Genomic DNA, 57,671 nt, shown 5'->3' on the forward strand with positions numbered 1-57,671 from the left:
TTAGATGAAGAGGTCTGGAAAGGCCCGCCAGAGAAGGTAAAAGCCCTGTAGTTCAAAACCTGTTCCCTCCGAGACGGATCCCGAGTAGTGCGGGGCACGTGAAACCCCGTATGAATCCGGCAGGACCATCTGCCAAGGCTAAATACTCCCTGGCGACCGATAGTGAAGCAGTACCGTGAGGGAAAGGTGAAAAGCACCCCGGAAGGGGAGTGAAATAGATCCTGAAACCGTGTGCTTACAAGAAGTCAGAGCCCGATCGATGGGTGATGGCGTGCCTTTTGTAGAATGAACCGGCGAGTTACGTTCCCGTGCAAGGTTAAGGTGAAGAGCTGAAGCCGCAGCGAAAGCGAGTCTGAATAGGGCGAATGAGTACGTGGACGTAGACCCGAAACCGGGTGATCTACCCCTGTCCAGGGTGAAGGTGCGGTAACACGCACTGGAGGCCCGAACCCACGCATGTTGAAAAATGCGGGGATGAGGTGGGGGTAGCGGAGAAATTCCAATCGAACCCGGAGATAGCTGGTTCTCCCCGAAATAGCTTTAGGGCTAGCCTCGGAAAGAAGAATCGTGGAGGTAGAGCACTGATTGGGTGCGGGGCCCGCAAGGGTTACCAAGCTCAGTCAAACTCCGAATGCCATAGATTTAGTTCCGGGAGTCAGACAGTGAGTGCTAAGATCCATTGTCGAAAGGGAAACAGCCCAGACCATCAGCTAAGGTCCCCAAGTGTGTGTTAAGTGGGAAAGGATGTGGAGTTGCACAGACAACCAGGATGTTGGCTTAGAAGCAGCCACCATTGAAAGAGTGCGTAATAGCTCACTGGTCGAGTGACTCTGCGCCGAAAATGTAACGGGGCTAAACACACCACCGAAGCTATGGCTTGATGCTTGCATCAGGGGTAGGGGAGCGTTGAATGCGGGTTGAAGGTGTACCGGAAGGAGCGCTGGACTGCATTCAAGTGAGAATGCCGGTATGAGTAACGAAAAGATCTGTGAGAATCAGATCCGCCGAAAGCCTAAGGGTTCCTGAGGAAGGTTCGTCCGCTCAGGGTAAGTCGGGACCTAAGGCGAGGCCGATAGGCGTAGTCGAAGGACAACAGGTAGAAATTCCTGTACCACCGTAATCCGTGATGAGCGATGGGGTGACGCAGTAGGGTAGTGACGCGGACTGATGGATGTCCGTCTAAGCAGTGAGGCTGATGTGTAGGCAAATCCGCACATCGTTAAGGCTGGGCTGTGATGGGGAGCGAAAATTGGAGTAGCGAAGGTCATGATCTCAGACTGCCAAGAAAAGCCTCTAGCCAGGAGAAGGTGCCCGTACCGCAAACCGACACAGGTAGGCGAGAAGAGAATTCTAAGGCGCGCGGAAGAACTCTCGTTAAGGAACTCGGCAAAATGACCCCGTAACTTCGGGAGAAGGGGTGCCTCGGTAGGGTGAATAGCCCGAGGGGGCCGCAGTGAAAAGGCCCAAGCGACTGTTTAGCAAAAACACAGGTCTGTGCGAAGCCGCAAGGCGAAGTATACGGGCTGACGCCTGCCCGGTGCTGGAAGGTTAAGGGGAGTGGTAAGCCTTCGGGCGAAGCTATGAACCGAAGCCCCAGTAAACGGCGGCCGTAACTATAACGGTCCTAAGGTAGCGAAATTCCTTGTCAGGTAAATTCTGACCCGCACGAATGGCGTAACGACTTGGGCGCTGTCTCAACGAGAGATCCGGTGAAATTTTAATACCTGTGAAGATGCAGGTTACCCGCGACAAGACGGAAAGACCCCATGGAGCTTTACTGCAGCTTGATATTGAATTTGGGTACGATCTGTACAGGATAGGTGGGAGCCGTAGAACTTTGAGCGCCAGCTTGAAGGGAGGCATCCTTGGGATACCACCCTGATCGTATCTAGGTTCTAACTTGGTACCGTGATCCGGTGCGAGGACAGTGTCAGGTGGGCAGTTTGACTGGGGCGGTCGCCTCCTAAAGAGTAACGGAGGCGCCCCAAGGTTCCCTCAGAATGGTTGGAAATCATTCGAAGAGTGCAAAGGCAGAAGGGAGCTTGACTGCGAGACCTACAAGTCGAGCAGGGACGAAAGTCGGGCTTAGTGATCCGGTGGTACCGTATGGAAGGGCCATCGCTCAACGGATAAAAGCTACCCTGGGGATAACAGGCTTATCTCCCCCAAGAGTCCACATCGACGGGGAGGTTTGGCACCTCGATGTCGGCTCATCGCATCCTGGGGCTGAAGTAGGTCCCAAGGGTTGGGCTGTTCGCCCATTAAAGCGGTACGCGAGCTGGGTTCAGAACGTCGTGAGACAGTTCGGTCCCTATCTGTCGTGGGCGTAGGAAATTTGAGAGGAGCTGTCCCTAGTACGAGAGGACCGGGATGGACGTACCGCTGGTGTACCAGTTGTTCCGCCAGGAGCACCGCTGGGTAGCTATGTACGGAAGGGATAAGCGCTGAAAGCATCTAAGCGTGAAGCCCCCCTCAAGATGAGATTTCCCAATACGTAAGACCCCTTGAAGACGACGAGGTAGATAGGTTGGGGGTGGAAGTGCAGTAATGCATGGAGCTGACCAATACTAATCGGTCGAGGGCTTATCCTAAAGATAAGACGCAAGGAAGTTTCGGATCCAGTTTTCAGGGTGTAACCTTGAAGTTAGAATTTGCGAGGCAAATTCATGTTTGGTGGCGATAGCGGAGGGGTTCCACACGTACCCATCCCGAACACGACCGTTAAGCCCTCCAGCGCCGATGGTACTTGGACCGCAGGGTCCTGGGAGAGTAGGACGCCGCCAAGCGAGTTTTATAATTATTATTCCCTGATAGCTCAGTTGGTAGAGCACTCGACTGTTAATCGAGTTGTCACAGGTTCGAGTCCTGTTCGGGGAGCCATTTGCTCTCATAGCTCAGTAGGTAGAGTGCATCCATGGTAAGGATGAGGTCACCGGTTCGATCCCGGTTGAGAGCTTGTTACAGGATGGCCCGTTGGTCAAGGGGTTAAGACACCTCCCTTTCACGGAGGTAACAGGGGTTCGAATCCCCTACGGGTCATAGGATAGTATGGAGGCTTAGCTCAGCTGGGAGAGCATCTGCCTTACAAGCAGAGGGTCGGGGGTTCGATCCCCTCAGCCTCCACCATATTTTATTCTCTTACATGGATGAAATATAGGGGAATTGTGAATCATATGCATATTGGGGATTAGCCAAGCGGTAAGGCAACGGACTTTGACTCCGTCATGCATAGGTTCAAATCCTATATCCCCAGCCATTAAGAGCCATTAGCTCAGTTGGTAGAGCACCTGACTTTTAATCAGGGTGTCGAAGGTTCGAGTCCTTCATGGCTCACCATTATCATTGTATGCGCGTGTGGCGGAATTGGCAGACGCACTAGACTTAGGATCTAGCGTCTTTGACGTGGGGGTTCAAGTCCCTCCACGCGCATCCTGTTTTTGCGGACGTGGCTCAGCGGTAGAGCATCGCCTTGCCAAGGCGAGGGTCGCGGGTTCGATTCCCGTCGTCCGCTCCATATTTGCGCCCTTAGCTCAGCTGGATAGAGCGTTTGACTACGAATCAAAAGGCCGGGAGTTCGAATCTCTCAGGGCGCGCCATCTTTTTAAAATAATATAATATCGGGATGTAGCTCAGCTTGGTAGAGCACCTGGTTTGGGACCAGGGGGTCGCATGTTCAAATCGTGTCATCCCGATACTGATTTGCGGGTGTAGTTCAATGGTAGAACTTCAGCCTTCCAAGCTGATAGCGTGGGTTCGATTCCCATCACCCGCTTACCGATTACCTAGAAGCCGAAAGGCTTCTTTTTATTTTGTCCACAATACATTAACTTCTATGTATATAGAGCATTAAATGATGCCTCTTATCATGCACGGTTGGGGATGACTTGTGCATATCCTATATAGGCTTTTATCACCTAGACCCGGATTTCCCCTCTTACGGCCCCCTTTTTCCTGTAGTAAGGCTAAATTCGTGATCAAATTCATTGAAAATAGGAATCCTATAATTATTATGTTGCGAAATTCATGGTGATAACTTTACATCTGCTCCTTTTGTTGTGCACACTCTTCTTTATTTATGTGGTTAACACGTAGAAATTAATGAGTAAACAGATTTAGAATACTGAGATTATGGCTTTTTTGTGTATATCTTTGTGGATAGAGCGCAATGAATTTCACTTTGTCAACAAATAATAAACATATACACATCATGACACAAGAATTTGTACCTTTGAAAACGCACCTTTTAAAAGAGACTGTGCATAAAGTTTCGCACATCAATAGTTATAAAATCAGGTTTAATTTTTAAATTTCATTATTATGTATATATAACCAATATATTCTCCAAAAAAGTATTTCAAAAGCATGATTTTTTCCTGTAAATTTTGCAGCTTTTCATACGTTTTTATTGTATGATGTTAAGAAAGTGTCAAATTTCGTGTGTATACGTACCTTTGCTACAACTGAATAGGTGTGGAACAGATCAGATGGGGGGAAAAGCATGACTGAGCTTACGTTAACCGCTAACAAAAACCAATCCAACAATCTGCTACGGCGGGACGTTCGTTTTCTAGGAAATATTCTTGGTGAGGTTTTGGTTCATCAGGGTGGCAACGAACTTTTGGATATCGTGGAGAAAATACGTGAGGCAAGTAAATCGTTACGTGCCGGGTATCAGCCGGAGTTATACGAGAATTTCAAACAAATGGTCAGTGGACTGGATACGGATATTCGTCACCAGGTTATTCGCGCGTTTGCGATTTACTTTCAGTTGGTGAATATCGCTGAGCAGAACCACCGTATTCGTCGTAAGCGGGATTATGAGCATTCCGCTGGTGAAGAGGTTCAACCCGGTTCTATCGAAAGTTCCGTTCAGGAGCTTAAACAAGGAGGCTTCTCCGCTGAGGACGTTAGCAACATGTTGAATGAGCTCTCCTTGGAACTGGTCATGACTGCACATCCTACAGAAGCAACACGACGAGTAATTCTGGATATCCACAAACGTATTTCCGAAGACGTCATGCTGCTGGATAATCCGATGCTTACTTTGCGTGAGCGAGAACAGGTACGGGAAAATCTGCTTAATGAAGTAATTACACTGTGGCAGACGGATGAGCTGCGTGATCGAAAGCCAACTGTATTAGATGAAGTAAGAAATGGAATGTATTATTTTCATGAGACCTTGTTTCATGTATTGCCGGATGTATACCAAGAACTGGAACGATGTTTGGTCAAATATTATCCTGAGCAAAAATGGCACATTCCAACTTATTTGAGATTTGGTTCTTGGATCGGTGGAGACCGAGACGGGAATCCATCTGTTACAGCTCATGTGACTTGGGAAACGTTACGTATGCAACGTAAGCTGGCTTTGAGAGAGTATCAGCACACGCTGAAAGAACTCATGGGTTACTTGAGCTTCAGTACCAGCATTGTGCGGGTTTCTGATGATTTGTTGGCTTCTATTGAAGAAGATCGCGCCCACATCACACTTAAAAAAATGGAAGTATGGCATAACGAAAAAGAGCCTTATCGCATCAAACTGGCATATATGATTGCTAAGGTGAATAACGTTTTGGATGAAAGCAAACAGGGTACCAAGGAGCGCTACAGCTCCGCGGAAGAACTTATTGCAGACCTGAATGTTATTGACAACAGCTTGCGCCATCATTTTGCTGATTATGTGGCAGACACGTATATCCAAAAGATGATTCGTCAGGTAGAGCTATTCGGGTTTCATACGGCTACGCTGGATGTGCGTCAGCATAGTCAGGAGCATGAAAATGCGATGACTGAAATTCTTTCTAAAATGAATATTGTGTCAGATTACAGTAAGCTGTCAGAGGAAGAAAAAATAGATCTGCTGGAACAGCTGCTGAATGAACCGCGTCCGATTACTTCGCCGTATTTAAAATATAGCGATAGCACACAGGAATGTCTTGATGTATATCGTACGATTTATTTGGCTCAGGAGGAATTTGGCAAGCAGTCCATTACAAGCTACTTGATCAGTATGACCCAAGGGGCCAGTGATTTGCTTGAGGTCATGGTATTAGCCAAAGAGGTGGGCCTGTTCCGCATCGAGAAGGATGGCACTGTCATCTGTACGCTGCAATCCGTTCCTTTGTTCGAAACGATAGATGATTTGCACGCTGCACCTGATATTATGAGAAGATTGATGAACCTGCCTGTATATCGACAATCTGTAGCCGCCATGGATGAGCTTCAGGAGATCATGCTTGGCTACTCGGATAGTAATAAGGATGGCGGTGTGGTTACAGCGAACTGGGAACTTCGGGTCGCTATGAATAGCATTACGGAAGTAGTAAACGAGTATGGCGCAAAAGTGAAGTTTTTCCACGGACGTGGAGGAGCGCTGGGGCGTGGAGGAATGCCACTTAACCGCAGTATTCTGGCTCAGCCTCCTCATACCATTGGTGGAGGAATTAAGATTACGGAGCAAGGCGAAGTGCTATCATCCCGCTATTCGCTCAAGGGGATTGCATATCGGAGCTTGGAGCAGGCGACATCGGCGCTAATTACGGCTGCTGCCTATCATCGCTCGGGAAAGAAAGAAGTGTTCGAGGAAAGCTGGGAGGAGATTATTGCCCGTATTTCCGAGGTATCACTGGAGAAGTATCAGGATTTGATTTTCCGAGACCCGGATTTCTTTAGTTTCTTCAAAGAATCTACACCGTTGCCTGAGGTAGGCGAGCTGAATATTGGATCTCGCCCGTCCAAGCGTAAGAATAGCGAACGTTTTGAGGACTTGCGCGCCATTCCGTGGGTTTTTGCGTGGACACAAAGTCGTTACTTGCTACCCGCTTGGTATGCGGCAGGAACTGGTTTGCAAAGCTACTATCAAAACAATGAAGATAACCTTAAAGTGCTGCAAACGATGTTTAGAGACTCTGCTTTCTTCCGGTCGCTTATTGATACACTGCAAATGGCAATCGCTAAAGCGGATTTGCTGATTGCAGAGGAGTACGCTGGGATGTCGGATAATGAAGAAGCACGACAACGTATATTTGGACAGATTTCTGCAGAGTTCAAGCTGACATCTGAGTTGATTTTGAAAATAACCGGACAATCCGAGATTTTGGACGATGTACCTGTTATTCAGGAATCTATCCGGTTGCGTAATCCTTATGTTGATCCGTTAAGTTATTTGCAGGTTCAATTGCTAAGTGAGCTACGCGAGCTACGTAATCAGAACGGTGATGATGCTGAAATGCTGCGTGAGGTACTGTTGACGATTAACGGAATTGCCGCAGGCTTGAGAAACACAGGCTGATATAGTTTGGCTGTATGATACAGGCAATCGGGTACTCATGGAGTGCCCGATTGTGCTGTGTTTATAGTAATGACGCACGAGTTTGTTACTTGTGTCCATACTTCAGTTGATTTCTGGATAAAATTAAACTACGATGAATAATCATAAACATATAATAAGTAACCCATCAGCAAGTCTGGGGGAGTATAGAGTGGATAATATGGAAAGCCGCTTGGTTAGGCTGGTGCAGAAAGGTGATCAGCGAGCTTTTGCGGAGTTAGTCGAGTTATATAAAGATCGGATTTTTCATCTTTCCTACCGGATGTTAGGTAATCGTCATGAGGCGGAGGATTTGGTGCAGGAAACCTTTTTGCGTGTGTATCGAAATTTGGAAAAGTATGACCATGGGCAGAAGTTCTCAACCTGGATTTATCGGATTGCTACAAATCTGTGCATTGATCGTCTGCGAAGAAGAAAACCTACATACTCACTGGATGCTGAAATGAATGATCAGGAAGGTGTTGATGGGTACGCCATGCTTGCCAGCGATGAGCTTACCCCTGAAGGGAGTACGCTGTTGTCGGAAACGCAAGCTTTGATTCATGACGCCATTGACAGCCTTCCGGATAAATACAAGACGATTATGGTTTTACGGTACTTGCAGGAGCTTTCCTTGCAGGAAATTAGCGACGTGCTCAATCTCCCAGTTACCACAATTAAGACAAGAGTACACAGGGGACGGGATTTTTTACGCAAAAAATTGGAGCACAAGCTATAAATGATGTGCATACATTCTAGGAAAAGAGCCTGCGTAGATGTTTTTATGAAACATAATGCTCGTTGTAACGTATGTAAGATGAGCAAAGTTTCTAAGCCGGAGCATGTTATGTTGAGAAACACGGAAGAATATTAGAAAGGATTGGCTCATATGGATTGCAAACAAGCCGTCTCTTTTATGCATGACTATCTAGATGGCGACCTGTCTGAGCAGGACAAACATGAGTTGGAACAACACTTGTTAGACTGCCCGGAATGCCGCATGCGTTTTAAAGAGCTGGAGCGGACGGATGCGATGCTTTACGGTACACGCTATCATCAAGTGCCGTGTGTATCGGATGAGCTGACATTTCGCATTATGAATGCTTTGCCGCCGCATAAAAGACAGCCTGCGGTGCCTATGCTAACTTGGGTGAAGAGGCATCCCGCTGTAACAGCTGCCGCCTTCTTCCTTATTGTGATATGCTCAAGTATGGCCAGCTTTTCTAGCACGGACCATCAATTGGTAGTCAAAGGAAGCAATCTAGATCAAGTTGTTATTCAGGGCGATACTGTAATTGTACCTGAAGGGAAATCCATTGCCGGAGATTTAACAGTACAAAATGGTGAGGCCCGTGTATACGGTGATGTGGAAGGAAATCTTACTGTGATTGACGGCTCTTACTATCAAGCTTCAACCGCCCATATTGCAGGACAGGTTAAAAGTATCGATCAAACCTTGGACTGGATTTGGTACAAGGTTACCGATTTGTTCGGGGGACCGTCTTCTCCATAAAAGAAGCTTGAATGGCAAGAACGATATCGAGCGCCTTTTTCCGCTGGAAAAGGCGTTTTTTTGTATATGAATCTGGCGAATCGTACTGTATTTTACTGATTTTGGTGATTCTTTTGTCGCACAGCTTGCAACGTGAGCCTGATCGTTATAACCTAGATAGAGAGAGCATACTGTGTACATATTACACCCACTCACTACAGAAAATTGCGGGGGCATGCGCATGTTGGATTATTTTGCGGACCTGACTTGGAAAGAGTCCATTAAAGATATTATCGACATTTTAATCGTAACCTATATTATGTATCAGCTTATTTTACTTGTTCGCGGAACGCGAGCAGTTCAATTGTTAAAAGGAATTCTGTTCCTGGTCGTTATTTGGGCGGTTAGTACCTGGTTTGATTTGTACACGCTCAAGTGGTTGATGAATCAGATGTTCACCTTTGGTGTAGTGGCTATTTTTATTATTTTTCAACCTGAGTTGCGTCGTGCTCTAGAGCAGCTGGGACGTGGTAAATTATTTGGGCGTTCGTCAGTAGATGATGAAGAAATCAATAAGTTAATTGGAGAAATGATTAAGGCGCTGAATTATTTATCACGTAGAAAAATAGGAGCATTGGTCGTATTCGAGCGAGAGACAGGGCTGAATGAATATACGGAGTCTGGTATCAAGACACAGGCCGTAGTTAGTTCTGAACTGCTAATTAACATCTTCATTCCCAATACGCCTTTGCATGATGGTGCGGTGATTATACAAAATAAACAGATTGCTTCTGCGGCCTGCTATTTGCCATTATCGGAAAATCCCTTCATTAGCAAGGAGTTGGGAACCCGTCATCGGGCTGCAATTGGCGTGAGTGAGGTAACTGATGCCGTAACTGTCGTGGTATCGGAGGAAACAGGGCAAATTTCGTTGGCTATCAATGGTCAGGTCGTACGAGACATTAAGGAAGAATCCCTAATCTCCAAGCTGTATGAGGAGTTGCGGCCAACACCGTCACTGAAGGAAAAACGCGGCTCATTCTGGAATCGGAGGGGAGGCCGTGGAAATTCATGATGGACAAATGGATTAACAATAATACGATTTCCAAGATATTGGCGCTTGCGGTTGCTATAATGCTGTGGGGAATGGTTCATCTGGATACAGGTACACCTTCGTCTACGTTGACCGTTTCTTATAATAATAAAATAATTGATAATGTGGCCATTCAGGCCAGTGGTCTGGATGATTCAAAATATGTGCTGTCTACTATGGACACGGATCATGTAAAGATGGAGGTCAGAGGACAGCGCTCTGTCCTGACTACTTTTTTCGCAGATAATTATCAGGCAAAACTAAACTTAAGCGGCTTAGGAGCAGGTACTAAAACATTGTCACTTGAACCGGATTTGCCGGATGGGGTGGAATTGGTATCGATGACTCCTAACCGTGTTACAGTAACAATTGAGGAAAAACAAACGAAATCATTTAATGTATCTATAGTATCTAAGGGTAGTCCAGATGCGGGGCTACAGCTCGGCAAGCCTGTGATTGCTCCTCAAACGGTAAAGGTTACTTTACCCAAAAGCCAGTTGAATACCGTTACTGCGGTGCAAGGGGCTGTTAATACGGATGGCATTTCAGAAAAGTTTGAACAGAAACGTGTAAAACTGAAAGCTTATAACAAAAAGGGACAGGAACTCACAGGTGCGGTCATTGAGCCATCCACGGTGTCCGTTGAAATCCCAGTCACTCAGCAGGCGAAGTCTGTGCCTGTCAAGATAGTCTATTCCGGAGAGTTGCCAGACGGATTGGCGCTTTCTAAAGTAAACGCAAACGTGAAGGAAGCAGCGGTATATGCATCACAGGATGTATTAAGCAGCCTCAGCTCTTATGTCACGGTTACACTCGATCTGAGTCAATTTACGGAAGCGGGGACCCGTACGGTTCAAGCTAATTTGGCAGCTCCCTCAGGTTCTGATAAAATCGAGCCAGGGTCAATACAAATTCAGGTGACTGTCGTTCCTTCCAATGAAGTTACAGATACGGAACGGACGCTGTCAGGCATCCCAATCGTTTTACAAGGTGCAGGAGATGGAGCTAATGCGACTGTCATAGCGCCCACAGGCAAGACGATGGATGTTACTGTGAAGGGTCCTCAGGATTTGGTAAACAATTTAACCAATGATGACGTTAGTTTGGTGGCAAATGTAAGTGGCCTCTCGGCTGGTCAACACGAGGTTACTTTGAAAGTAGGCTTGCCTAAATACATTACACAAGCCGGGAATGCCGGCCAACTAAAGGCAACGGTAAACATTGAGAGCCCTTCTACGCCTGCTGTAACGAATCCGAATAGTGAGAATGAATCAAACCCCTCAGGTAGTGGTGATAAGGGGCAGGAGAGGCCACAGGAGGGGCAGGGCAATCAAGGTGGCAACTCTGACGCTAATACCGGGGACAACGCAGCTGCGGAGGATAAAACAAATCCTCATAACGGCGCAGAATCTTCTGCGAATGGAACCTCGGAGAACAGTCAGCCATAACATGTTTTATTCGTAGTAAATGATCAAGATTTATTAGACAAAAAAAGGGAGTCATTTTACATGGGGAAATATTTTGGTACAGATGGTGTACGAGGCGTTGCTAATCAGGAACTAACAGCCGAACTGGCATATAGCATTGGCCGCTGCGGCGGATATGTCTTAGCAGGTAATGTAGAGAAACCGACAGTTGTGATTGGTATGGATACACGGATATCCGGGCTGATGTTGGAATCGGCACTGGTAGCCGGGTTGTTGTCCATTGGGGCTAATGTGGTTCGCCTAGGTATTGTTTCGACGCCTGGGGTGGCATATCTCACACGGCAATTGAAAGCGGACGCTGGTGTAATGATCTCAGCATCTCACAATCCTGTTGAGGACAACGGGATTAAGTTTTTTGGCGGCGATGGGTTTAAATTAACCGATGAAACGGAATTGAAAATTGAAGAGCTTATGGATGCAAAAGAAGACCAATTGCCTCGTCCGATTGGCAGCGGGTTGGGCACGGTTGTTGTAGACGAGCATTCCCGCTACGATTATCTGGAGTTTTTGAAAACAACAATTAGTCATTCTTTTGAAGGTCTAAAAATTGTATTGGACTGTGCAAACGGAGCAGCTTATGAGCTGGCGCCGAAGCTTTTTGCGGATTTGGGAGCTGAAGTGCACACGATCGGAGCGGAGCCAAACGGATTGAATATCAATGATCATTGTGGCTCGACTCATCCTGAAAAGCTGAAAGAGGAAGTGCGCCGCTTGAAAGCGGATATTGGGCTTGCCTTTGACGGCGATGCTGATCGCCTGATCGCAATTGATGAGAACGGGGAAGAGGTAGATGGAGACTACATTCTCTGTATTTGCGGAGATGCAATGAACCGCGCTGGAAAACTCAAGGACAGCACCATTGTATCGACAGTAATGAGTAATATCGGTTTTTATAAAGCTACTGAAAAGCTGGCTCTCAAGACTGCAAAAACTGCGGTCGGAGACCGTTATGTGATGGAAGAAATGCGTCGGGGTGGATTTAATCTGGGCGGTGAGCAGTCTGGTCATGTTATTTTCCTGGATCACAATACGACAGGTGATGGCATGTTGACGGGGATTCAGTTGGTAGATACCCTGAAAGCTTCCGGAAAGAAGATGAGCGAGCTAAAATCGCTTATGAAACAATATCCGCAAGTGCTTGTGAATGTACGTGTGCAGGACAAACGCAATTACGAGGGGAATCCTGCGATTGCAGAAGCCATTGAGCAGGTGGAACAACAATTGGGCGATAATGGGCGTGTATTGGTCCGTGCTTCAGGTACAGAGTCGCTTATTCGTGTAATGGCCGAAGGCCCGGATAAGGATGAGCTGGAGCAGTTTGTCGGACAGATCGTAGATGTCGTGAAAAAAGAATTAGTTTAAAATTTTGTAAACTTAGGTTGCCTGTTAAACATAAGCAGGCAACCGCATTTACGGTTATTCACTAAGGATTTAACGCCTTTAGGGTGTAATTATGAATAAAGTGTCATTGCCAAATGATGCTCTGCTGAATATAATATAGGGATGTTGTGACTCAAATAGAGAAAGCGAGGGTTGTGAGGTAACGTAATACAAGCGCCAGAGCTTGATTTTGTGCGGGGGAACTTGGTGGAGAAGCAATAGATTCCGTTGAGATGATATTGCTCGCATCGGTTCACGACAAAGCAAGCTGACGAGGTGAAGGTGTTCGAAACATTCGGCGGGGACCTTCCGGTGAAGCATCAACCCGTAAACCGGCAGCGGAAAATGAACAGGCAACTGTTTACACAACGCACCGGTAGATGCCCAAATTATTTTATAACCTAAATTATAAGATTCATTTCATGAATGTGCGGCCATCATCATTGGCGTGCGCGGTTTGGGAATTTCGTTACATTCGTGAAGAGATGCCTGTAAATTCTATAGTTATCATTGACAACTTCATAGATGAATGAACTTTATTCCACAATCTACCGCACACGTTAGTCCTGTGATGAGTCGTCTTGTGAAATGATGATCGGGAGGATAACGAATATGTGTGGCATTGTAGGATATATTGGTAATCAGAATACGCAAGAGGTATTGATTGACGGACTGAAGAAGCTGGAGTATCGCGGGTATGATTCTGCGGGTATTGCCGTGTTTACAGATTCAGGACTGCAAGTAGCCAAGGCAAAAGGTCGTCTAGCGAATCTGGAAGCTAAACTGGATGGTACACCGTTGGTAGGCCATGCAGGCATCGGACATACACGTTGGGCAACACACGGTAAACCTTCTGATGAAAACTCCCATCCACATTTGGATGAGAGCCAAAAGTTTTCTGTAGTTCACAACGGAATTATTGAGAACTATCTGGAACTGAAGGAACAGCTGATCGGCGAAGGTCATACCTTTATTTCCGAAACGGACACAGAAGTTATTTCCCATCTGGTAGCGCGTGAGTATGAAGGAGATATTGTTAAAGCAGTACAAAAAGCAATTACCTTTATGCGCGGTGCTTTTGCACTGGGAGTGCTGACCGAGCACGAGCCTAATAAGCTGGTAGCTGTTCGCCAAGCCAGCCCGCTGGTTATTGGTGTGGGAGAAGGCGAGAACTTTATCGGTTCCGATATTCCGGCTATTCTGAAATATACACGCAATGTATTTATTTTGAACGATGGCGAAATGGCTGTTCTGACTAGTGATGCTGTCGAATTAATGACAATCGAAGGCCAATTTATTTCTCGGGAAATGATTCATGTCGAATGGGATGCTGTAACAGCGGAAAAAGGCGGATATGAGCATTTCATGTTGAAAGAAATTCACGAACAGCCTAAGGCTTACCGTGATACAATGTTGGGCCGTATCGATAAAGACACTAAAAAGGTTGTTCTTCCAGAGCTGAAGCTGACAGAAGAACAAATTAAAAATATCCGCAACATTCAAATTGTAGCGTGTGGTACAGCTTACAATGCTGGTTTGATTGGTCGTACGGTTATTGAAAGTATGGCTCGTATTCCGGTAGAAAACGATGTAGCTTCCGAGTATCGCTACCGTTCTCCTATCGTAACACCTGAGACATTGGTGATCGTGGTGAGTCAATCCGGTGAAACTGCTGATACCTTGGCAGCACTGCGTGAAGCACAAGCAAACGGAGCGCATGTACTGGCGATTACAAACGTAGTTGGTAGTTCCATCGCCCGTGATGCAGATGATGTGTTGGTTACACTGGCAGGACCGGAAATTGCCGTAGCCTCCACCAAAGCGTATTCTTCCCAGTTGATTGCGTTTTATCTGTTGGGTCTGTATCTGGCTCAAGTACGCGGCACACAAACGAATGAGCAAGTAGCTCATGTGCTGGCTGCTATGGAATCACTGCCAGAGCAAGTAGAAGAGATGTTGAGTAAAGCAGATGCGATCAAAGCCTATGCTGAGCAAATCGCTAGCAACAAGCACCTGTTCTTTATTGGTCGTGGTCAGGACTATGCTGTAGTACAGGAAGGTTCCCTGAAACTCAAGGAAATCTCCTACATTCATTCCGAGGCATATGCTGCGGGTGAGTTGAAGCATGGTACACTGGCATTGATCGAAGAGGGAATTCCAGTTATCGCTTTGGTAACTCAGGAATCCGTGTTGGAAAAAACCGTGAGCAACATTAAGGAAGTTAAAGCTCGTGGCGGTGACGTGCTTGCAATCACGTATGAAGAGCACGCTGTTGAGCTACTGAAATCCGTGGATCAAGTATTTGCAATTCCAAAAACACTTCCGATTCTGTCGGCTGCCATTTCAGTTATAGCTCTCCAATTGTTAGCCTACTATGCATCACTTGCACTGGGTCATGATGTTGATAAACCACGTAACCTGGCGAAAAGTGTTACTGTAGAATAAGCATTAATAAAATTCTAAATTAATGTTGTGTACAGACAATAAAGTTGTGTACTAAACAATAAAGTTGTGTACTAATCGAGAAATAGACAATAAAGTTGTGTACTAATTATTAATATCAGATAACAATAATATCACCTTTTTAGTAAGTATTTAACAAAAGCCCGATGAGCAAGTATCATCGGGCTTTTTTATTAAATTAAGAAGGGGAACTGCTTGGCCTTAGTCAGAACGAGCATAAGTTACATAACGAATCAAATACCCTCAAATCCCTTCCTGTAGTTGTATCAAAAGTACTCTTTAGTGATTTGGAGCAGGAAAATTTCAAGTCTCTGTTGAAAAATACTATGAAAAATCAAAAGCTTTTGTAATGATATGTAATGGGTTGTAATAATTGTTTTTATGTTTAAATACAACAAAATTTATAATCTGAGTATTTATTTTATGATTTTAGAATATTTATAATTTATGGATAGTAGGTGAGATAATGAAGTCTTTGGGCGAAAAGATAAAGAGTATAAGAAAATTAAATATGCTTAATCAAACTGACTTTTCATCAACTATTGGTGTTTCTCAGGGTACTTTAAGTGAATTGGAAAAAGATAAGTACAAACCATCCTTAGAAACCATAATTGCCCTAAAACTAAATTTCGACGTAGATTTAGATTGGTTGTTGCTTGACGAGGTGGCGATTCCTTATAGTGGAATATTTCATGTTAAAATAGATGATCTTGAATCAAAATTAATCTCAGGATTTCGAAAGTTGGACTTTGCTGACAAAGAGGAAATAGGGGAGATTGTAAATTTGAAGCTAAAACGGTATAGAGATAAATGAACTAAGCTGGGGACTTACTTTTGAAAAACCTTCTATAATTATGTTTTAGGTTCACATTTGACATATGATCCGTCCGACAGAGATGGGTACACGACAATTATTATAAATAAAATTTGATCTGAGGACGGGAGAGAGAAAGTTGGACGGAGCTATATTGGAACTTGCTAAAACAGATGTACGTGAAGCGATGAGAAAAGAACTACAAATGAACCAACTGTTTGTCGAAAATAGCGTCGTTTACCGCAACACACCGCGACTGTTTAAAATTCAAGTATTTACGGCTATGGCACGTAACGAAGTTCTTCGCCATTTTCTCAATCTGGAAACCTCCATGCAGACTCCTAACAGTTTGAAACCTGACCTCCCAATGAGCGAAGCATATCATCATTTGATGAACAAAATAGGTGCTACAAGCTATGCTCATCATGTGAAAGTAAAAGCGGAGCATCAATTGTTTCTGGATTACACGCATGCTGATTATAAAAGGAAGAGACATTTCCTCGATGAAGTATTACCGGAGCAACCGAAATTATCAAAGATATGGGGAGCATTTTTAAATGGGTTGGGTGTCGCCTTTAGCATAATTTACGATTATCGGGGGATTCCACTTCTAGTGGGATTTGGACTATTGATATATTTTAATCATTCACCATCCTATACACCTTCACATTCTGGATTTTCAAAGGGGGGGCATTCTTCATTAGGAAATGGGCCTACTTTTGAGGTGAATGAAAGTACAAATATAGGTAACCCAGATGAAAAGTCAGTCTCAGATACGCCACAAGTAATCGATGATTCGAGTCAAACTGGCTTTGGAAATGAAGGAGACAGCGGGCATGATTCTCCGAGTCCTGTTAACGAATCTCAAAAGATCAATAATGATGGTAGTGAGAAGATTGCATCTTCAGATATGGTAAGCAATGAGACGGAGTTGACAGCTTCTTCCGAGAAAAGCATGGTTATAGAAGAAAATACTAATTTCTTTACTCTAGGATCTCCAAAGGAAAAGGTGATCGATGTTATGGGAACTTCGACGTCAATCATCGGAAACTCATGGGGCTATGGGGAATCAAATGTGGTATTAGACTCTAATGACCATGTCATTGGTTGGAATAATATCAACCATAATTTGAAAGTATCTATGGGTCCCAAAAAGAAGGGGGCTGCACCATTTACGATAGGATCTTCTATCCAGGATGTAATTGATGCCATGGGTACCCCGACGTCTATCATTGGTGACTCATGGGGCTACGATTATTCGTCAGTACAGCTTAATTCAAGTAGTGAAGAGGTTATTGGTTGGTCAAACATTAGTGAGAACTTAAATGTATTTATGGGTCCACGAATAAAAACTGCAGCTCCTTTTACGAAAGGGTCCTCCAAACAGCAAGTGCTTCATGCCATGGGTACCCCTACATCCGTGATTAGGGATTGGTGGGGATATGGTTTTTCGACGGTTCAATTCGATTTAAATGGTGAAGTTACAAGTTGGTCAAATATGGATAATAATCTTAAAGTCACGATGAACTCAAAGTGAGGAGCCTTTCCTTTACTTGTTTGCTACATTTCACGCAAATGGTTGTTAAAGAAAAGATAGCAAGACCATTTGGACAAGTCCTGCTATCCATATGGTTTATATCAATTTTTCCATAATCATAACGTCTATATACTGGCCGTCCATAACCCCTTGTTTTTCAAAAATACCGACTTCACGGTAACCAATCTTCCGATAAAGCCTCTGACCGTTTTCATTAAAGGGAAAGGTGAATAGGACGATCTTATAAAAATTGTTTTTCTTGGCCACTTTCTCTAATTCCGAATGAAGCGTACTACCAACGCCTCTACTTCGGAAGGTTCGGTCTACGTAAATCGATAGGTCTGCTACACCATCATAAGCACAACGATGAGAATAACGATTCAAAGAAGCCCAGCCAACCACGATCCCATCCGTTTCTGCGACCAATACGGTGTAACGATTTTGATGTTCTCTAAACCAGTTAACTATATAATCGAAGTCTTTGGCTTCCGTCTCTAGTGTAGCTATCCGATCTTCAATCCCCTGATTGTAAATGTCTAGAATACGGTCCAGATCTTCTGAGGTTGCTGTTCGAACGTTCAATATTGGCATGCTGATCCCCCACCCATAAGCACATTAGGCTTTCTTGGCCTTTATGATCGCAGAAACAATGTAATTATCCACGTTTGCACCAGGTACCCAATCTTTGATGAATGATTTGGACTCATCTTTAGGCTCGATGCTAATACTCGTAAATCCACTCTGCAGAAGCATGGACTTCACTTCTTCCAATGAAGACGCGCCGGAAATACAGCCGGAATACAACTCGCTCAGGTCATTTTTTATTTCAGAAGGAAGCTCTGCAGTAGTAATGATATCGGAAATTGCTAGTCTGCCGCCCGATTTCAGAACACGAAAGGCTTCGTTGAAGACCTGCTGTTTATCCGGTGAAAGGTTGATTACACAATTGGAGATAATCACATCTACTGTGCCATCTGCTACTGGCAGATGTTCGATTTCTCCTAGACGAAAATCAGTGTTTGTGAAATTCCCCTTAGCTGCGTTACTGCGGGCCCGGCTGACCATATCTGGGGTCATATCGACTCCGATGACTTTACCGTCCTCTCCTACTTGTCGTGAGGCCAAAAAGCAGTCAAATCCACCGCCGCTGCCCAAATCTAAGACGATTTCACCAGTCTTTAATTCAGCAATAGCTTGCGGGTTACCACAGCCAAGACCGAGATTTGCTCCTTGGGGAACAGCTGTTAATTCCTCTGTGGAATAACCCATTTGTGAAGAGAGGGCATCCACATCAGGCGGGGCCCCACAGCAGCTACCTGCTGCGGGGGGATTGACTTCCTTAACGGCAATTTGTTGGTAATGCTTCCGTACATTTTGGCGGATTTCATCATTCGTAGGTTTATTCATTGCAAAACACTCCTTTAAATTGGATAGATGGAACAGAATTTTAACAGCTATTATGTTTTAGTTAGCAGCAAGGCGCGCAGCAGATGGAGGTTTGCACTGGTTTAGGAAGAAAAAAGTCAAAAGACAACCGGCTTTTTTTAGAATTTGCATGTGACCATTTCCAAACAGATTGAGATCGGTGCTGCTTTTCCAGTTCATGAGCTTTCATCAGGTATTCTGCAACATAGATGTTTTCATTCATTTTTAATACCTCCAACGATATGAATTCGATAATTGTAATTTGCAAGTATAAGGAGTGACTATTATCCTTTCACCGGAAAACAGCATTTGCTGGATCTAGCCATAGCATCATTAAAGAGTTTTACGGACCGTATCACCGTTTCTCGTTCAAAGTCGGTCAAATACGAAAAAACTTCGTTTAAGTAGTCATTCATTTGTGTGTCAATGGTGGTCGCTACATATTTACCTTCCACGGTGAGGGACAAGGTATAGACTCTACGATCACTAGGGTCCGGCGTTTTCTCAACCAGATTCATCTTGGTTAAGCTCTGAACCTGTCTACTAAACGTGGTGATATCGGTTCCAAGGGTTTCAGCAATTTGCTGCATGGAGGGTTTATGCTGGCGATCAATTTCATAAAGAATATGACTTTGAACCGGAGAAATGTCGTGCCCACCCACCGTACAACAGTTTTTGTTCAGTAAGCCTAAACGACGGGTCATGTTTTGAAATAACTCTCGTGTATTTTCCATGTATGTTTCACCTCATGCCTTAGTTATATATTATTAATTTGCAAATTGCAAGTAATATTCCTGGTTGATTTCAAAATGAATTTGAATTAGCATATAAGCATACAGTTATATTAATGGAAGGAGGCTACGCATTGGAGCAACTTGGTTATGTAGCCGATCATTTAAAGCTATTGGGGGATAAAACCCGGCTGGCGATGCTTTCTCTATTAAGAGAAAGAGAATGGTGCGTCTGCGAATTTGTAGATATCTTTGATATGTCGCAGCCCGCCATTAGCCAACATTTGAGAAAATTAAAGTCGCAAGGGATGGTAAAAGAAGAAAGACGAAGTCAGTGGGTATACTATTCCCTAAACGTAGACGACAAACCGCATATTCAAGCTGTTCTTGAGTGTATGCCGGATTCAAAGCGGATTTTAAAATGGCTGAATAAAGAGGGACCCATAGCAACTTGTGGACCGGATTCCTCAGGCTGCTCTTCCTAAAGATTGTTCAGTTTATCTCCTTGCCGGGGATAAATGTTGTCTTCAATATAAGTATATGATTATAAGATTATGGAAAGAGGAGGAATCAGTAAAACGAGAAGATGAGAACTATAGATATCACGGGTAATGGAGGTTTTGAACATTGGTTTGGTTGGCATGCATTATATTTTTAGCCACTTTAGTGTTGGTGATCTGGCAGCCTAAAAATTTGTCTATTGGCTGGTCCGCCTGCGGAGGAGCTGTACTTGCTCTACTGGTAGGTGTCGTCGATTTGCATGATGTTTGGGAAGTGACTCAGATTGTCTGGAATGCAACCCTGGCTTTTGTGGCCATCATCTTGATTTCGTTGGTGCTTGATAAAATCGGATTTTTCGAATGGGCGGCGCTTCACATGGCACGAGCTGCAAGGGGAAGCGGAACCCGCATGTTCGTGTATGTGACTATTCTTGGAGCTGTTGTCGCTGCTTTTTTTGCGAATGACGGTGCGGCCTTAATTCTGACACCCATTGTTCTAGCGATGGTTCGAGCACTTAAATTGGATGAGAAAATGGTTTTTCCGTTCATCATAGCGAGTGGTTTTATTGCGGATACGACGTCGCTTCCACTTGTGGTCAGCAACCTGGTGAACATTGTATCAGCCGATTTTTTTGGCATCACGTTTATGGAATATGCGGGTCGTATGGTTGTACCTAATTTATTTTCCTTATTGGCTAGTATTGTAGTACTGTATCTCTTTTTCCGTAAAAGGATTCCAAAAACGTTTGATGACGCACAATTAATGGCACCTACAGAAGCGATTAAAGATCCAAAAATGTTCCGTATGTCCTGGATTGTTCTCGCGGTGCTGTTGGTTGGCTACTTTGCATGCGAATTTTTTAGTATTCCTGTCTCAGTCGTAGCCGGTATTATAGCCATCTTTTTCCTGTTGCTGGCGAGAAAAAGTCCTGCGGTACCGTTGAAAGAAGTCATCAAGGGTGCTCCATGGGCTATCGTATTTTTCTCTATCGGCATGTATGTAGTGGTGTATGGTCTGCGTAATGCCGGTTTGACGGATCTGCTGGCTCATGTGATTCAAGCGGCTGCCGATCAAGGTATGTTTGTAGGCACCATGGGCATGGGTTTTATCGCGGCGGTTATCTCATCGTTGATGAATAATATGCCTACGGTCATGATTGATGCGCTTGCCATTAATGCCACCCATACGACTGGAATAGTCAAAGAAGCGCTGATTTACGCTAATGTAATTGGATCGGATTTGGGTCCGAAAATAACCCCGATTGGTTCATTGGCCACTTTGCTATGGCTACATGTGCTTAGCTCTAAAGGTGTGAAAATATCTTGGGGAACTTATTTTAAAACAGGCATTGTTTTAACGATCCCTACTCTTTTTATTACGCTATTAGGCTTGTATCTGTGGTTAGTCATTTCATAATTGAACATTAAAGGAGACGTTTCCCATGGAGAGAAAGACAATTTACTTTTTGTGTACTGGTAATTCTTGTCGGAGTCAAATGGCAGAAGGATGGGCTAAGAAATATCTAGGAGACAATTGGAACGTATATAGTGCAGGCATTGAGGCGCATGGCCTTAATCCTAAAGCGGTGCAAGCGATGAGTGAAGTAGATATCGATATTTCTGGTCAAACTTCGGATATTATTGATCCTGTCTTGCTGAACAGCGCCGATCTGGTGGTGACGTTGTGCGGGGACGCGGCTGATAAATGCCCTATCACTCCTCCACAAGTTCGCCGTGAGCATTGGGGATTTGATGATCCGGCCAAAGCTGAAGGATCGGAAGAAGAGAAATGGGGCGTCTTTCAGCGGGTTCGTGACCAGGTAGGAGAACGCATTAAACAATTTGCAGAAACCGGAGAATAGCAGTTACTGCTATAACTGGATAGAGGGAGAATGATTAAGGTGAATTATCATGCGCTTGTTGAGAACAAAGTATATATTGGCGGAGAGAGTGCATTGCTTCAAGTTCTTCGGGAGCAAGAGATCACAGATGTTTTTGATCTGCGAGATAACGGTACAGAGGCAGAGGGCTTTCCGGCAAAGGTAACACGTCACCATTATCCGATTGTGGAACATGAGACTGGGCAGGAGGCTTCTGTGCAAGCTGCTATTCAGGCGGTAAAAGAAGCAGTGAACAGCGGGAAGACCGTGTATTTCCATTGCGCCGGCGGACGGAATCGTACAGGAACCGTAGCAACGGGAGTGTTACTTGAGTTGGGTTTAGCTACCACAGTGGAAGAGGCGGAAGCCTTGGCCAAAGAAAAACGTCCGGATATCAATATCAAGCAAGAAATGCGTGATGTGTTGAAAGGTTTTTATCCATCCAAGTAATTTAATCGATACAGTACAGGGACAATTTCCTAAGGGAGATTGTCCTTATTTTCTTTCAAGAAGCATGGATTAATGCTATTTTTAGCATTCGAGATTTAATGACGGACCCAATAGGAAATTATCTCTTCAAATGTAATACTTGTTGTCTGACTTCCTTTTGCTGCGATCTACGTTGTTCTTCCATGTCGTCATGATGTTGTTTCCGCTCACGTTGACTCTTATTTTTAATGTGTTTAATGGCGTTACTGATTTCTAAATGATAGCCATCTGGATCAAGTTGTTTTTTCATCTTATCCTTTCCACAAGACTCTCCATCGTACCACGCTATTTGGAGTTGAAAAGCGACTTCGTCCGCAAGTGCTTCAGTTGGAAGCTCCATGATGAATGCTTCAGCGACCCCATCCCTTAACACCACACAGTATCTACTGTTATGAACAATTGAATAGTACAATCTGGAGTTCCTCCTTTTGGAATGTTGTTTTGTCATACGCAAAACTCGGAGACGAAACTCATTACGAAAGCTGACTCTACCCTGAATGAAGTGTTGAGTACATTTCTAAGGTAAAATCTATTCAATATTATTGGTATTCGGATATTTAATTATTAATGAATATAAAAAAATCTTATTGTCAATAAATGAAGATATAAGCTAAAGGGAGGAACGATGATGCCCCTGATATCAGATTGTTTGAAAATGTATGATTTTGCTTCAGTGACACCTTTGGGTATCCAATATCAGCATCTTTATTATACGTGTTCCAAGGCCATACGAGAACGTTGGTTTGAGATTGCCCAAAGAGACGGGGGATGGAATATTCGTATTCAATATACTCCAACTGACTTGAAGCACATTTACCTAGAAACGGATTCTGAAGAGCTTGAAGAATGCAGAATTGTTGTAAGAGATTCATTGCAAGGTCTTAACTTGGATGAGTATGTCCAGAGCGTTCAACTGATGAAACTAGCTAAGCAGATCATAAAAAATAACGAGTAGGGTCCCATTTTTTTAGAGAAAGCAATTGATAACCGCAGATATGCATTTATACAAGGAGCGATGTACCAGTGTATTTAGATCAACTTGAGCGGTTTATTAAGGAGGGGAACTATAAAAATTTAAAACGGAGAGAAAAGAAGCTGGCGATATTACGTAATAGTGTGATGAATCATCAAGAGAGTCTAGGTTTGAAACGCATGGTATGGTTAGAGCAGAGAGTTGTGGGAACGTTTTGCTCAGTACATACCTATGAAGAAGACAAGAGAAATCTGTTCGATTTTTTGAATAGCTATGGATTGCTTCCTCTGGTTTTAAACATTTCATGGGACAACTTCTACCCGAGGAACAAAAGAAACTTGAACAGCTTTCAACTCTAAAACAGCCTTACTTACGTTTTTCACCCAAAAAATCATTATGGATCGATGCTGGGGAGTTAAGGGATTTTGAGACAGCCATTAAACAGTTAGACATTGTACAGCAGATTGAGGAGTGGAAAAGAATCCGCCTCTTTTATGATCAGGAATTACAACGGTGGAATACGTTGCGGAAAGAAGCGGTACGAGAAATAAACGAGGGAATTCAACGAATAGAGCTTTCTTTTGGAAGTTTGAATGTAGTGATCCCAAGTCCGCAGCTTAAAGTCATCGATGCACTGGATCAATTAAGTGTGGATTCTTTAGTTTGTGCTGGACGTATTAATTACGAGGTAGTGATGGAATATGCTGCAAAAGGTTTCTTTAAAAAGTCTGAGATCGATCGGTTGCGTCAGTTAAAAAATATAACGAGTAAATATATACTGACCAAGCTGGAGAAAGACAAATGGAAGCATGAATTTTTTCAAAGAAAGAAACTTCGATTATCACAACTTAGTCAAGAAAGTTTATGGAAATCATAGACGACCCATGGCTTGCGGATATTCACGAATGATGAGGTCTGTTATGTAGCGGGTGTTTTCAGTTACATTAATACACCTTAAGAATGAAAGCAACCCAATTTAAGATAACTCTAACACGCCATTATCTACAGCAGTGTTGTTTTTCAAAGAGAATGGATGGTATAATCTCACCAAATACGCAACCTTTATAATTTACGCTATTTTGTCGAAAGTTAGATTACTAAAAAGCTGGAGTAGTCCAGAAATCTCTATAGAAAAATTATTTATCACACATCTAAAAGTCAGGCACCTTGTTTTTACAGTGGGGCTTTTTTTGCATTTACTACGAGGTGAATGGAGGGGCACTATGGCTCAAGCATATCCAATTCCCACCACGATAGAAAAATGGATAAAACAAGGCAAAGGTCAGGGCATGGGAAAACATTATGTACCTTGGTTTACAGCAAGGCAGGTACCTTCACAAGGACGGACGCATACCGCAAAAGGAATTAAATCAGGAAGAGAGCACTTACTTCTTTCGGATCTAGAATGGTATTACTTTTATTTATTGGAATGGTCTGATGTCATCGAAGGGTATCGTGAACAATATCCGCTCTTACCCATAGAAGAAACGATTCAGATTGCGGAAGACCTCGGCGTTGATCATCCCATTGATCCGCAGAAACGCGAGCTGAAGGTGATGACTACTGATTTTGTGATTGACCAGGACGATAGCCCCGTTGATGTTGTGAATATTAAACCAGCTAATAAGATTACAATACGTGAAGCGGAGAAAATGGAAATTGAAAGACAGTATTGGAAGGCAAGAGATGTAGGATGGAGCTTGGTAACCGATAAAGATATTCCTGTTTCCTACGCCATGAATGTTCAATACGTTCATAAAACCTATAATCTGGCGCCGTACCATATTACAGATCAGCATGTAATGAAGGCTAGAGTGTTAATGGAACAAATGATTGTAGATCCAGCTTACAAATTAACCGATATAACCAATCAAGCAGATGATGCGTTAGGACTAACACCTGGGAACAGTCTAGTCATTGTAAGACACCTGATTATGACTAAACAATGGAAAGTGAACATGAAGACAAGAATAGATCCTAATCGTCCCTTGGAAATACTAGATTTGAACTATGGTATATCCAGCCAACAAGGGGGAATGCGCCATGCATAATGAAATTTACGTAAATACAATTTTGGCGGTATGGCAAGGTGAGACAGAAGAAGAGGAAGAATGTAATGAACCTGATTTGTATCGTGTACTTTGGGTGCAGCGCAACGAAGATCTAGTAATTATGATCAATACGAAAGAAGAAAAAGGGTATAAGCCTTATCCTGAAATGTTTTCATATTCTATGATTCAGGAAGAAATGAAGGCTGACAATATAGAAAAGACAGTTCTATCTATTCCTAAAATCCATTACCCGGAGCATCAGCTGAGCCCTAAGGACAAACAAATCCGGGATCAAAGGTGGAGTTATTTGAACAGGTTAGCAAGTAAGGAGAATGTACCCCATATATTCTACAAACATGAACGAGGCCGTATCGTATCTGACTTGCATAAGGAAACAGGAATATCTAAAGTCCTTATCTGGCGCATTCTTAGAAGGTACTGGCAACGCGGGATGGTTGAAAATACATTACTGCCTGATTATGATCGCTGTGGTGGAAAGGGTAAGGAGCGTGCGAGTACGAATCAGAAGCTGGGCAGACCGAATATGCAAAGCCGGCTTGACCAAGATGCAGTAGGAATTATTGTTACAGATGAAGTCAAACATATTTTTCGAGTCTCCATTGCGAGATGGTTTCACAAACGAGAAAAACGAACGTTCCAGGAAGTCTACGAACTCATGCTAGCCCGATTTTTTAATGATGGGTTTGAACTCATTGAAGGGAAACAGGTCCCCATCCTTAAGCCTAGCCATGAGAGACCAACTCTTCGCCAATTTAAATATTTTTACCAGAAAGAAAACAATACTGAGGATATGATTTTAAGTCGTGAAGGTAGCAGAAGGTACAATATCAGGTACAGAGCAGTAGAGGGTAATTTAAAACACCGGAACTTCGGGCCAGGTTCTGCATATCAGATTGATTCTACGGTTGCGGATATCTATGTGGTTAGCCGTTTTAATCGAAAATGGGTTATTGGCAGGCCAATAATATATATTGTTTCCGATGCGTTCAGTTCTTTAATTGCAGGAATTTATGTGGGGTTTGAAGGGCCCAGTTGGGTAGGGGCGATGCTCGCTTTAGAGAATGCAGCTTCTAATAAAGTAGAGTATTGCGAACGATTTGGAATTGAACTCGCAGAAGATGAATGGCCAGCAATTGGGTTACCAGAGGTTTTAACGACAGATCGAGGAACAGAGTATACCAGCCAGTATCCTAAGCATTTAAAAAGGACATTAAATGTGGAGTTGGAGGCATTGCCTCCATTTCGTCCAGACTGGAAGCCAGTAGTGGAGAAAACCTTCGATTTAATTCAGGGATTGGTTATAAAATGGATTCCAGGTGCTGTTCTCGAACGAGAAAAAGAAAGAGGTGAAACAGACTACCGTTCCAAAGCTATTCTTGATATTCATGAATTTGAAACGATCTTAATCGAATGTGTACGTTATCATAATAAACGTTTTTTACCATCTTATAAGCGTTCACCCGCAATGATTGAAGATGAACTTAAACCAACACCAGTAAACTTATGGCAGTGGGGTATACGCAAAGGACTGGGGGCTCTACGATGGGTGACAAAGGAAGAACTTCGTATGAATTTACTTCCTTCCAAAAAAGGCAGATTTACGAGAGATGGCATCCGTTTTGCTGGACATGCCTATACTTGTGTAACGGCTGAACAACAGTCATGGAGATTTCGAGCAAAGAACAAAGAAATTATTGAAGTGGAGTATAGTTATGATCCCAGAGATACCTCAATTATTTTCTTAAGACATGAAGGGGGCAGCTTTGAAGAGTGTTACCGCTTAAGTGATCTGTATGAATCAACGAAAGCTAACTCATTTTACCGATACGAAGAAGATTTGGACAAGATGGTTTATGAGGAGCAACTTTCTCGAAATGGCCAGGATGAAAATATTCAGGATCGAATTATACTGCGCACAAAAAGTGCAGCCATAGTTGAAGAAGCCAAACAAAAGACGGGACAAGCAATAAAGGGAATGAATCAGACGGCTAGATTAAAGAACATGCGAGAGAAACAATGGCAAGAAAAAGAGAGAGAGCGACAAACAAATAATTGGACAATTGGACAGGAGCAGCCTTCCAAAGTAAAAAATAATGTTGTGCCTTTCCATATGAATGTTAATCCTCAGGAAGATCGGTTACAGCAAACAAAAGCAGATTTACTCAGGAAAATACTAGAGGAGGATGAGGAGTCATGACCGTCAAACATCCTATTCGAGGTAGGGTAGAGGTAGCCGAATATAGGGATACAGGAATCCCTGACTATAATGGGCATCCTCTAATCGAGGCTCTTCCTTGCATTATGGAGGATGCTGACGTCATTCGTAAAATAAAAAATATAAAGAAATTTAATCCAGAAGAGCGAATGATGAGCCCAAGTAAACGTCGGCACTGTATTGAAAGGTTAAGGAGCTTTGTTATTCCTTTGAGTCATCATATAGAACTTCAACAGGATTTTTCAGAAATGATTCGGCAGGGGTATTTATCTAGAAACATAAATACAACCGATTATATACGTCGTTTAAGATCGCTCATGCTTGGTTTCAAAGATCCAGAGATAGCAGAGCTTGAAAAGGAACATTTATTTGTTCCGGCTCCTACTTCTTCCGGGCTTGCGATTATTGGGATATCTGGTGCTGGGAAAACCACAGCCATCAATCGGATATTGAGTCTTTACCCCCAAGTTATCATGCATCCTAAATATGAAGAGAAGCAGCTTGTTTGGTTAAAGGTTGATTGCCCTGTGACCGGAACTGTCAAACAGTTATGTCTAGGCGTCATTAAAGAAGTAGGCGAACTTTTTGGAGATATGAACTATGAGCTCTACTCCCGATATAGAACTGACCAGCTAATACCTGTTCTGGCTTCGATGGCCATGAGATACCATTTGGGAGTACTTGTCATTGATGAAATTCAATATTTGAGTGAGGCAAAATCTGGTGGGGCTACTCTTATGCTGAACTTCTTTAATTCGTTAATAAACATGATCGGCATCCCTGTAATTCTTATTGGTACACCCAAAGCTAAAAGTTTGTTTTCTCAAGAATTTAGACATATCAAACGAGTCACAAATCAAGGGAGTATTTACTGGGATCGTTTGAAAAAAGAAGATAGTGATTGGATACTATTTCTTTCTCAGCTTTGGAAACATCAATGGACTCAGCATGAGGTTGAAATGACTCAGGAGCTTAACAATGTCATGTATGAAGAAAGCCAGGGGATACCTGATTTGATAGTTAAGATCTTTATTGAATCTCAAAAAAGAGCCATCGAAACGGAGGAAAGGTTAACGTCTTCTCTTATACATTCGGTAGCCCAGAATCAATTTAAAATATTACAACCTGCTCTTGACGCATTAAGAAGTGGGAAGAAAGAAGAAATGCTCCGCTTCCTTGATATTTTCCTTAGCGATTCTCCGAAAGAAATCTTAACAAATGTTGATCGCACAGAACTAAAAAGGAATTTTGGCTTAGATGTTGACCAACTTTTGGATGAAAATCAACAAGAAGACGAGATGAACGAGATTGTAATCTGGTTGATGGATGCTGGGGTTACAGAGGAAGCTGCACGAAAGGCAGCAGGAAAACACAAGACTGAAGATAAAACACTATGGAAAAGATTAGCCTTTCAAGAAGCGCATTCTGCGACTGTGGATGTGGCAGAGGTTATTCCGTCGTCTTCAAATAGAAAAAAAACGGAGAAAAATAGAAAATTAAATGGTTTAATTACTCACATTAATAAAGAAACAGTTAAAAAGAAAAATAAACAGACCAATTATGCAATTTTAAAAGCAGCCGGGTATATTCAAGACCCGTCCAAATTTCTACAGCTGGAGTGATAAGGGAATGGGAGCGACTTTGTATCCAGATGAATTGTTAGCTAGTTTCATAGCCCGAAATCATTTGTTAAGAGGGCATAGAAGCATAAAAACCACATATCAGTCGTTTTTTCATTTAACAGCTGGGAAGCCAGCTTATGATCTCCCAAGTGGTTTAAAAGCCCTGCTCCAAAGTGAACAATTAAAAATAACCTTAGATGAGCTCATTCACTTTCACACTCTGTATCCTTATTACAAGCCTTTCTGGTCAATACAGCAATGTAGACAAGTGAAAGAGGAAATGGTAGCGGACAAAAGTCAACGAATTCAAATGATAGCCGGAGTAATGGCTAGCATCATTCGTACCCATAAAGTTCTGAAAATTTGCCCATTATGTTTACAAGCGGATCTAGATCAATTTGGTGAAGCCTACTGGCACAGAACGCATCAACTGCCAGGAGTTTTAGTATGTCCTATTCATAAATGCTTTTTGTTAGAAAAATGCCACCAATGTAACGAGGATTTTATGGATCAGCGCATTCAGTATCCTGCTTTACCTACTGCATTTTGTAGAAATCATCATGCTTTAAGTGAGATGGTTTGTATTGTCGAAGACCCGCGTTTGATTGGGATATCAGATTTTAGCAACTATATCTTGAAAGGTGGATATAGTGAATATAACAAGGAACAAATGTATGATAAATATATACAACGCTTAATCCGGCTTGGTTACTGTACAGCGACAGGAAGAGTCAAGCAAAGAGAAGTAAGGGAGTTTTTTTTGAGCCAATACAATCCTCAATTTTTAACCCAGATCGCTGTGAAACTACCGGAAGATACCGATTTCAATTGGTTATCGACCATCCTCCGCAAATCAAGAAGGGCTCAACATCCGCTCCTGCACATATTGATTATTCAGTTGTTGTGGGATGCACCGGAAAACATAAAGTTAGAAGGAGCAAGTTTCCCCTTTGGCTCCGGGCCGTGGCCATGCCTAAATCCAATTTCTGATCATTACCACATTAATATTATTCACCATGTAAAAATAACAAGATGCTCAAATACCCGGAAACCAGTTGGAACCTTCGAATGTCCAAGCTGTGGATTTACCTATTCAAGAAGGGGTCCTGATCAAGACAGAAGTGCTATCTATACAATAGGGAGGATAAAAAAATTTGGACCAATTTGGGAGATTCAGTTAGAACAATTGTCTAAGGATCATGCGCTAGGCCTGAGAGAACTGAGCAGGTTGATGAAATGTGACCCAAAAACGATAAAACGTTACTTAATCGGATCTATAAGCCTTAAGAACGAAGCGAATAATTTAACTAATTTTCAACAAAGAAAGAAAAAAAGAAAAGCTACTCCCACTACTAAAAAATTGAACGTAACCCCTGTAAGGGTGGATTGGGAAATACGAGATCAGGAAATAAACATGCTTATTAAGGATGCTATAAAAAAAATTAAACAACAAGAGGGTAAGCCTATAAAGATTACTAAAGCCCGAATAGGTCGTACAATAGGTCAATTAGCTATTTTAGAAAAAAAGCTGGATCTACTTCCATTGTGCAAGGAAACTCTCCAAAGACATGTGGAAACTTTGGAACAGCACCAGAAAAGAAGAATCGATTGGATCATTAATCAATGCACGTTGCAGAAGCTGCCTTTAAGAAAATGGTTCATAATAAGGAAAGCTGGCATAGGCCAAAAATATTCGAAGGAAATGGAGTGCTATATTGCGGAAAGGCTAAAAGACGCCGTGTAAATTGGGGATATAACAATTGAAAATTAACCAATTATTAGGTATGGAAGAGTTTCATAGGATGAAATTGAGCTTGTACCCAGATGAATCTGTGTATAGCATTTGTGCGCGCTATTATTTGTATACAGGCCATTTTGCACGTTTGGCAAAAATAAAACGGAACAACAAGTTGTATTCTAGTTTGCAGAATGCTTTCCTATTGATGAGCCCAGTCAGTCTTCCTGTTGGTTCTAGGTGGGTACGTGATTCTTATTTCCTTGAGAAACACAGTGCATATCCGTATTTTAGTCATTTTATTTTAAATCCAGAGCACAGAAAGAGATTTAAGCGATCAATATTAGAAGGAGATCCTTATATATTAGAAAAAAGACTACATCCGGATCATGGTAGAAAGTTAAGATTATGTCCTATTTGTGTAGATGAAGAGGTTAATAAATATGGAGAACCTTATTGGCACCGTTCACACCAACTACCAGGGAGTATAGTATGCCATATACATAATGTATTATTGGTGTCTGAATGCCCTATATGTAAAGAGAGTCTAGCCGATAGAAATGATCCCCTTCCTAAGGTTCTTCCCTTATTTTGTTCTCGTGGTCATTCGCTTCATTGTACTCGTTCAAATAGAAATAAAGATTTTCTTACCATTGCCAACAATAACTGGCTACTGCTTCACATGCAAAGAGCCATTCGCTTTACTAGAATCCGAAAGACCATGTTTTATTTTTTAAAAAGAGATAAAGTTGAACAAACTCATTCTTTTTATACAACAATAATGTATTCAAAATTCCTTAATCGCTTTGGCGAAGAAACGCTTTCGCAAATTGGGCTGTCAGATCAGGATATAGTGCTTCCTTCGCTTTTGGGAGAGGAGGCATTAATCAATCCTCTTATTTACATTATTTATATGATTTATTTCTCAGGTTCAACGGACGAATTTATAAAGTTTAATATCAATTGAATTACCTTCGATAAAGAAGAACTCGACCAAGTGACGATACCGATCATAATTCAGGATTAATCAGGTTTTTTTTATTGCTGGCTATGCCTGTTGCTCTTCCAAAAGAGCTCAAATTGCAGGCGTGTCCCACCCTCAATCGGTCAGGACTTGCTTCGTAGACAATTTCATTGCATTAGTATGTCGTATCCCTGAACAGACGGAGCAATTTTAATAAAAAAGAGTTAAAGTCATTAATTTAATAAGTTTATAAGTATAATTTTTTTTGAAAATTAAACCGCAAATACTGGCTTTTAGTACACAACTTTATTGTATATCGTACAGGTGGAAAAAGCTGCATTTTACTCGTTAGTACACAACTTTATTGTATATTACAACATTGCAAAATCAGTAAAAACGTTGATACACCGAGGGGGACTAGTACACAACTTTATTGTCTATGCACAAATGTTGCGTACAGACAATAAAGTTGTATACTAATTATTAATGACGGATAACAAGAATATCTCTTCTTGATAACTATGTAATAAAAAGCCCGATGAGCACGTATCATCGGGCTTTTTATTACATTCAGAGGGTGACTGCTTAGGTTTCAATCAGAGCGCATATAAAATGCATAACAAGTCAAAAGTTTTTGAATCCTTTCCTGTTAGCGAAATCCGAGCAAATGCGTTAAACCAAAGACTTGATTGGTGTAATCGGCTGTATCCGTATAATGCACCTCGATGGCCAAGTCCGTTTCATGGTGGAGCAAACCGTCGATGACGTGTACGGTATCCCGAGTGTTCGTATTGATGACTTTCGTGAAGAAAATGGAAAATTGGTCGCTCACGAACCGATAAATCGTAGCTCCTTTTCCCGTCCCGTAATGGGACTTCGCATCTACGTGAAGCGTTGAAACTATTAGGAAATTCAACTGATGAAAACTCAATATCTTATACATACAAAAAGAGCAGCTAAACAGGCTGCTCTTTTTGTATGTATAAGAATGTAACTGATAGAATTACCGTCCAGATTGGAGTAGAGGATATGACTGTCCGATTTCCTGTAGATTAATTAATTATACATATTTTCCCTTTTAGAGGATACTCTCTACTAGAAGATAAGAATATAATCTTTTCGTCAAAATATTTATTAAAATAGTTGTTCGTTTTTAAATGAATATCAGGCTGATACCATTTAGAAAACCCATTTCGCTGAAACAACAAAGGCATACCCAATTGCACGGATCGCTTCCCCTTTAAACCATCTCCAATGTTCAGCGAATCAATATATATTCGATCAACAATCCTCTGTAATCTTTTGGGGAAATCTGGCGTTAAGGGCAAAAGAGGAGAAATGGATGCCTGTGTATTAATTCCTGCTGCATGGACATTTCTAAGAGCCTTTAAGCGCTGGTTGATCCCTAGAGCTAAAGGTGCAAAAAGTGGCTTTACATCTTCTCGGTCTGTTTCAATAGTCATAGAAACTAATAATTCACAACGTTGCTGCAATTCTAATAGTATATCGAGGTCTCTGACCACCAGAGGACTTTTTGTTTGGATTTGAAAGAAATCCGGTGGAGATTCCATCATCTCCGTTAATATTTTTCTTGTGATCTCAACCTTACGCTCGATGGGTTGGTATGGATCTGTAGCAGTAGACATGAATATATTGATAGGTTTATTTCTTCGGTGTTCCGAATGAACAGAAACTCCCTCTACCAGTTCAACTGATAAAGGGAGTTTTAATTAATTATAGTAAAATTAGAACGCATCAAGAACTGATATAATCCAGGGTGGCGGACAAAAGACCAATGGGAATGCTATACGCCATTCGCCATTAATTAAGCAAAACTTCAGTAGTATTTCAACATTTTTGAAGTTTTTCTTGTCCATCTTCTCCTGCTACGTAATTGTGTAATTATAACTCAACACAGCCAAATCATCAGCTTCACTGACAGCGACATCTGAATTGAGTTATTAACTCCGAACAATATTAGGATTTATATAGCGTGACATTTTGACACTACCGTATGTGACAGAAAAACACCTAGAATCACAGAGGTAGTTTTAACACATTAACATAAATGAGGAGGGGATTTTCATTGTGTATGATAAAAATTTAACGAGGCGTGAAAGGGGAAACAGGTTTGACCTATTTATGAAAAACAAACCAGTAACAAGAGTGTTTTAAGGGAAATAAGTAATTTCTAGGGTTAACATACATGTGGAAAAAAAGGAATTTACCGTTTGTTAGGACACAATAGCGTTTGTGAAAATAATAATGAGTAAAGATAATTGCAAATCCACTCTTGCCCTAAAACAGCAGATAATTACCGATACAATATGAATAGAGGAGAAGAATATCTTTATGAAAAAGCATTGTCAAATTACATCTACAGGTTTAGTTCTTTTAATGATTGGAAGTTTTCTGTTATACACAACACCAACCTCAATTGTAAAAGCAGAGCCCACTCAAAATGTATCTAGTTTGTTACAAACAAGTACCCAACGAGATTGTACTTCTGCTAAGCAAGCAATGCGGAATACACTACAACTTGGATACCCTGGGATACTTGCTGAAATTTATAAGAGTGGAAAAACATGGAGTTATGCTGCTGGGATAGCGGATCTGAGAGCCAAGAAACCGATGAAAACAGATTTTCGTTTTCGCATTGGCAGTGTGACGAAGACATTCATTGCAACAGTTCTACTTCAATTATCTGAAGAGAACCGCTTGAATCTAGACGACCCCATTGAAAAATGGTTGCCTGGTGTCATTCAAGGAAACGGATATGATGGTAACCAAATTACTATCCGGCAGATATTGAATCATACAAGTGGTATCGCTGACTATGTAAATTCAAAAGACTTTGATTATACGGATACAAAAAAATCGTATACGGCTGAAGAATTCGTAAAGATGGGGATTTCTCTTCCCCCAGACTTTGCCCCAGGAAAGGGTTGGTCTTATTCAAACACAGGATACGTAATACTGGGGATCCTTATTGAAAAAGTAACTGGAAACAGCTATGCGGAAGAGGTTGAAAATCGGATTATTGAACCGCTTGATTTGTCAAATACATTCCTACCGGGCAATTCAAGTGTGATTCCAGGCACCAAGCATGCCCGTGGCTATTTCCAACTAGACGGAGCAAGTGAGCTAAAAGACGTTACTTATATTAACCCAGGTAGCTCGGATGGAGATATGATTTCTACTGCTGACGATTTAAACAAATTCTTCTCTTACTTACTCAGTGGTAAATTACTGAAGGAACAGCAACTAAAACAAATGCTTACTACAGTTCCTACAGATAGAGAAGGAACCGGATATGGTCTTGGGATCTTTGAAACTAAGCTTCCAAACGGTGTCTCGATATGGGGACACAAAGGTAGCGTTCTAGGGTTTACCACTTTTGCTGGTGGCACACTTGGAGGCAAGCATACATTGGCCGTCAATTTGAACAGCCTTAAAGCTGATAGTCCTGATCCATTTAAAAATATTTTACTTGCTGAATTTAGCAAGTAGGCAAAAAGGAAAACCGGATAAATTTTGTCATAGTTTTTATAGTTAAAAATATGCCTTTCTGGTTCAAAAAACAACTTACTCTAAAAAAATTTGAATAAAGCAAGTTCTTAAGTTGATAGGCATGAGGTCCCGCCACGTCGCCATCAAACTAGGGTCTTGAAGTATCCCCTGGTCCTTAGAGCATGTCAAAAAACTAACAAATAAGTATTTTAGGAGGGTTTTATGAAAAAGAAAATGATTATTGCACTTGGTGTTTCTGCTATAATACTGACTAATTTTGTAGGAAGTACTTATGCAGACTCGAAAACAGGAGTTTCTGTTACAGCTCCCTACAATACAAGTCAAATAGCGGAATGGTTAGAAATGCATGCAAAGCCTTTAAAAACAACTAATCCAACTGCATCTTTTAATGATTTAAAACCACTTAAGAATATGGTAGGTTCAGCTTCAATTGTAGGTTTAGGTGAAGCTACGCATGGGGCTCATGAAATTTTTACAATGAAACAACGCATTGTTAATTATTTAGTATCTGAAAAGGGATTCACCAACTTAGTTTTAGAAGAGGGATGGGACAGAGCTTTGGAGCTTGATCGATATGTTCTTACTGGTAAGGGAAACCCAAGCCAACATCTATCACCTGAATTTAACACAAAAGAAATGTTAGATCTACTTAGTTGGATTCGACAATATAATGCTAATCCAAAACATAAATCTAAAGTGCGTATCATTGGGATGGATATTCAATCAGTAAACGAGAATGTTTATAATAATATAAGAGAATATATAAAAAGAAACAATTCAGATCTTGTGCCTAGAGTAGAAGAGAAGATAAAAGGTCTTATTCCTGTAACAAAGGATATGAATACTTTTGAGAGCCTTACGAAAGAAGAAAAAGAAGAGTATATATCAGATGCTAAACAAATCAGTGCTTTATTAGAACAAAATAAAAGTTATCTAAACGGAAAATCCAAAGAATTCGCATGGATAAAACAAAATGCTCGTATTATTGAACAGTTTACTACAATGTTAGGAGGAACATCCCCTGATAAACCATCGGATTTTTATTTGAAACATGATATTGCAATGTATGAAAATGCGAAGTGGACTGAAGAACATTTAGGGAAAACCATAGTTTGGGGACATAATGGACACGTTTCGAAAACAAATATGATTCCATTTATATACCCTAAAGTAGCTGGGCAGCATTTAGCAGAATATTATGGAAAACGGTATGTATCTATTGGAACATCAGTTTATAAAGGACAATATAATGTTTATAATAATGATGGTAAATTTGGCCCATATGGAATATTAAAATCAGATGATCCAAACAGTTATAATTACATTTTTGGACAGGTCAAAAAAGATCAATTTTTTATTGATTTACGTAAGGCGAACGGAGTGACAAAAACTTGGTTAAACGAACAACATCAAATTTTCGCTGGAATAACTAAAGAAGGCCCTGGTATACCAAAAACTGTTGATATATCATTAGGTAAAACGTTTGATATACTTGTTCAAATTCAAAAAGTGAGTCCATCTCAACTACATCAATAATTTGTAATAATGTGCGAGAAGGCTTGCTTAAGGGCACGACGATTCGTGAAAAGTTTAAATTTGGTTGGAATCGGGTTATCGAACTTGGGACATTTGTTTATATGCTGAAGGCCCATCTACATGGAATCTTCGAGTTAAGCAGTGAGAGCGTTAGTAGTGCAATCCGTTTGTGTTGGAATGCTGTAACTCTTAGAGATTTAACATAGGTAGATGCACAATAGCCGCCCTCAAAGGAAGTTCCAAACAACCTTTAAGGGCGGCTTCTGTTTTATGGATGGTTTATTACAAAAAAATGGAGTTAGGTACACAACTTTATTGTCTGTAAACAAATGTCTGGTGATAAAAAAGTGTGGAACTAGTCATTTTACAAACATCAAGAAAGATCCCGATGATATATCGGGATCTTTTTAGCTTAGGAAGGCAATTATGTCTACAATAGGCTAACGAATTCGAACTATTAGAAAAACAAACAACTTAAATCAAATAAAGTTTGCAAATATAATTGGAATTTCTCAAGGAACGTTGAGTGAGCTGGAATAAGATAAATACAGACCCTCTCTTGATATACTTATAGCAATTAAAGAAAACTTCAATTCCCATATAGAGTGGTTAATCTTTGGAGATACGCCTGTAGCAATTGAGCCCACACAGTAGGGGAACGTCATTCGATTAGCAATACAAAGTAAATAATCAGTTGTAACGTCAAAAACCTTTGCTAAAGATATTAAATGATTAATTTTAGGCCGTGCTACGTTTCACTCCCAATTAGAAACAACCTGTTTAGTTACCCCGATCTTATTACAAATTTCCTTTTGTGTCTATTTATGGATTAGACTCAAATTTTTACATCTCTGTTCCAAAGTATTCATGAATTCATCTCTATTAAATCAAATAGGTTTTACCCGACCCATCTGCTTACTAATTATACCTACTTATAGCCCATATTATAGCTTATTCATGCTCTACTGTACCCTACGAGTAGCCTATGAATAGGCTACGAAGTAAAATATATCTAAGAAATATTACTTTGCTATTGTATAAAGCTGTGAGTTGTTATATTCTACATTTGTATTTTGAAGTAAAACTAAAATATATCTTAGGAGTAGAAAAAGATAACTGAACTTTACTCTGATTTAGTAGTTCTAAAAAGAAGGTGAATAATGAGCAAAATTCGATCAAGTAGCTCTATAGCATCTATTCAACGGAAAATCAAAGAAGGAAGAGGTCAAGGCCACTTTTCGGAATATAAACCTTGGTTGACTATCATGATGTACCTTCAATAGGGATAGTTACTCGAATTCTTGGTTGGAAAAGTGGTCGACTTCACCATTATTTGTCTGAACACTTTGAATTGGCACATCATTACTAAATGGAGTGGTCAGAGCAAGTGATTGATATTCGCGAACAATTTCCTTTATTACCTCTAGATAAAACCCTCTATATTGCACAAAAGTTAGACATTAAACATCCAACTGACCCCAAGAATAAGCTTCCCATCATTATGACTACAGATATGTTACTTACAGTAAAACAAGAAGAAAGTATAAAATTTATTGCACATTCTATCAAACCTTCTAACAAGTTGACAAAACGAGTTGTAGAGAAATTACAGATTGAAAAAGAGTTCTTTAAAGACCAAAAGATAGAGTGGGCACTTATTACGGAAAGACAGATAAACTACAATTTGGTTAGGAATGTCGAATGGCTTCATAATGCTAAAAACAACGATAAATTGTCAAATCATCATATAAATAGTCTCGAAGATAATCTCTATTGTGCTATTCAACAAAGTGAAAAACCACTTGCGAAAGTTACAAGAGAACAAGATGAATTATTTGGTTTACCAAGTGGGTACTGCATGCAAATCGTGAAATATTTAATAGCGAATCGCTATTGGTAGTGGATATGACTCATCTAATACAGCCTACTCTACAATCCATGATTATTTTAGAAAATAGATCGCAAAGCGCAAGGATTCGGAGCACCGGCAGAGAATGTCTCCAGGGAAGATCTCCCAAATCGGCCGGCACCCCGCCTGAATGTCGACACGCGTCGAATTCCTCGATTGATGGCAAACCATTCCCAGCGTTTCTTTTCCATTCGTTTTTTTTAGGCAAAATATTAACACTTTATGTTGGACAGACCAAATTTAACTAAAGTTTTACTATACATTCTTGGAAATTTTGATATAATTCTACCTAGGTTACCTTTCCAATTATGATAGAAAATAGAATTAGATGGTTTTTATATCTATCCAAGCTGTGCGCGAGAGACCAATCCACTGGCTACCCAGCAAGCAGGCATGCGGAGACCGACAATTGTGGAAAGTGACAGCCGAGAATATGTATGCTCCATGACGTCAGAAGGCTCAGAAAGGATGAAGCCAACCTTATCCCAATTCCGATGGAGGATGAAGCGCGTGAGCATTTTTGAAAATATGTAATTTACTTCCAATACAAAGGCTGTCCCGTTCATGCCATACGGAGCATTCTTTGAGCCTCATGCAGACCCATCGTCACATCTAATCGCAAGGAAAAGCTCACTACCCCGCAGCCGTATCTTTACTTATCCACACCAGACGGGGGAATACACAAATCGTACATAGAGTGTATCAATATCCCTTAAACATAGGCTTCGACAAAGGCAGCTCCGGTGCCGAATCCGGAGGTACGGCCGACTTCCTGCTGGCCGGCCGTAACCCTACAGCAAGCCTTACATCGATGGGAGGAACATCCCTTGTCCACCCCCAAATCCAATTCCGAACCCAATGTTAAACCAAAGCCCGTTTTCGGGCGGCTCGTCCGCAGCAAGCATATGAAGCAGCGGAGCCGGAAGCACCGCATCTCTTGCGTAGAACGATGCTCTTAGTTGTCTTTCACGCATAGGAGCCGAGCGGGACAGCTGCTAGGCAGAGGATTGCCGCATGCGATCAACCGGGCAAGCAAAGCGGTGACCTGGCGAAAGCCATTGACATTCTTGTCACATGTTTGAAAAGGCGGGGAGCGAGGCTGAAGCGTTGCTGCGGCATATGCTCCGCCGGATTGCTTTTACCGATGAAGAGAGGGGAACGATCCAGATGGCTTTTGAAAAAGAAACGTTGTTTTGGAACGAAAAATTCGGTAGCGACGATTATACCCTGACGCAGCTGCCTTACAGCAAAGCTCCAAGCTCCCTGGCGCCCATTATGACAACCGTCGGCGGGACGCTTCCGGAGGAAGTGGCGCAGCGCGTCCTTCAAATGAGCAAGGGCGCTCCGCTGGCCACTTTTATGATTTTGCTCGCCGGTGTTCAGTCGCTCTTGCATAAATATACAGGCGCTTCTGACATTCTGGTCGGCATGCCGGTTGTACGGAAACCGACGGAGACGCGCCGATCCGTTAATCATACGGTCATTTTGAAAAACTCGCTTTCGGCGGGTGCGACTTTTAAAACGCTTCTGAGCGAGCTGAGGACTTCCTTGCCGGAAGCGATTCAGCATCAACATATTCCATTCTTAAAAATGACAGAGAAGCTGGACCTGCAATATGCAGACGGGATACCCGTCATCCATACGCTAGTATCCCTTAAGGAGCTGCATCTGGACGAAATCGGGCAAAACGTGGTCACGGATTGTTCCTTTGAATTTAGCTTAACCGGCGGGACGATACAGCTAGCGCTGTCATATAACGAGCACTTATATGACTCCGAGTTCATGACGCGGGTCGTCGGCCATCTGAATCGCCTGCTGGCTGTGGGGCTTCACGAGTTGGAGCTGGACATTGTGCGGGCGGACATGCTGTCGGAGGACGAGAAATTTCAATTGCTGCAAAGCTTTAACGATACCGAGAAGGACTATCCCCGTGATCGGACGATTCATCAGCTCGTGGAGGAGCAGGCGAAGCGGGTGCCCGAAGCGACGGCGGTTGTCTTTGAGGGGCGCCGTCTTTCGTACGCGGAGCTGAACGAACGGGCAAACCGGCTGGCGCGGACGCTGCGATCGGTCGGCGTGCTGCCCAATCAGCTGGTAGGCTTGATGGTCAGGAGATCGCTGGAGACGGTCGTTGGCATTCTGGCGGTTCTGAAAGCTGGCGGTGCCTACGTGCCGATCGACCCGGAATACCCGGAAGAACGCATCCGCTACATTCTGGAGAACTCGAACGCGCAGCTGCTGCTGACTCAAAGGGAGCTGCAGCAGCAGGTGCCGTTCGAAGGGACCGTGGTGGCGCTGGATGACGAGCAGGCCTACAGCGACGATGGCTCGAACCTGGATCCGGCCAGCGGTCCGAATGATCTGGCTTATGTCATCTATACATCAGGTACGACGGGCAAACCCAAAGGGGTCATGCTGGAGCATCGCGGGCTGGTCAGCCTGAAACTGACGTTTGCCCATACGCTTCACACGACCGAACAGGATCGAGTGCTGCAATTCGCCAGCCTATCGTTCGATGCGTCGTGCTGGGAGATGTTCAACGCTCTATATTTCGGGGCGACCTTATATATACCGTCAACCGAGACGATTTTGGATGATCAGTTGTTCGAACGTTTCATGAACGAGCATGCAATTACGATCGCCACTTTGCCGCCAACTTATGCGGCTTATTTGAATTCAGACCGCCTGCCGAGTCTGAGCAGGCTCATCACGGCGGGCTCCGCCGTTTCAGCCGAATTCGTGCAGCAGTGGAAAGACAAGGTACAGTACTATAACGCGTACGGTCCGACGGAAGCCTCGATCGCCACATCCGTGTGGGCGGCGTCTACGTATGACACCGAACGCAGAGCGATACCGATCGGACGTCCGATCTGGAACCATCGCTTGTATATACTGGGCGCACAGAATCAACTGGCGCCTATCGGAGTGGAAGGGGAATTGTGCATCGCGGGCGTCGGCCTCGCCCGGGGATATTGGAACCGGCCGGATCTGACGGCGGAGAAATTCATCGAACACCCGTTTGAGCCCGGAGAGAGACTGTACCGGACGGGCGACTTGGCCCGCTGGCTGCCGGACGGAAATATTGAGTACTTGGGCCGGATTGACCATCAGGTGAAAATCCGTGGATTCCGGATCGAGATCGGCGAGATTGAAGAGCAGCTTCTGAAGATCGACTCCGTGCAGGAGACGATCGTAATCGCGCGGGAAGGCAAAAACGGGCAAGAACTGTGCGCTTACCTGGTCGCGGGCCGCCCGCTTACGCTCGGCGAACTGAGAAGCGCGCTGGCGCAAAAATTGCCAAATTACATGATTCCGGCGCATTTTGTTCAGCTTCCGCGGATGCCGCTCACGCCGAACGACAAAATCGACCGCAAGGCTTTGCCCGCTCCGGAAGGAAACGCGCTGACCGGCGGCGCGTACGTAGCTCCCCGCAATGAAGCCGAGCGGACGCTTGCCGATGTGTGGCAGGCGGTATTGAACGCCGATCGCGTTGGGGTAACGGATCATTTCTTCGAGCTGGGCGGAGACTCAATCAAGTCCATTCAAGTATCTTCGCGGCTTCATCAAGCCGGGTACAAGCTGGAAATCCGGGATTTGTTCAAATATCCGACTATCTCACAGCTCAGCCTGCATGTGAAACCGATCGTACGTACCATCGATCAAGGCGAAATAACGGGTGAAACGGCGCTGGCGCCGATTCAGCATTGGTTTTTCGAGAGCTCCTTTGCGGCCCCGCATCATTTCAACCAGTCGGTGATGCTGTACCGGAAGGAACGCTTCGACGAAGAGACGGTGCGTCAGGTGCTGCAAAAGCTGGCCGAGCATCATGACGCCTTGCGGATGGTGTTCCGCAAGACGGAACAAGGGTTTAGCGCGCGGACCCGCGCGATTCAGGAAGGTGGGCTGTTCGCGCTGGACGTATTCGACTTCAAGGATGCGGAGAATACCGCGCAGGCTGTGGAAGCGAAGGCAACGGACATTCAAGCGGGCATCGATCTGGAGAACGGGCCCCTCGTGAAGGCGGGACTATTCCGGTGCGCGGACGGCGATCATTTGCTGCTCGCGGTTCATCATGCCGTGGTGGACGGCGTGTCTTGGCGCATTTTGATGGAGGATTTCGCTCTGGGTTACGAGCAGGCCGGCAAAAGGGAGGAAATTCGTTTCCCAGCGAAAACGGATGCGTACCGCACTTGGTCCGAGCAGCTGGCCGCTTACGCGCAAAGCCCGGAGATGGCGAAGGAACGGGCCTATTGGCAGGCCGTGGAACAAATTGCGGTTCCGGCCTTGCCGAAGGATCTGGAGGCGGACGTTACGACGCAGCAGGACAGCGAATCGCTGTTCGTCCGTTTGACTCCTGAAGAAACGGAGCTGCTGCTGAAGCGGGTTCACCGGGCCTACAACACCGAAATGAACGATATTTTGGTAACGGCGCTCGGCATAGCCGTTCGCAAGTGGACGGGACACGAACGGGTGCGGATCAATCTCGAAGGACACGGACGCGAATCGATCGGAACGGATATCGACATCACGCGCACAGTCGGCTGGTTTACGACCAAGTTTCCGGTCGTCCTGGAGCCGGAAACCGACCGGGATTTGGCCTATCAGATTAAACAGGTCAAGGAAAGCTTGCGCCGCATTCCGAACAAGGGGCTTGGGTACGGCGTATGCCGCTATCTCTCCAAATCGGAGGATGGCTTTGTTTGGGGCGCAGAGCCGGAAATTAATTTTAACTACCTCGGCCAGTTCGACGATGATGTCAATCAGGACGAGATCGGCATATCTTCTTATTCCAGCGGCAGCCCGGCCAGCGACCGGCAGGCCCGCAGCTTTGTGCTGGATATCAACGGCATGGTGCTGGAAGGCGCTTTATCGCTCGATCTCAGCTACAGCCGGAAGCAGTATCGCAAGGAAACGATGGAAGCCTTCGCTCAGCGGCTTGAGCAAAGTCTCCGAGAGCTCATTACCCACTGCGCAGGCAAAGAAAACACCGAATTGACGCCGAGCGACGTGCAATTTAAAGGCTTGACCATCGCGGAATTGGAGCAAATCGTCCAGCGCTCGGGCCATCTCGGGGAAATCGAAAATATTTACTCGCTTACGCCGATGCAGAAGGGCATGTGGTTCCACAGTGCGCTTGACCAGCAAACGGCAGCTTACTTCGAGCAGACGCAGTTTACGATGCGGGGAGCGCTCGACGTCCAGCTTTTCGAGAGGAGCTGGATGGAGCTTGCGAAACGTCATCTGGTGCTGCGGGCGAATTTTGTGAAAGGACCGGCGGGCGAGCCGCTGCAAATCATATACCGCGACAAGCCGGTCGGCTTTGAATATGAAGAGCTGCTTCATTTGCAGTCGGATGAGAAACAAGCGTACTTGGATCAAAAGGCCGAGGATGACAAGCTTCGCGGCTTCGACCTGGAACATGACGCGCTCGTTCGGGTTACGATCCTGCGCACCGAAGAGCAAAGCTATCATGTGCTGTGGAGTTTCCAGCATATTTTGATGGACGGCTGGTGCCTACCGCAGCTGACGCAGGAGCTGTTTGAAACGTACTCGGCCTTGGCATCCGGCAAGCAGCCAGCGGGAGATAAGGGATCGGATTATGGCGCCTATATCGAATGGTTGGAGAAACAGGACGATCAGGCGGCATCCGGCTATTGGACGGCATTCCTGGCAGGTTATGAAGGGCAAACCGTACTCCCGGGACAAAAGGAACCGGCGCCGAACGGCAGATTTACGGCTGATCACGTCACCGCCGAGCTGGGCAAAGACTTGAGCGAGCGGATGGACCAGGTGGCGAAACAGCGCCTGGTTACGGTCAATACGCTGCTGCAAGCCGCTTGGGGCGTGATGCTGCAAAAATATAACGGGACAAACGATGCCGTATTCGGCAGCGTCGTGGCCGGAAGACCGGCGGAAATCCCGGGCATCGAGTCCATGATCGGGCTGTTCATCAATACGGTGCCGGTCCGCGTCACGAGCGAAGCGGACACCGTGTTCGCCGACCTGATGGCGAAGCTCCAAGAGCGGGCGCTGGAGTCCGGGCGTTATGATTACTATCCGCTGTATGAAATTCAAGCCCGCAGCGTGCAAAAGCAGAACCTAATCAACCATATCATCGCTTTCGAGAACTATCCGGTGGACGAGCAGATGGAGCAGGCGGGCGACCAGCAGCACGGCGACCTGACGATCGCTGACGTTCAGATGGAGGAGCAGACGAACTATAACTTCAACGTGACCGTGGTGCCGGGAGTCGAGATCGAAATTCGGTTCGACTTTAACGCCGAAGTGTTCGATAAAGACAGCATCGAGCGGCTCAAGGGGCATCTCGTCCATCTGCTGGAGCAGGTGACGGATAACCCGGAAATTACAGTGGGCGAGCTGGAACTTGTGACGGAGGCGGAAAAAAACGACCTTCTCGGACGTTTTAACGACACCATCACGGAATTTCCGCGCGGGAAGACGCTCATTCAATTGTTCGAAGAGCAGGCGGAGCGCATCCCGGATGCAGCCGCCATCTCCTTGAATGAGCAAGAGCTGACCTACCGCGAGCTGAACGAACGCGTCAACCGCCTTGCCCGTACCTTGCGTAGCCACGGGATATCCAAAGGCCGTCTGGTCGCCATTATGGCTGAGCGTTCCATTGAAATGGTGGTGGGCATGCTGGCGGCACACAAAGCCGGAGCGGCTTACGTACCGATTGACCCGGAATATCCCGAGGAGCGTATCCGTTTCTTGATCGAGGATTCGGGAGCGCAGGTCATGCTGACGCAAAGCCGCTTGCGCGAGCGCCTGGCGGGTTCAGACTCCGTGATCTTATTGGATGACGAGGCCTTCTATCACGAGGACGGCACAAATCTAAATCCGGGCACCGAAGCGACAGATCTGGCTTGCGTCATCTATACGTCAGGTACGACGGGCAAGCCGAAAGGCAACCTTGTTTCGCACCGCAACATCGTGCGGATCGTGCGAAATACGAATTATATCGACATCACCGAGCGGGATCATGTCCTCCAGCTTTCGAGCTATTCGTTCGACGGAGCGATTTTCGATATTTTCGGCGCTTTGACCAACGGGGCGCGGCTGGTGCTGGTTCTTCGCGAGACTTTGCTGGAAATCGGCCGGCTGGCGGATCTCATCCAGCGCGAGCGCATCTCGGTCATGCTGATTACGACGGCTTTCTTCAACATCCTTGTAGATGTGAACGTCGACTGCCTGCGGGATGTCCGGGCGATTTTGTTCGGAGGAGAGCGCGTGTCGGTCGGCCATGTGCGTAAAGCGCTCGCCCATATCGGACCGGGCAGGCTCAACCATCTGTACGGCCCGTCGGAAAGCACGGTTTATACCACGTACCTTCCGGTCGACTTCGTCGATGAGTCGGCGGTTACCGTACCCATCGGACGGCCGATCAGCAATACGACGGTGTATATCGTCGACAGCCGGAATAAGCTTCTGCCGATCGGCGTGGCCGGGGAGCTTTGCGTCGGCGGAGAAGGCTTGGTACGGGGCTACAATAACCGGCCGGAGCTGACGGCGGAGAAATTTGTGGACAATCCGTTTGTGCCGGGAGAGCGCATGTACCGGACGGGGGATTTGGCGAAATGGCTGCCGGACGGCACGATCGAATACGTAGGACGGACGGACGACCAAGTGAAAATCCGCGGCTTCCGCATTGAGCTGGGCGAGATCGAAGCTCAGCTTCAGAAAGTGGAGGGAATTCGGAAAACGACGGTATTCGCGAGGGAAAACGCCTCCGGCGAGAAGCAGCTTTGCGCCTATTATGAAGCGGACCGCGAGCTTCCGGCGGCCGAGCTGAAGAGCGCGCTTTCCCAGGAACTGCCGGCCTACATGATCCCGGCGTACCTGATCCAGTTGGAGCGGCTCCCGCTGACGGCAAACGGCAAGGTCGACCGCCGGTCCCTTCCGGCGCCGGAGGAGAGCTTGCAGCCGGGCGAAGGACGTACTCCGCCTCGGACTCCGCTGGAAGCCAGCTTGGCCGGAATTTGGAAAAGCGTGCTCGGATTGGAGCACATCGGGGTTCATGACAACTTCTTCGACCTGGGCGGCCATTCCCTGCGGGCGACGACACTGGTGAGCAAGGTGCATCAGGAGCTGAACGTCGAGCTGCCTCTGCGCGACGTATTTCGCTACTCGACGATCGAAGAGATGGCTCTGGCCATCTCCCGGATCGGAGAGCAGTCGTTCTCGTCGATTCCGCTGGCAGGCGCAAGAGCATATTATCCGCTTTCCTCAGCTCAGAAGCGGCTGTTTATCCTGAATCAGCTGGAAGGGGCCGATCAGAGCTACAACATGCCGGGTGTGCTGCTGCTGGAAGGATCGATTGACCGGAGCCTGCTGGAGAAGGCTTTCCGCGGACTGATCGCACGGCACGAAACGCTGCGAACTGGCTTTGAGATCGTACAAGGCGAAGCTGTACAGCGCATTTACGAGAGCGTCGACTTTGCCGTTGAGTACCGTCATGCGAGCGAGGAAGAAGCGCCCGAAGTCGTGCAGGCCTTCATCCGGCCTTTCGACTTGGCGAAGCCTCCGCTGCTGCGGGCGGAACTCGTAGAGCTGGCAGCCGAACGTTATTTGCTAATGTTCGACATGCACCATATCGTCTCCGACGGGGTTTCGATGGACGTGTTAGTCGAGGAACTCGTTCGTCTGTACGGCGGCGAATCATTAGAGCCTTTGCGCATTCAATACAAGGACTATGCGGTATGGCAGCAGTCGGACGAGCAAAAAGTGCAGTTGAAACGCGAGGAAGCTTACTGGCTGGATCGTTACCGCGGCGAGCTTCCGGTTCTGGAAATGCCGACGGACTATCCGCGTCCTGCCGTGCAGAGCTTTGAGGGACAAACGCTGACGTCCTTCGTGGACGAGGCAACGAACGAAGGCTTGAAGCAGCTGGCCGCTCAAAGAGGAACGACGCTGTATATGGTGCTGCTTGCGGCATATACCGTGCTTTTGCATAAATACACAGGTCAGGACGATTTGATCGTCGGAACGTCGATTGCGGGCAGAACGCACGGAGACACGCAGCCTTTGATCGGAATGTTCGTCAATACGCTGGCGCTCCGCAATTATCCGGCTTCGGAGAAGACCTTCCTGTCGTATCTGGAAGAAGTGAAAGAAACGACCTTAGGCGCTTACGAGCATCAGAATTATCCGTTCGAAGAGCTCGTCGATAAAGTGCAGGTCAGCCGGGATTTGAGCCGCAACCCGCTGTTTGACACGATGTTCTCCCTGCAAAACTTGGAGGATAAAGAGTTTGAGCTGGAAGGGCTGAAATTGTCCCCGTACCCTAGCGAATACGGCACGGCCAAGTTCGACCTGAGTGTGGATGTTACGGAAGAAAACGGCGGCCTGGAGTGCAGCTTTGAATTCGCAACGGCTCTTTATAAAGAAAGCACGATCCGGCGGCTGTCGACTCATTTCGGACATTTGCTTGCGACGATCGTAAGCCGTCCAGATGCGAAGATTGCCGAGCTGAACTTGCTGACGGCAGAGGAAAAAGAGCAAATTCTCGGCGCGTTCAACCCGGCGCAGCCGGAAGCGGCTCCTGCGGTCGCGTTCCATCGGCTGTTTGAGGAACAGGTGGAGCGCACGCCGAAAGAGACGGCCGTCGTGTACGAGAACGACCGGCTGACGTATGCGGAGCTGAACGAGCGGGCGAACCGCTTGGCGGCTACGCTGCGCGCAAGCGGCATCGGCCGGGAGACGATCGTCGGCATTCTCGCCGAGCGTTCGGTGGACTTGCTGGTGGCCGTGCTGGCCGTCTGGAAAGCGGGCGGGGCGTATGTGCCGCTCGACCCGGATTATCCGGCGGAGCGCGTGCGGTTCATGCTCGAAGACAGCGGAGCGAAGGTACTGCTGACGCAAACGGCGCTGCGAGAGCGTGCCGAAGCCTGGCTCGGCGAAGAGGAACTGACGCTGGCGGCGGTGCTGTACCTGGACGAAGAAACTTCGTACAGCGAGGAGCGGACGAATGCGCCGATTGGCTCCCGCATGGTCTCCGGCAAGCTGACGGATGCTGTGGACGACGGCGATGAGAGCCATCAGAATGTTGGCACCGACAGCTTCCATGAAGCCCGTCTGGAGGATCTGGCGTACGTGATCTATACGTCGGGAACGACGGGTAAGCCGAAGGGCGTGATGATCGAGCACCGCAGCCTGGTGAACACGGCGGCGGGCTACCGGCGGGAATACCGGTTGGATCAGTTCCCGGTGCGGCTGCTGCAGCTCGCAAGCTTCTCGTTTGACGTATTTGTGGGAGATATCGCGCGGACGCTGTATAACGGAGGCACGATGGTGATTGTGCCGAAGGACGACCGGATCGATCCGTCTCGTCTGCACTACTGGATCAGCCAGCAACAAGTGACGATCTTCGAATCGACGCCGGCGTTGATCGTGCCGTTCCTGGAGTACGTGCACGAGCAGGGGCTGGATATGAGCTGGATGGAGCTGTTAATCACGAGCTCGGACAGCTGCAGCGTGGCGGATTACCGGACCTTGCAGGAACGCTTCGGCTCGTTGTTCCGGATCATCAACGCATACGGCGTGACGGAAGCGGCGATCGACTCAAGTTTCTACGACGAGCCGCTGACGAAGCTACCGCAGACAGGCAATGTGCCGATCGGCAAAGCGTGGCTGAATGCGAAATTCTACATCGTGGACGCGCACCTGAATCCGGTGCCGGTCGGGGTGCTGGGCGAGCTGGTCATCGGCGGAGTCGGAGTGGCGCGCGGGTACTTGAACCGTCCGGAGCTGACGGAAGAGAAGTTCGTAGACAGCCCGTTCGCCGCGGGCGAGCGGCTGTACCGCACGGGAGACTTGGCGCGGTGGATGGAGGACGGTAACGTGGACTTCATCGGCCGGATCGACAACCAGGCGAAAATCCGGGGCTACCGGATCGAGACGGGCGAGATCGAGTCGCAGCTGCTGCGGGTGGAAGGCGTGCGCGAAGCGGTGGTGCTGGTTCGAAGTGATGCGAACGGGCAGAAGGCGCTATGCGCGTATTACACGCCGGATACCGGAGCGGAGCTGGCAGTGAACGATCTGCGCGGCGCGCTGGCGCAGGAGCTGCCGGGGTACATGATCCCGTCGTACTTCGTGGAGATGGAGCGCCTACCTCTGACGCCGAACGGAAAGATTGACCGGAAGGCGCTACCGGCGCCGGAAGGTGAAGCGGGAAGCGGAACGGAGTACGTCGCACCGCGCAATGAGCTGGAAACGAAGCTGGTAGCGATTTGGCAGGAGGTGCTGGGGCTTGCGAAGGAGATTGGCGTTCACGACAACTTCTTCGACATCGGCGGGCACTCCCTGCGGGCGACGACGCTGGTCAGCAAGATTCATAAAGAGTTGAACGTGGATCTGCCGCTGCGCGACGTGTTCCGCCATTCCACCATCGAGAGCATGGCAGCCGCCATTTCCCGGCTGGATGAGCAGACATTCGTTGCCATTCCGGTGGCGGATGACCGAGAGGTGTACCCGCAATCTTTTGCTCAAAAACGTCTCTTTATCCTGAATCAACTGGAAGGCGCGGAGCTTAGCTACAACATGCCGGAAGCGATGCTGCTGGAGGGTGCTTTGGACCGGGCAAGGTTCGAAGAAGCGTTACGTAAGCTCGTGGCGCGGCATGAAACGCTGCGCACCGGGTTCGAAATGGTGGATGGCGAAGCATCGCAGCGGATTTACCAAGACGTGAATTTTGCCGTGGAGTTCTATCGAGTGGATGAGCAAGAGGCCGAAGAGATGGTTCGCCGTTTCGTCCGTCCGTTTGACTTGGCGAAGCCTCCGCTGCTGAGGGTAGGCCTTGTCGAGCTGGCTCCAGAACGCCATATTCTAATGTACGACATGCATCATATTATTTCCGATGGCGTCTCGATGGAAATCTTTGTTGAAGAATTCGTCCGCTTGTACGGCGGCGAGCAATTGGAGCCTCTGCGCATTCAGTACAAAGACTACACCGTTTGGCAGCATTCGCAGGAGCAGAAGGAACGGCTTCAGCGTCAGGAGGCGTACTGGCTGGACATGTTCCAAGGCGAGCTGTCGGTGCTGGAAATGCCGACCGATTATCCGCGTCCGTCCGTGCAGAGCTACGAAGGCCAAACGCTGGAGTTTTTCTTCGACGCTTCGAAAACCGACGGCCTAAAGCAGCTGGCCTCGGAAACGGGCACGACGCTGTTTATGGTGCTGCTTGCAGCGTATAACGTCCTTCTGCATAAATATTCAGGTCAGGAAGACGTGATCGTCGGTACGCCGATTGCCGGAAGGAATCATGGAGATGTGCAGCCGTTGATCGGGATTTTCTTAAACACGCTGGCTATCCGCAGTTATCCGGCTTCGGAGAAGACATTCCTGTCATACCTGAACGAAGTCAAAGAAACGACCCTCCACGCCTTCGAGCATCAAAACTATCCGTTCGAAGAATTGGTGGACAAGGTGCAAGTCACCCGTGATTTAAGCCGCAATCCGCTCTTCGACACGCTGTTTACGATGCAGAATACGGAAAACGAGGAATTTGAGCTGGAAGGGCTTCGCCTGATTCCTTATCCGAGCGCATTGGATACCGCGAAGTTTGATATCAGCTTGGATGTGGGCGAGGAGAACGGCGGCTTGGATTACAGCTTCGAATATGCGACGGCTCTCTACAAAAGGGAGACGATCGAACGGCTGGCGAAACATTACGAGCAGCTGCTCGAAACGATCGTAAGCCGTCCAGATGCGAAGATTGCCGAGCTGAACTTGCTGACGGCAGAGGAAAAAGAGCAAATTCTCGGCGCGTTCCACCCGGCGCAGCCGGAAGCGGCTCCTGCGGCCGCGTTCCACCGGCTGTTTGAGGAACAGGTGGAGCGCACGCCGGAAGAGGCGGCCGTCGTGTACGAGAACGACCGGCTGACGTATGCGGAGCTGAACGAGCGGGCGAACCGCTTGGCGGCTACGCTGCGCGCAAGCGGCATCGGCCGGGAGAAGATCGTCGGCATTCTCGCCGAGCGTTCGGTGGACTTGCTGGTGGCCGTGCTGGCCGTCTGGAAAGCGGGCGGGGCGTATGTGCCGCTGGACCCGGATTATCCGGCGGAGCGCGTGCGGTTCATGCTCGAAGACAGCGGAGCGAAGGTGCTGCTGACGCAAACGGCGCTGCGAGAGCGTGCCGAAGACTGGCTTGGCGAAGAGGAGCTGGCGCTGGCGGCGGTGCTGTACCTGGACGACGAAGCGTCGTACAGCGAGGAGCGGACGAATGCCGACAGCTTCCATGAAGCCCGTCCGGAGGATCTGGCGTACGTGATCTATACGTCGGGAACGACGGGCAAGCCGAAGGGCGTGATGATCGAGCACCGCAGCCTGGTGAACACGGCGGCGGGCTACCGGCGGGAATACCGGTTGGATCAGTTCCCGGTGCGGCTGCTGCAGCTCGCAAGCTTCTCATTCGACGTGTTCGTGGGAGATATCGCGCGGACGCTGTACAACGGAGGCACGATGGTGATCGTGCCGAAGGACGACCGGATTGATCCGTCTCGTCTGCACCACTGGATTGAGCGGGAACGGGTCACCATCTTCGAATCGACGCCGGCGCTGATCGTGCCGTTCCTGGAGTACGTGCACGAGCAGCGGCTGGATATGAGCTGGATGGAGCTGTTGATCACGAGCTCGGACAGCTGCAGCGTGGCGGATTACCGGACCTTGCAGGAACGCTTCGGCTCGTTGTTCCGGATCATCAATGCATACGGCGTGACGGAAGCGGCGATCGACTCCAGTTTCTACGACGAGCCGCTGACGAAGCTGCCGCAGACAGGCAATGTGCCGATCGGCAAAGCGTGGCTGAATGCGAAATTCTACATCGTGGACGCGCATCTGAACCCGGTGCCGGTTGGGGTGCTAGGCGAGCTGGTCATCGGCGGAGTCGGAGTGGCGCGCGGGTACTTGAACCGTCCGGAGCTGACGGAAGAAAAGTTCGTAGACAGCCCGTTCGCCGCGGGCGAGCGGTTGTACCGCACGGGAGACTTGGCGCGGTGGATGGAGGACGGGAACGTGGACTTCATCGGCCGGATCGACAACCAGGCGAAAATCCGGGGCTACCGGATCGAGACGGGCGAGATCGAGTCGCAGCTGCTGCGGGTGGAAGGCGTGCGCGAAGCGGTGGTGCTGGTTCGAAGTGACGCGAACGGGCAGAAGGCGCTATGCGCGTATTACACGCCGGATACCGGAGCGGAGCTGGCGGTGAACGATTTACGCAGCGCGCTGGCGCAGGAGCTGCCGGGCTACATGATCCCGTCGTACTTTGTGGAGCTGGAGCGCCTGCCGCTGACGCCGAACGGAAAGATTGACCGGAAGGCGCTGCCGGCGCCGGAAGGGGAAGCGGGAAGCGGAACGGAGTACGTCGCACCGCGCAATGAGCTGGAAACGAAGCTGGCAGCGATTTGGCAGGAGGTGCTGGGGCTTGCGAAGGAGATTGGCGTTCACGACAACTTCTTCGACATCGGCGGCCACTCCCTGCGGGCGACGACGCTGGCGGGCAAGGTATTTAAGGAATTAAACGTCAACCTGCCGCTGCGCGACGTATTCCGTCACTCGACGATTGCGGCGATGGCCGAGGCGATCGCCCGGATGGAACGGCGGGAGCATGAGGCCATTCCTCAAGCGGAGGAGAGAGAGTACTACCCTCTGTCCTCCGCGCAGAAACGGCTGTTCATTCAGCACACGCTGGATGGAGCGGATCAGCTTTACAACATGCCGGAGTTGGTGCAGGTGGAAGGCGAGTTTGATTTAGACCGGTTGGAAGCCGCCTTGCGGAAATTGATAACACGGCATGAATCGCTGCGCACCGGTTTTGAAATCGTGAAGGGCGAAGCGGTTCAGCGGATTTACCCGCAGGTTGATTTTGCTATCGAGCATCATCAAGCGGATAAAGAGGATGCGGCTCAAATCGAGCAGATCGTCCGCAGCTTCGTTCGTCCATTTGATCTCGGCAAGCCGCCGCTGCTGCGCGCCGGGGTCATCGAACTGGAGCCGAACCTGCATATTCTCCTTTTCGACATGCACCATATGGTGTCCGACGGCGTATCAATGGCGATTGTGATCGATGAGTTCTCGAGTTTCTACGCAGGGGAAGAACTGCCGCCACTGCGCATTCAATACAAGGATTATGCCGTTTGGCAGCAGTCGAAGGCCCACCGAGAGCGGATCGGGCGGCAGGAAGCTTACTGGCTACAAACCTTCGAAGGCGAGCTGCCGACGGCGGACCTGCCGATGGACTACGAACGGTCTGCGGCTCGCAGCTACGAAGGTGCGCATCTGGAGTTCGACGTCGAAGCTTCTCTCTCTACGCGGCTGCGCGAATTGGCGGCCGAGCGTGAAAGCACGCTGTTCATGGTGCTGCTTGCGGCTTATACCGTGCTGCTGTCCAAGTACAGCGGGCAGGAGGACTTGGTCGTGGGCACCCCGGTGGCGGGAAGAACGAACGCCGATTTGGAACCGGTCATCGGGATGTTTGTCAATACGCTGGCGATCCGCAATCGCCCGTCGGGCGACAAAACGTTCTTGTCCTACCTGGAAGAAGTGAAGGAAACGGCTTTGGGTGCTTTCGAGAACCAGGATTATCCATTCGAGGAGCTGGTGGAGCGTTTGAATGTGAAGCGGGAGCCGGGCCGCTTCCCGCTGTTCGATGCCGTTTTCGACTTGCAAAATATCGAAGAACGAGACGCCGAGCTGGAAGGGGTCAGCCTGAAGACTTACGAGCTTGACCATTTGGAAGAAGCGAAGTTCGATCTGACGCTGTTTATGTATGAAAACAACGGGGCGCTGAGCGGGGGCTTCTTCTACGCCACCAAGCTGTTCAAAAAAGCGATGATCCGCACCTTGACCGAGGATTACCTGCGGGTACTGTCTCAAATTGCGGAAAATCCACAACTCGAGCTAAGCCGGATTGAATGTCATAAACCGGCGGCAGGCGCAAAAAGTGCCGTCGATACGATCGAATTCGCGTTCTAATCCTACAAGCGCGCCTCCGCCGTCAAATGAAAGCGGCGCGCATCCCAAGGAAGACGGCGAACAACGTCCAAGCCCGTAAACGCGCAGGCCGAAAGCAAGCTTTTTCGGACCTGCGCCGGGGCATGCGGTCACTTCATTTTTAGGGGAGATACGAATGAAATCTTTGTTTGAAAAGGAAGAACGATACTGGAGCGGCAAGTTTGACGCCGATGACAGCCTGAGCTTCCTTCCTTACAGTCAATCCTCCAAATTATCCGCCGACGGGGAAGCTGCGGCCGAGCCGGGCTTGCTTCACCGTACTCTGCCGAGTGAACTCTCGGAGAGAATCATTTGCCTCGCCAACGGTTCGGATTTGGCTTTGTACATGATTGTTTTGGCAGGAGTAAAAAGCCTGCTGTTCAAATATACCGGGCGGGACCAAGTGCTGATCGGTATGCCTTCTTATAGCGCAGACCCCGACGGGACTCCGCCGCCGCATGACATCTTGGTGATCAAGACGTCCGTAAGCCGCCAGACTACGCTGAAAACGCTGCTCGGGGGCATCAAAGCCTCCATCGGCGAGGCGCTGGAGTATCAGCACCTGCCTTTTCGGAAAATGGTGGAGCCGCTCCATCTGGACTATACGGGGGACGGCCTCCCGGTCGTCAACACCGTCGCATCCTTCGCCCCGATTCATCCGGAACCGCTGGTTAACCGGGTGGCGGCCGATACGGTTTTTCGCTTCGACCGCCAAAACCACTCCATCGAGCTGGAAATAAGCTTTGATGGGCAGCGGTACGAGCGGGCATTTGTGGAACAGGCGGCCGACCATCTTGTTCGGCTGCTGTCCGTGCTTTTATTTCAGCCGGATCTGGAGCTCGGACAAGCCGATGTGCTGTCCCCAGACGAGAGGGAGACGCTGCTGAAGCGATTTAATGACACCGAAACCGAGTTCGAGCGGGGGAAAACGATTTACGGCTTGTTCGAAGAACAGGCGGAGCTTTACCCGGACAACGTGGCCGCTGTCATGAACGAGCGGCAGCTGACATACCGCGAGCTGAACGAGCGATCCAACCGCCTTGCGCGGAAGCTGCGGGAGACGGGAGTAGAAGCGGACCAGCTGGTAGCGATTCTGGCCGAACGCTCGCTCGATATGGTTGTCGGCATTCTGGCGATTCTCAAAGCGGGCGGAGCATACGTGCCTGTCGATCCCGACTACCCGGAGGAGCGCATCCGCTTCATGATCGAGGATTCGGGCGCGCCGTTATTGCTGATTCAAAAGCATCTGCACGAGAAGACCAACTTCGCAGGAACGCGCCTCGAATTGGACGATTTCGTTTGGGGCGACAGAGGGGCGGACTCCGCCGATGCGCTGGACGCTTCGAACCTGGAGCCGATTTCCGGGCCGGGCAACCTGGCATATGTCATCTACACGTCGGGAACGACCGGCAGACCGAAAGGAACACTGATCGAGCATAAGAACGTCGTGCGGCTCCTGTTCAACGACAAGAACCTGTTCGACTTCGGGCCGTCCGACACGTGGACGCTGTTCCACTCGTTCTGCTTCGATTTCTCCGTCTGGGAAATGTACGGAGCGCTGCTGAACGGAGGCAAGCTGGTCATCGTACCGCCGCTCACGGCGAAAAATCCGGCCGATTTCCTGGCGCTGCTGGGCCGCGAACAGGTCACGATTTTGAACCAGACACCAACGTACTTCTATCAGCTGCTGCGTAAGGTCTTGGCGGACCATCCGTACGATCTGCGGATTCGCAACGTCATCTTCGGGGGCGAAGCGCTGAGTCCGCTGCTGCTCAAGGGCTTCAAGACGAAGTACCCAGAGACGAAGCTGATCAATATGTATGGCATTACCGAGACGACGGTTCACGTGACGTATAAGGAAATCACGTGGGTCGAAATGGAGGCGGCGAAGAGCAATATCGGCAAGCCGATCCCGACGCTGAGGGTGTACGTCCTGGATGAAAACCGCCGCCCTGTGCCGATTGGCGTAGCGGGCGAAATGTACGTGGCCGGGGAAGGCCTTGCGAGAGGATACCTGAACCGTCCGGATCTGACGGCGGAGAAGTTCGTCGATTCCCCGTTTGCGGAGGGGGAGAAACTGTACCGCTCGGGTGACTTGGCGGCTTGGCTGCCGGACGGCAACATCGAATACCTGGGCCGGATCGACCACCAGGTGAAAATCCGCGGGTACCGGATCGAGTTGGACGAAATCGAGACGCAGCTACTGAAGATCGCCGCCGTGCAAGAAGCCAAGGTGCTCGACCGCGACGACGCGAACGGCCATAAGCAGCTTGTCGCTTATTACGTCGCGGAAACGAGGCTGGCGGCGAATGAACTCAAGGAGGAGCTCGCCAAGCAGCTTCCGGGGTATATGATTCCTTCGCACCTCGTGCAGCTTTCGGGGATGCCGCTGACCCCGAACGGGAAAATCGACCGCAAAGCACTGCCCGCGCCGGAGGAAGCCGCGGCTGGAGGAGCGGAATATGTCGCACCGAGAACGCTGCTCGAAATGAAGATCGCACGCGTC

Annotated in this window: 31 protein-coding genes, 11 tRNA genes, 2 rRNA genes and 2 pseudogenes (2 of these 46 running past the window's edge); 39 read left to right on the forward strand and 7 right to left on the reverse strand. The window is 46.7% G+C overall.

Annotated features, from left to right (window positions below):
* The 22 genes from C0638_RS11130 to C0638_RS11235 all read left to right on the forward strand — a co-directional run.
* Nucleotides 1-2,591: ribosomal RNA gene (locus C0638_RS11130) — 23S ribosomal RNA — on the forward strand (it extends 335 nt beyond the left edge of the window).
* Nucleotides 2,592-2,669: 78 nt separating this feature from the next.
* A 5S ribosomal RNA gene (gene rrf, locus C0638_RS11135) occupies nucleotides 2,670-2,786 on the forward strand.
* An 18-nt stretch (nucleotides 2,787-2,804) separates the two neighbouring features.
* A tRNA-Asn gene (locus tag C0638_RS11140) sits at nucleotides 2,805-2,880 on the forward strand.
* 3 nt (nucleotides 2,881-2,883) lie between these two features.
* Nucleotides 2,884-2,956 (forward strand) — tRNA-Thr (locus C0638_RS11145).
* 11 nt (nucleotides 2,957-2,967) lie between these two features.
* Nucleotides 2,968-3,039 (forward strand) — tRNA-Glu (locus C0638_RS11150).
* 11 nt (nucleotides 3,040-3,050) lie between these two features.
* Nucleotides 3,051-3,126, forward strand: a tRNA-Val gene (locus tag C0638_RS11155).
* 55 nt (nucleotides 3,127-3,181) lie between these two features.
* Nucleotides 3,182-3,256 (forward strand) — tRNA-Gln (locus C0638_RS11160).
* A gap of 4 nt (nucleotides 3,257-3,260) precedes the next feature.
* A tRNA-Lys gene (locus tag C0638_RS11165) sits at nucleotides 3,261-3,336 on the forward strand.
* Nucleotides 3,337-3,348: 12 nt separating this feature from the next.
* A tRNA-Leu gene (locus C0638_RS11170) sits at nucleotides 3,349-3,429 on the forward strand.
* 10 nt (nucleotides 3,430-3,439) lie between these two features.
* A tRNA-Gly gene (locus C0638_RS11175) sits at nucleotides 3,440-3,514 on the forward strand.
* Nucleotides 3,515-3,519: 5 nt separating this feature from the next.
* Nucleotides 3,520-3,596 (forward strand) — tRNA-Arg (locus tag C0638_RS11180).
* A gap of 22 nt (nucleotides 3,597-3,618) precedes the next feature.
* A tRNA-Pro gene (locus C0638_RS11185) sits at nucleotides 3,619-3,692 on the forward strand.
* A gap of 9 nt (nucleotides 3,693-3,701) precedes the next feature.
* Nucleotides 3,702-3,772, forward strand: a tRNA-Gly gene (locus C0638_RS11190).
* A 726-nt stretch (nucleotides 3,773-4,498) separates the two neighbouring features.
* Nucleotides 4,499-7,291 (forward strand): phosphoenolpyruvate carboxylase, encoded by a 2,793-nt coding sequence (gene ppc / locus C0638_RS11195; protein ID WP_040102797.1) that lies wholly within the window; start codon nucleotides 4,499-4,501, stop codon nucleotides 7,289-7,291.
* Nucleotides 7,292-7,481: 190 nt separating this feature from the next.
* Complete coding sequence (sigW, locus tag C0638_RS11200; protein WP_058712327.1) at nucleotides 7,482-8,048, forward strand: RNA polymerase sigma factor SigW; 567 nt, start codon at nucleotides 7,482-7,484, stop codon at nucleotides 8,046-8,048.
* A gap of 150 nt (nucleotides 8,049-8,198) precedes the next feature.
* Complete coding sequence (locus C0638_RS11205; RefSeq protein WP_013373238.1) at nucleotides 8,199-8,822, forward strand: anti-sigma factor; 624 nt, start codon at nucleotides 8,199-8,201, stop codon at nucleotides 8,820-8,822.
* A gap of 220 nt (nucleotides 8,823-9,042) precedes the next feature.
* On the forward strand, nucleotides 9,043-9,876 hold the full coding sequence (cdaA, locus tag C0638_RS11210) for a diadenylate cyclase CdaA (RefSeq protein WP_013373237.1): 834 nt from the start codon (nucleotides 9,043-9,045) through the stop codon (nucleotides 9,874-9,876).
* Nucleotides 9,873-11,342: a CdaR family protein gene (locus C0638_RS11215; RefSeq protein ID WP_040102798.1), complete on the forward strand. Its 1,470-nt coding sequence runs from the start codon at nucleotides 9,873-9,875 to the stop codon at nucleotides 11,340-11,342. The genes cdaA and C0638_RS11215 overlap by 4 nt, the downstream gene beginning before the upstream one ends.
* A gap of 60 nt (nucleotides 11,343-11,402) precedes the next feature.
* Entirely contained in the window at nucleotides 11,403-12,743 is a 1,341-nt protein-coding gene (gene glmM, locus C0638_RS11220) for a phosphoglucosamine mutase (RefSeq protein WP_017427765.1), read from the forward strand.
* Nucleotides 12,744-13,373: 630 nt separating this feature from the next.
* The gene (gene glmS, locus C0638_RS11225) at nucleotides 13,374-15,206 is read left to right on the forward strand and encodes a glutamine--fructose-6-phosphate transaminase (isomerizing) (protein ID WP_058712328.1); all 1,833 of its coding nucleotides are present in this window, start codon (nucleotides 13,374-13,376) and stop codon (nucleotides 15,204-15,206) included.
* A 484-nt stretch (nucleotides 15,207-15,690) separates the two neighbouring features.
* Nucleotides 15,691-16,038 carry a helix-turn-helix transcriptional regulator gene (locus tag C0638_RS11230; protein WP_058710334.1) on the forward strand — a complete coding sequence of 116 codons (348 nt, stop codon included), beginning with the start codon at nucleotides 15,691-15,693 and terminating at the stop codon, nucleotides 16,036-16,038.
* A gap of 139 nt (nucleotides 16,039-16,177) precedes the next feature.
* Nucleotides 16,178-17,575: a hypothetical protein gene (locus C0638_RS11235; RefSeq protein ID WP_058710335.1), complete on the forward strand. Its 1,398-nt coding sequence runs from the start codon at nucleotides 16,178-16,180 to the stop codon at nucleotides 17,573-17,575.
* A gap of 96 nt (nucleotides 17,576-17,671) precedes the next feature.
* Here C0638_RS11235 and C0638_RS11240 read toward each other — a convergent pair whose 3' ends face one another.
* The 4 genes from C0638_RS11240 to C0638_RS11255 all read right to left on the reverse strand — a co-directional run bounded on the left by C0638_RS11240 (nucleotide 17,672) and on the right by C0638_RS11255 (nucleotide 19,734).
* Complete coding sequence (locus tag C0638_RS11240; RefSeq protein ID WP_058710336.1) at nucleotides 17,672-18,166, reverse strand: arsinothricin resistance N-acetyltransferase ArsN1 family A; 495 nt, start codon at nucleotides 18,164-18,166, stop codon at nucleotides 17,672-17,674.
* A 24-nt stretch (nucleotides 18,167-18,190) separates the two neighbouring features.
* Complete coding sequence (locus C0638_RS11245; RefSeq protein WP_058710337.1) at nucleotides 18,191-18,982, reverse strand: arsenite methyltransferase; 792 nt, start codon at nucleotides 18,980-18,982, stop codon at nucleotides 18,191-18,193.
* A gap of 61 nt (nucleotides 18,983-19,043) precedes the next feature.
* Complete coding sequence (locus tag C0638_RS11250; RefSeq protein ID WP_058710338.1) at nucleotides 19,044-19,223, reverse strand: hypothetical protein; 180 nt, start codon at nucleotides 19,221-19,223, stop codon at nucleotides 19,044-19,046.
* A 61-nt stretch (nucleotides 19,224-19,284) separates the two neighbouring features.
* Complete coding sequence (locus C0638_RS11255) at nucleotides 19,285-19,734, reverse strand: MarR family winged helix-turn-helix transcriptional regulator (protein ID WP_058710339.1); 450 nt, start codon at nucleotides 19,732-19,734, stop codon at nucleotides 19,285-19,287.
* A 131-nt stretch (nucleotides 19,735-19,865) separates the two neighbouring features.
* On the opposite strand from C0638_RS11255, the gene C0638_RS11260 reads away from it, so the two are divergent.
* The 4 genes from C0638_RS11260 to C0638_RS11275 all read left to right on the forward strand — a co-directional run bounded on the left by C0638_RS11260 (nucleotide 19,866) and on the right by C0638_RS11275 (nucleotide 22,561).
* The gene (locus tag C0638_RS11260) at nucleotides 19,866-20,216 is read left to right on the forward strand and encodes an ArsR/SmtB family transcription factor (protein ID WP_058710340.1); all 351 of its coding nucleotides are present in this window, start codon (nucleotides 19,866-19,868) and stop codon (nucleotides 20,214-20,216) included.
* A gap of 142 nt (nucleotides 20,217-20,358) precedes the next feature.
* On the forward strand, nucleotides 20,359-21,648 hold the full coding sequence (locus C0638_RS11265) for an arsenical efflux pump membrane protein ArsB (protein WP_058710341.1): 1,290 nt from the start codon (nucleotides 20,359-20,361) through the stop codon (nucleotides 21,646-21,648).
* A 25-nt stretch (nucleotides 21,649-21,673) separates the two neighbouring features.
* A complete protein-coding gene (gene arsC / locus C0638_RS11270; RefSeq protein ID WP_058710342.1) occupies nucleotides 21,674-22,093 on the forward strand; it encodes an arsenate reductase (thioredoxin) in 420 nt (139 codons plus the stop codon).
* Nucleotides 22,094-22,123: 30 nt separating this feature from the next.
* On the forward strand, nucleotides 22,124-22,561 hold the full coding sequence (locus C0638_RS11275; RefSeq protein ID WP_058710343.1) for a protein-tyrosine phosphatase family protein: 438 nt from the start codon (nucleotides 22,124-22,126) through the stop codon (nucleotides 22,559-22,561).
* A gap of 118 nt (nucleotides 22,562-22,679) precedes the next feature.
* Here the strand turns inward: C0638_RS11275 and C0638_RS11280 are convergent, their stop codons facing one another.
* Entirely contained in the window at nucleotides 22,680-23,012 is a 333-nt protein-coding gene (locus C0638_RS11280) for a hypothetical protein (RefSeq protein WP_058710344.1), read from the reverse strand.
* Nucleotides 23,013-23,225: 213 nt separating this feature from the next.
* Between C0638_RS11280 and C0638_RS11285 the strand changes: the two genes are divergently transcribed.
* The 7 genes from C0638_RS11285 (at nucleotide 23,226) to C0638_RS11315 (ending at nucleotide 32,184) form a co-directional block, all read left to right on the forward strand.
* A complete protein-coding gene (locus C0638_RS11285) occupies nucleotides 23,226-23,555 on the forward strand; it encodes a hypothetical protein (protein ID WP_153008809.1) in 330 nt (109 codons plus the stop codon).
* A 322-nt stretch (nucleotides 23,556-23,877) separates the two neighbouring features.
* Nucleotides 23,878-24,450, forward strand: coding sequence for a hypothetical protein (locus C0638_RS11290; RefSeq protein WP_058710346.1), 573 nt, complete (start codon nucleotides 23,878-23,880; stop codon nucleotides 24,448-24,450).
* Between the two features lie 346 nt (nucleotides 24,451-24,796).
* Complete coding sequence (locus C0638_RS11295) at nucleotides 24,797-25,624, forward strand: heteromeric transposase endonuclease subunit TnsA (RefSeq protein ID WP_058710347.1); 828 nt, start codon at nucleotides 24,797-24,799, stop codon at nucleotides 25,622-25,624.
* The gene (locus C0638_RS11300; protein WP_058710348.1) at nucleotides 25,617-27,842 is read left to right on the forward strand and encodes a Mu transposase C-terminal domain-containing protein; all 2,226 of its coding nucleotides are present in this window, start codon (nucleotides 25,617-25,619) and stop codon (nucleotides 27,840-27,842) included. The genes C0638_RS11295 and C0638_RS11300 overlap by 8 nt, the downstream gene beginning before the upstream one ends.
* Entirely contained in the window at nucleotides 27,839-29,482 is a 1,644-nt protein-coding gene (locus C0638_RS11305; protein ID WP_102163491.1) for an ATP-binding protein, read from the forward strand. The genes C0638_RS11300 and C0638_RS11305 overlap by 4 nt, the downstream gene beginning before the upstream one ends.
* Before the next feature lie 7 nt (nucleotides 29,483-29,489).
* On the forward strand, nucleotides 29,490-31,226 hold the full coding sequence (locus tag C0638_RS11310; RefSeq protein ID WP_058710350.1) for a TnsD family Tn7-like transposition protein: 1,737 nt from the start codon (nucleotides 29,490-29,492) through the stop codon (nucleotides 31,224-31,226).
* A gap of 16 nt (nucleotides 31,227-31,242) precedes the next feature.
* Nucleotides 31,243-32,184, forward strand: coding sequence for a TniQ family protein (locus C0638_RS11315; protein ID WP_082689600.1), 942 nt, complete (start codon nucleotides 31,243-31,245; stop codon nucleotides 32,182-32,184).
* Between the two features lie 649 nt (nucleotides 32,185-32,833).
* On the opposite strand, the pseudogene C0638_RS11320 reads toward C0638_RS11315, so the two are convergent.
* Together C0638_RS11320 and C0638_RS11325 are read right to left on the reverse strand one after the other, a co-directional pair.
* A pseudogene (locus C0638_RS11320) lies at nucleotides 32,834-33,082 on the reverse strand (Tn3 family transposase); the annotation flags it as partial.
* Nucleotides 33,083-33,233: 151 nt separating this feature from the next.
* Nucleotides 33,234-33,827 carry a radical SAM family protein gene (locus C0638_RS11325; RefSeq protein ID WP_233902308.1) on the reverse strand — a complete coding sequence of 198 codons (594 nt, stop codon included), beginning with the start codon at nucleotides 33,825-33,827 and terminating at the stop codon, nucleotides 33,234-33,236.
* A 681-nt stretch (nucleotides 33,828-34,508) separates the two neighbouring features.
* On the opposite strand from C0638_RS11325, the pseudogene C0638_RS11330 reads away from it, so the two are divergent.
* The 6 genes and pseudogenes from C0638_RS11330 to C0638_RS11355 form a co-directional block, all read left to right on the forward strand.
* Nucleotides 34,509-35,691, forward strand: a pseudogene (locus C0638_RS11330) (serine hydrolase domain-containing protein).
* 222 nt (nucleotides 35,692-35,913) lie between these two features.
* The gene (locus tag C0638_RS11335) at nucleotides 35,914-37,248 is read left to right on the forward strand and encodes an erythromycin esterase family protein (protein WP_058711370.1); all 1,335 of its coding nucleotides are present in this window, start codon (nucleotides 35,914-35,916) and stop codon (nucleotides 37,246-37,248) included.
* A gap of 483 nt (nucleotides 37,249-37,731) precedes the next feature.
* Nucleotides 37,732-37,788, forward strand: a complete 57-nt coding sequence (locus C0638_RS26160; RefSeq protein WP_442792767.1) for a hypothetical protein — start codon at nucleotides 37,732-37,734, stop codon at nucleotides 37,786-37,788.
* Nucleotides 37,789-38,635: 847 nt separating this feature from the next.
* Nucleotides 38,636-39,148 carry a TnsA endonuclease N-terminal domain-containing protein gene (locus C0638_RS25180; RefSeq protein ID WP_233902309.1) on the forward strand — a complete coding sequence of 171 codons (513 nt, stop codon included), beginning with the start codon at nucleotides 38,636-38,638 and terminating at the stop codon, nucleotides 39,146-39,148.
* A 1,083-nt stretch (nucleotides 39,149-40,231) separates the two neighbouring features.
* Nucleotides 40,232-55,147: a non-ribosomal peptide synthetase gene (locus tag C0638_RS11350; protein ID WP_058711372.1), complete on the forward strand. Its 14,916-nt coding sequence runs from the start codon at nucleotides 40,232-40,234 to the stop codon at nucleotides 55,145-55,147.
* Between the two features lie 154 nt (nucleotides 55,148-55,301).
* On the forward strand, nucleotides 55,302-57,671 hold the 5' portion of the coding sequence (locus C0638_RS11355; protein ID WP_058711373.1) for a non-ribosomal peptide synthetase. The gene runs 939 nt beyond the window's last position; 2,370 of the gene's 3,309 nt are visible here — the first part of the coding sequence; its start codon is at nucleotides 55,302-55,304; the stop codon falls past the right edge of the window.

Source organism: Paenibacillus sp. lzh-N1 (genome assembly GCF_002872435.1).
Taxonomy (GTDB): Bacteria; Bacillota; Bacilli; order Paenibacillales; family Paenibacillaceae; genus Paenibacillus; species Paenibacillus polymyxa_C.

Coding starts and splice junctions, on each gene's coding strand:
- C0638_RS11275 (WP_058710343.1), top strand. CDS start 22,124: ATGATTAAGGTGAATTATCATGCGCTTGTTGAGAACAAAGTATATATT.
- C0638_RS11350 (WP_058711372.1), top strand. CDS start 40,232: ATGTTTGAAAAGGCGGGGAGCGAGGCTGAAGCGTTGCTGCGGCATATG.
- arsC (WP_058710342.1), top strand. CDS start 21,674: ATGGAGAGAAAGACAATTTACTTTTTGTGTACTGGTAATTCTTGTCGG.
- C0638_RS11205 (WP_013373238.1), top strand. CDS start 8,199: ATGGATTGCAAACAAGCCGTCTCTTTTATGCATGACTATCTAGATGGC.
- C0638_RS11230 (WP_058710334.1), top strand. CDS start 15,691: ATGAAGTCTTTGGGCGAAAAGATAAAGAGTATAAGAAAATTAAATATG.
- glmS (WP_058712328.1), top strand. CDS start 13,374: ATGTGTGGCATTGTAGGATATATTGGTAATCAGAATACGCAAGAGGTA.
- C0638_RS11250 (WP_058710338.1), bottom strand. CDS start 19,223: ATGAATGAAAACATCTATGTTGCAGAATACCTGATGAAAGCTCATGAA.
- C0638_RS11325 (WP_233902308.1), bottom strand. CDS start 33,827: ATGTCTACTGCTACAGATCCATACCAACCCATCGAGCGTAAGGTTGAG.
- C0638_RS11290 (WP_058710346.1), top strand. CDS start 23,878: ATGGGACAACTTCTACCCGAGGAACAAAAGAAACTTGAACAGCTTTCA.
- C0638_RS11335 (WP_058711370.1), top strand. CDS start 35,914: ATGAAAAAGAAAATGATTATTGCACTTGGTGTTTCTGCTATAATACTG.
- ppc (WP_040102797.1), top strand. CDS start 4,499: ATGACTGAGCTTACGTTAACCGCTAACAAAAACCAATCCAACAATCTG.
- C0638_RS11245 (WP_058710337.1), bottom strand. CDS start 18,982: ATGAATAAACCTACGAATGATGAAATCCGCCAAAATGTACGGAAGCAT.
- C0638_RS11310 (WP_058710350.1), top strand. CDS start 29,490: ATGGGAGCGACTTTGTATCCAGATGAATTGTTAGCTAGTTTCATAGCC.
- C0638_RS11285 (WP_153008809.1), top strand. CDS start 23,226: ATGATGCCCCTGATATCAGATTGTTTGAAAATGTATGATTTTGCTTCA.
- C0638_RS11255 (WP_058710339.1), bottom strand. CDS start 19,734: ATGGAAAATACACGAGAGTTATTTCAAAACATGACCCGTCGTTTAGGC.
- C0638_RS11240 (WP_058710336.1), bottom strand. CDS start 18,166: ATGCCAATATTGAACGTTCGAACAGCAACCTCAGAAGATCTGGACCGT.
- C0638_RS11300 (WP_058710348.1), top strand. CDS start 25,617: ATGCATAATGAAATTTACGTAAATACAATTTTGGCGGTATGGCAAGGT.
- glmM (WP_017427765.1), top strand. CDS start 11,403: ATGGGGAAATATTTTGGTACAGATGGTGTACGAGGCGTTGCTAATCAG.
- C0638_RS11305 (WP_102163491.1), top strand. CDS start 27,839: ATGACCGTCAAACATCCTATTCGAGGTAGGGTAGAGGTAGCCGAATAT.
- C0638_RS11295 (WP_058710347.1), top strand. CDS start 24,797: ATGGCTCAAGCATATCCAATTCCCACCACGATAGAAAAATGGATAAAA.
- C0638_RS11215 (WP_040102798.1), top strand. CDS start 9,873: ATGATGGACAAATGGATTAACAATAATACGATTTCCAAGATATTGGCG.
- cdaA (WP_013373237.1), top strand. CDS start 9,043: ATGTTGGATTATTTTGCGGACCTGACTTGGAAAGAGTCCATTAAAGAT.